Annotated in this window: 49 protein-coding genes and 2 pseudogenes (1 of these 51 running past the window's edge); 16 read left to right on the top strand and 35 right to left on the bottom strand. The window is 71.2% G+C overall.

The window, feature by feature from the left end:
- Window positions 1-1,182, top strand: the 3' portion of a protein-coding gene (locus ME121_RS18755) for a calcium:cation antiporter family protein (protein ID WP_089231462.1). Its footprint begins 120 nt before the window's first position; 1,182 of the gene's 1,302 nt are visible here — the last part of the coding sequence; its start codon lies beyond the left edge, outside the window; it ends in the stop codon at window positions 1,180-1,182.
- Window positions 1,183-1,668: 486 nt separating this feature from the next.
- On the opposite strand, the gene ME121_RS18750 is transcribed toward ME121_RS18755, so the two are convergent.
- The 4 genes from ME121_RS18750 to ME121_RS18735 form a co-directional block, all read right to left on the bottom strand.
- The gene (locus ME121_RS18750) at window positions 1,669-2,340 is read right to left on the bottom strand and encodes a hypothetical protein (protein ID WP_059409439.1); all 672 of its coding nucleotides are present in this window, start codon (window positions 2,338-2,340) and stop codon (window positions 1,669-1,671) included.
- A gap of 23 nt (window positions 2,341-2,363) precedes the next feature.
- Window positions 2,364-3,491 carry a hypothetical protein gene (locus ME121_RS18745; RefSeq protein ID WP_206407042.1) on the bottom strand — a complete coding sequence of 376 codons (1,128 nt, stop codon included), beginning with the start codon at window positions 3,489-3,491 and terminating at the stop codon, window positions 2,364-2,366.
- A gap of 304 nt (window positions 3,492-3,795) precedes the next feature.
- Entirely contained in the window at window positions 3,796-5,031 is a 1,236-nt protein-coding gene (locus tag ME121_RS18740; protein ID WP_179240007.1) for an HAD-IA family hydrolase, read from the bottom strand.
- A 232-nt stretch (window positions 5,032-5,263) separates the two neighbouring features.
- Entirely contained in the window at window positions 5,264-6,313 is a 1,050-nt protein-coding gene (locus tag ME121_RS18735; protein WP_024828379.1) for a DNA-processing protein DprA, read from the bottom strand.
- Window positions 6,314-7,093: 780 nt separating this feature from the next.
- On the opposite strand from ME121_RS18735, the gene ME121_RS18730 reads away from it, so the two are divergent.
- Window positions 7,094-7,297: a hypothetical protein gene (locus ME121_RS18730; protein WP_089231464.1), complete on the top strand. Its 204-nt coding sequence runs from the start codon at window positions 7,094-7,096 to the stop codon at window positions 7,295-7,297.
- A 307-nt stretch (window positions 7,298-7,604) separates the two neighbouring features.
- On the opposite strand, the gene ME121_RS18725 is transcribed toward ME121_RS18730, so the two are convergent.
- The 12 genes from ME121_RS18725 to ME121_RS18670 form a co-directional block, all read right to left on the bottom strand.
- Entirely contained in the window at window positions 7,605-8,519 is a 915-nt protein-coding gene (locus tag ME121_RS18725; RefSeq protein ID WP_089231466.1) for a 3'-5' exonuclease, read from the bottom strand.
- Window positions 8,520-8,560: 41 nt separating this feature from the next.
- On the bottom strand, window positions 8,561-8,698 hold the full coding sequence (locus tag ME121_RS33815; protein ID WP_159392782.1) for a hypothetical protein: 138 nt from the start codon (window positions 8,696-8,698) through the stop codon (window positions 8,561-8,563).
- A 367-nt stretch (window positions 8,699-9,065) separates the two neighbouring features.
- Window positions 9,066-9,950 (bottom strand): hypothetical protein, encoded by an 885-nt coding sequence (locus ME121_RS18720; RefSeq protein WP_143739278.1) that lies wholly within the window; start codon window positions 9,948-9,950, stop codon window positions 9,066-9,068.
- Between the two features lie 471 nt (window positions 9,951-10,421).
- Window positions 10,422-12,515: an AAA family ATPase gene (locus tag ME121_RS18715; RefSeq protein WP_059409436.1), complete on the bottom strand. Its 2,094-nt coding sequence runs from the start codon at window positions 12,513-12,515 to the stop codon at window positions 10,422-10,424.
- On the bottom strand, window positions 12,461-12,910 hold the full coding sequence (locus ME121_RS18710) for a hypothetical protein (RefSeq protein ID WP_143739280.1): 450 nt from the start codon (window positions 12,908-12,910) through the stop codon (window positions 12,461-12,463). The genes ME121_RS18715 and ME121_RS18710 overlap by 55 nt, the downstream gene beginning before the upstream one ends.
- 52 nt (window positions 12,911-12,962) lie before the next feature.
- Window positions 12,963-13,967, bottom strand: coding sequence for a metallophosphoesterase family protein (locus ME121_RS18705; RefSeq protein ID WP_089231468.1), 1,005 nt, complete (start codon window positions 13,965-13,967; stop codon window positions 12,963-12,965).
- Complete coding sequence (locus ME121_RS33810) at window positions 13,964-15,712, bottom strand: AAA family ATPase (RefSeq protein ID WP_245337837.1); 1,749 nt, start codon at window positions 15,710-15,712, stop codon at window positions 13,964-13,966. Before ME121_RS33810 ends, ME121_RS18705 begins: the two co-directional genes overlap by 4 nt.
- 42 nt (window positions 15,713-15,754) lie before the next feature.
- A complete protein-coding gene (locus ME121_RS18695) occupies window positions 15,755-16,537 on the bottom strand; it encodes a metallophosphoesterase (RefSeq protein ID WP_059409434.1) in 783 nt (260 codons plus the stop codon).
- Between the two features lie 99 nt (window positions 16,538-16,636).
- Window positions 16,637-17,593, bottom strand: a complete 957-nt coding sequence (locus ME121_RS18690; RefSeq protein WP_024828388.1) for a hypothetical protein — start codon at window positions 17,591-17,593, stop codon at window positions 16,637-16,639.
- 1,332 nt (window positions 17,594-18,925) lie between these two features.
- Complete coding sequence (locus tag ME121_RS18680) at window positions 18,926-19,192, bottom strand: hypothetical protein (protein WP_089231498.1); 267 nt, start codon at window positions 19,190-19,192, stop codon at window positions 18,926-18,928.
- Window positions 19,193-19,404: 212 nt separating this feature from the next.
- Window positions 19,405-20,313: a GGDEF domain-containing protein gene (locus ME121_RS18675; RefSeq protein ID WP_059409433.1), complete on the bottom strand. Its 909-nt coding sequence runs from the start codon at window positions 20,311-20,313 to the stop codon at window positions 19,405-19,407.
- A gap of 862 nt (window positions 20,314-21,175) precedes the next feature.
- A complete protein-coding gene (locus ME121_RS18670) occupies window positions 21,176-21,589 on the bottom strand; it encodes a MerR family transcriptional regulator (RefSeq protein WP_043075225.1) in 414 nt (137 codons plus the stop codon).
- Window positions 21,590-21,647: 58 nt separating this feature from the next.
- Between ME121_RS18670 and ME121_RS18665 the strand changes: the two are divergent.
- Window positions 21,648-22,380, top strand: a pseudogene (locus tag ME121_RS18665) (cation transporter).
- A gap of 130 nt (window positions 22,381-22,510) precedes the next feature.
- Here the strand turns inward: ME121_RS18665 and ME121_RS18660 are convergent.
- On the bottom strand, window positions 22,511-24,847 hold the full coding sequence (locus ME121_RS18660) for an nSTAND3 domain-containing NTPase (protein WP_089231472.1): 2,337 nt from the start codon (window positions 24,845-24,847) through the stop codon (window positions 22,511-22,513).
- A 371-nt stretch (window positions 24,848-25,218) separates the two neighbouring features.
- Between ME121_RS18660 and ME121_RS18655 the strand changes: the two genes are divergently transcribed.
- Entirely contained in the window at window positions 25,219-25,497 is a 279-nt protein-coding gene (locus tag ME121_RS18655) for a metal-sensing transcriptional repressor (protein WP_043343706.1), read from the top strand.
- A gap of 309 nt (window positions 25,498-25,806) precedes the next feature.
- Here ME121_RS18655 and ME121_RS18650 read toward each other — a convergent pair whose 3' ends face one another.
- Window positions 25,807-26,799, bottom strand: coding sequence for a hypothetical protein (locus tag ME121_RS18650; protein WP_143739281.1), 993 nt, complete (start codon window positions 26,797-26,799; stop codon window positions 25,807-25,809).
- 521 nt (window positions 26,800-27,320) lie between these two features.
- Between ME121_RS18650 and ME121_RS18645 the strand changes: the two genes are divergently transcribed.
- Window positions 27,321-28,820, top strand: a complete 1,500-nt coding sequence (locus ME121_RS18645; RefSeq protein ID WP_059409431.1) for a zinc ribbon domain-containing protein — start codon at window positions 27,321-27,323, stop codon at window positions 28,818-28,820.
- A 231-nt stretch (window positions 28,821-29,051) separates the two neighbouring features.
- Here the strand turns inward: ME121_RS18645 and ME121_RS18640 are convergent, their stop codons facing one another.
- A complete protein-coding gene (locus tag ME121_RS18640) occupies window positions 29,052-30,209 on the bottom strand; it encodes a hypothetical protein (RefSeq protein WP_491892850.1) in 1,158 nt (385 codons plus the stop codon).
- A 741-nt stretch (window positions 30,210-30,950) separates the two neighbouring features.
- Here ME121_RS18640 and ME121_RS18635 point away from each other — a divergent pair.
- From ME121_RS18635 to ME121_RS18620, 4 genes are all read left to right on the top strand, one after another.
- Complete coding sequence (locus tag ME121_RS18635) at window positions 30,951-33,632, top strand: bifunctional diguanylate cyclase/phosphodiesterase (protein WP_059409429.1); 2,682 nt, start codon at window positions 30,951-30,953, stop codon at window positions 33,630-33,632.
- Between the two features lie 295 nt (window positions 33,633-33,927).
- Entirely contained in the window at window positions 33,928-34,449 is a 522-nt protein-coding gene (locus tag ME121_RS18630) for a LysR substrate-binding domain-containing protein (RefSeq protein WP_107645319.1), read from the top strand.
- A gap of 608 nt (window positions 34,450-35,057) precedes the next feature.
- The gene (locus ME121_RS18625; RefSeq protein WP_059409428.1) at window positions 35,058-35,693 is read left to right on the top strand and encodes a PAS domain-containing protein; all 636 of its coding nucleotides are present in this window, start codon (window positions 35,058-35,060) and stop codon (window positions 35,691-35,693) included.
- A gap of 262 nt (window positions 35,694-35,955) precedes the next feature.
- Window positions 35,956-36,618 (top strand): hypothetical protein, encoded by a 663-nt coding sequence (locus ME121_RS18620; RefSeq protein ID WP_059409427.1) that lies wholly within the window; start codon window positions 35,956-35,958, stop codon window positions 36,616-36,618.
- Window positions 36,619-36,631: 13 nt separating this feature from the next.
- On the opposite strand, the gene ME121_RS18615 is transcribed toward ME121_RS18620, so the two are convergent.
- The 3 genes from ME121_RS18615 to ME121_RS18605 are packed head-to-tail and all read right to left on the bottom strand — an operon-like array spanning window position 36,632 to window position 38,802.
- Window positions 36,632-36,847, bottom strand: coding sequence for a hypothetical protein (locus ME121_RS18615; RefSeq protein WP_059409426.1), 216 nt, complete (start codon window positions 36,845-36,847; stop codon window positions 36,632-36,634).
- Window positions 36,848-38,299, bottom strand: coding sequence for a TniQ family protein (locus ME121_RS18610; protein ID WP_059409425.1), 1,452 nt, complete (start codon window positions 38,297-38,299; stop codon window positions 36,848-36,850).
- On the bottom strand, window positions 38,296-38,802 hold the full coding sequence (locus ME121_RS18605; RefSeq protein WP_043075217.1) for a hypothetical protein: 507 nt from the start codon (window positions 38,800-38,802) through the stop codon (window positions 38,296-38,298). The genes ME121_RS18610 and ME121_RS18605 overlap by 4 nt, the downstream gene beginning before the upstream one ends.
- Window positions 38,803-39,258: 456 nt before the next feature.
- On the opposite strand from ME121_RS18605, the gene ME121_RS18600 reads away from it, so the two are divergent.
- Window positions 39,259-40,293 carry a phage exclusion protein Lit family protein gene (locus ME121_RS18600; RefSeq protein ID WP_083374425.1) on the top strand — a complete coding sequence of 345 codons (1,035 nt, stop codon included), beginning with the start codon at window positions 39,259-39,261 and terminating at the stop codon, window positions 40,291-40,293.
- A gap of 132 nt (window positions 40,294-40,425) precedes the next feature.
- Here ME121_RS18600 and ME121_RS18595 read toward each other — a convergent pair whose 3' ends face one another.
- The 8 genes from ME121_RS18595 to ME121_RS18560 form a co-directional block, all read right to left on the bottom strand.
- Window positions 40,426-40,752 carry a ubiquitination-like system serine protease family protein gene (locus ME121_RS18595; protein WP_238195010.1) on the bottom strand — a complete coding sequence of 109 codons (327 nt, stop codon included), beginning with the start codon at window positions 40,750-40,752 and terminating at the stop codon, window positions 40,426-40,428.
- Window positions 40,753-40,763: 11 nt separating this feature from the next.
- Entirely contained in the window at window positions 40,764-42,158 is a 1,395-nt protein-coding gene (locus tag ME121_RS18590) for a ThiF family adenylyltransferase (protein ID WP_059409424.1), read from the bottom strand.
- Window positions 42,158-42,850, bottom strand: coding sequence for a multiubiquitin domain-containing protein (locus tag ME121_RS18585; RefSeq protein WP_043075260.1), 693 nt, complete (start codon window positions 42,848-42,850; stop codon window positions 42,158-42,160). Before ME121_RS18585 ends, ME121_RS18590 begins: the two co-directional genes overlap by 1 nt.
- Window positions 42,851-42,993: 143 nt before the next feature.
- A complete protein-coding gene (locus ME121_RS18580; RefSeq protein ID WP_059409423.1) occupies window positions 42,994-46,422 on the bottom strand; it encodes a UvrD-helicase domain-containing protein in 3,429 nt (1,142 codons plus the stop codon).
- Entirely contained in the window at window positions 46,409-47,041 is a 633-nt protein-coding gene (locus ME121_RS18575) for a hypothetical protein (RefSeq protein ID WP_043075262.1), read from the bottom strand. Before ME121_RS18575 ends, ME121_RS18580 begins: the two co-directional genes overlap by 14 nt.
- Window positions 47,038-47,811 carry a sigma-70 family RNA polymerase sigma factor gene (locus ME121_RS18570; RefSeq protein ID WP_059409422.1) on the bottom strand — a complete coding sequence of 258 codons (774 nt, stop codon included), beginning with the start codon at window positions 47,809-47,811 and terminating at the stop codon, window positions 47,038-47,040. Before ME121_RS18570 ends, ME121_RS18575 begins: the two co-directional genes overlap by 4 nt.
- Before the next feature lie 133 nt (window positions 47,812-47,944).
- A complete protein-coding gene (locus ME121_RS18565) occupies window positions 47,945-48,742 on the bottom strand; it encodes a metallophosphoesterase (protein WP_059409421.1) in 798 nt (265 codons plus the stop codon).
- The gene (locus tag ME121_RS18560; RefSeq protein WP_059409420.1) at window positions 48,739-49,293 is read right to left on the bottom strand and encodes a metallophosphoesterase family protein; all 555 of its coding nucleotides are present in this window, start codon (window positions 49,291-49,293) and stop codon (window positions 48,739-48,741) included. Before ME121_RS18560 ends, ME121_RS18565 begins: the two co-directional genes overlap by 4 nt.
- A gap of 256 nt (window positions 49,294-49,549) precedes the next feature.
- On the opposite strand from ME121_RS18560, the gene ME121_RS33805 reads away from it, so the two are divergent.
- The gene (locus tag ME121_RS33805; RefSeq protein ID WP_089231478.1) at window positions 49,550-50,242 is read left to right on the top strand and encodes a DNA-binding protein; all 693 of its coding nucleotides are present in this window, start codon (window positions 49,550-49,552) and stop codon (window positions 50,240-50,242) included.
- 127 nt (window positions 50,243-50,369) lie between these two features.
- Here the strand turns inward: ME121_RS33805 and ME121_RS18550 are convergent, their stop codons facing one another.
- Window positions 50,370-50,966, bottom strand: a complete 597-nt coding sequence (locus ME121_RS18550; RefSeq protein WP_059409419.1) for a hypothetical protein — start codon at window positions 50,964-50,966, stop codon at window positions 50,370-50,372.
- 93 nt (window positions 50,967-51,059) lie between these two features.
- Window positions 51,060-51,155 (bottom strand): annotated as a pseudogene (locus ME121_RS33800) (arsenic resistance protein ArsH); the annotation flags it as partial.
- A 208-nt stretch (window positions 51,156-51,363) separates the two neighbouring features.
- On the opposite strand from ME121_RS33800, the gene ME121_RS18545 reads away from it, so the two are divergent.
- Complete coding sequence (locus ME121_RS18545; RefSeq protein ID WP_043075266.1) at window positions 51,364-51,573, top strand: hypothetical protein; 210 nt, start codon at window positions 51,364-51,366, stop codon at window positions 51,571-51,573.
- Window positions 51,574-51,600: 27 nt separating this feature from the next.
- On the opposite strand, the gene ME121_RS18540 is transcribed toward ME121_RS18545, so the two are convergent.
- A complete protein-coding gene (locus tag ME121_RS18540) occupies window positions 51,601-51,813 on the bottom strand; it encodes a DUF2188 domain-containing protein (protein ID WP_043075267.1) in 213 nt (70 codons plus the stop codon).
- A gap of 97 nt (window positions 51,814-51,910) precedes the next feature.
- On the opposite strand from ME121_RS18540, the gene ME121_RS18535 reads away from it, so the two are divergent.
- Window positions 51,911-52,267 (top strand): hypothetical protein, encoded by a 357-nt coding sequence (locus ME121_RS18535; protein ID WP_043075268.1) that lies wholly within the window; start codon window positions 51,911-51,913, stop codon window positions 52,265-52,267.
- A 22-nt stretch (window positions 52,268-52,289) separates the two neighbouring features.
- On the opposite strand, the gene ME121_RS18530 is transcribed toward ME121_RS18535, so the two are convergent.
- Window positions 52,290-52,871: a toll/interleukin-1 receptor domain-containing protein gene (locus tag ME121_RS18530; RefSeq protein ID WP_043075269.1), complete on the bottom strand. Its 582-nt coding sequence runs from the start codon at window positions 52,869-52,871 to the stop codon at window positions 52,290-52,292.
- A gap of 219 nt (window positions 52,872-53,090) precedes the next feature.
- A complete protein-coding gene (locus ME121_RS18525) occupies window positions 53,091-53,843 on the bottom strand; it encodes a hypothetical protein (RefSeq protein ID WP_059409418.1) in 753 nt (250 codons plus the stop codon).
- A 515-nt stretch (window positions 53,844-54,358) separates the two neighbouring features.
- Between ME121_RS18525 and ME121_RS18520 the strand changes: the two genes are divergently transcribed.
- From ME121_RS18520 to ME121_RS18510, 3 genes are all read left to right on the top strand, one after another.
- Entirely contained in the window at window positions 54,359-55,021 is a 663-nt protein-coding gene (locus tag ME121_RS18520) for a hypothetical protein (protein WP_059409417.1), read from the top strand.
- A gap of 977 nt (window positions 55,022-55,998) precedes the next feature.
- Entirely contained in the window at window positions 55,999-56,985 is a 987-nt protein-coding gene (locus tag ME121_RS18515) for a hypothetical protein (RefSeq protein WP_059409416.1), read from the top strand.
- A gap of 149 nt (window positions 56,986-57,134) precedes the next feature.
- The coding region (locus tag ME121_RS18510) for a hypothetical protein (protein WP_491892849.1) at window positions 57,135-57,494 on the top strand (360 nt) is incomplete at its 3' end.

Genomic DNA, 57,494 nt, shown 5'->3' with positions numbered 1-57,494 from the left:
ATCCTGGCCGCTGGCTTTTTGCTGTCCTGGGGCGCTGAGACGGCCGAGCAGTACGTCTCCCAAGGCCTCATCCTTGCAGCAGTGGCGCTGGTGACCGTGCTGCCGGAATACGCCGTCGACATCTACTATGCCTACATGGCTGGCGCTTCCGGCCCGGACTCGCGGTACGCGCAGTACGCGGCCGCCAACATGACGGGCGCGAATCGGTTGCTCGTCGGCCTGGCCTGGCCGCTGATGGTGGCGCTGCACTGGATGAAGGACCGCCACCGCTCGATCGGCCTCGCGCCCGGCAACGCCGTCGAGGTCGGGTTCCTATTGGTTGCCAGCCTCTACGCCTTCGTGATCGTCCTCAAGCGCACCATCTCGCTCGTCGACTTCGTCGTGCTTCTCGCGATTTTCGGAACCTATGTCTGGCGCGTGCGCAGCATGCAGAAGAGCGACAATCCGGAGGAAGCCGAGGAGCCGGGACCAGCCGCGGCGCTCGACACACTGTCTCCGGGCCTGCAATGGGCGGCAATGGCCGGACTTGTGGCGACGGCGAGTGGCGTGATCCTGGTTTCAGCCGAGCCCTTCGCCGAGGCCATGGTCAACACGGGCCGGGCGATTGGGCTCAACGAGTTCCTGCTGATCCAGTGGCTGGCCCCCCTGGCCAGCGAGGCCCCGGCGATAACGGTGGCGGTTTTGTTCGTGCGTGCCAACCGTGCCGGTGACGGGCTGATCGCGATGATCAGCGACAAGATCAATCAGTGGACCCTGCTCGTCGGCATGCTGCCGCTCGCCCTGAGCATTGGTGCGGGCGCGACGAGCCCCCTGCCACTCGATACGCGCCAGGGCGAGGAGTTCTTCCTGACGGCGGCCCAGTCGCTGCTCGGCATCGCGCTACTGCTGCGCCTACGCTTCGGGCTGGTGTCCGCGCTAACGTTGGCTGGTCTGTTCGCCGTTCAGGTCGGGCTGGCCTTCGTCTACCGCAACGACGAGGCGCGCACGATCACGACGCTGACTTGGCTGGCTTGGACTTACCTTGGGCTGGCCGGCCTCCTGTTCCTGGTCAATCGGCGGCGGCTCGTTGCTCTGCTGCGCAGCGCAATCACGGGCGATGTCTCCGACGTCGAGCCGTCCGAAAACAGGGACGATCCGGCCCCGCGGCGGGGCGGGCGAGAAGCCAGTTCGCTCGTTGGCTGAGACGATCTAGCCCAGGCGGCGGAGGGGATTCCGCGTGGGCTAGATGTTTGGTCGCGGAGCTTGGTGGTGCGGGTTCTGGATAAGTAGGGGGGCGCACCCTTCCAGGCTTTGCAGATCGCTCCGTAGGGCGTGAGGCCGCATGGCCCCGTTCGCGTTCGGGGCAGCTTATTCGCGGCCGTCGATGACTGGCGCGGTCGCTCTCGAAGAGCGCACAGGGCTCAAGGGTCGCTTATTCCGATCTCAAGGGGCGCTTATTTCAGGCCACGCTATGCATACCGGCGAGCCGAAACGCGTCGCCGGCAATCCGCAAGGTTGAGACCCCGCTCAGCCAACCCCGTCCGGCAGGAAAGGCGAGGGCAAATGAGGCCTGGCGAAGGGGCATGCGCCACACGGATCCCGCGCTGTCGATGCGGCCAGATCCGGGCATGCGCAGGTGCGATGCCGCCTCTCCGCTCCAAGAAATCGCTGCGTCGCCCAACTCGGTTGTCAGTAGTTGACGCTGATCTGCCAAACGGCGCCCGGGAGCGTGTCCTCGGCGCGATGCCCGCCGCTAGCGTCGATGCCCTCGTATCCGTTCGACGTCTCAAAAAGCAAACCGTGGGAACGGCCTTCGATCGAGAAGACTTCCCAGGCCGATCGAACGGTCGCCACTTTACGCCCGTACGAGAGTTGGGCCGGGTGAGACTGCCAGGTCTCGATCGGGTCGATGAGAACGACCGTCTCGGATCCTTCGACGTCCGCTAGCCGATAGTGCGACGGCGCGGTCGCCACCACCCTCGCCGGACCGTCTCGCGGTGGCCCGAAATCATTGGATCGCTCGCGGACGGTGCGGAGCCGACACCGGTTCCAGTGCCTCACCGCCTTCACCCTGCCCATCGCGGGGAACAGCGCCAAGTCGCCCCGGCTCAACCTCGCGGCGAGATCGAAGCCATGTCCCGTCAGGTTGGCCCCGGTCGGCGTACCATCGGCCGCGCGGCACACCACCGCCAGGTCATCGGTCTCGAAGGCCCGGAGAACGTACTCAAGGCGGCGCTGCAACGTCGGCATGTCACGCGGCGCGACGCGCAAGCGTTCATCCGCCTCAGCCATCCGCCGCGCCAGGTCGACCGCGCATGTTCGGTCCTCGAACTCAGGCCAGCGGTTGTCATTCGCGCTCATGTTCGGCCCTCGCGGCGATGTCATCACGCCTCGTCGGTCCGCACCAGGCCGAGGAGCGCGGCCTCGTCATCCGACGCGATCGCCGCGGCGCCCGCCGTCAGGAGCCTCGGCCTGGGGGCTTGCCGGACCCGACCGGTCAGGGTCGCCTGCCACCGCGCGAGCCGGGCCCGGTCGAAACCGGCCACGTGATGGTACTCGACGATGAAGGCGGCCGCCTCGGCGATGCGCCGCCCGACGAGTTCGCGTGGCAGGTACCCGTCGTCGTGCCAGGCCGGCGGCACGACGTGGTCGCGATCATGCCGGACCAGCGCGTCGACGAGCCGTCCGATGACCGGCGTGGCGGCCTCCCGCGCCTTCCGGTCGAGCGTCTCCGCCCGCCGGGCCTGGGCTCGCTCGCCGCGAATCTTGCGGGCCTGCTCCTGTTGCGTCAGACCGCGGATCCGGACCGCGCGGCGGCCCTGGAGCGCGAACGACATCTCCCGGTCGATCAGCCGGTGGCGCGGCTCCCCGCCCGGGCCGGCCTCGACCGAGAGGAGCCGCAGGCGGTGGCACCGGCCGGCGAAGGCACCCGCCGCCTCGTATGCACGCGGATCGGGATCCGGCCGGGGGAACCGTTCGATGCGGCGCGACCGGCTCGCCATGAGCCGTGCGTGGCGGTCGACGAATTCGCGGATGCCGAGCACCCCGTCGGGGCCGAACGTCTCTAGCAGTGACGCGTTCAGGTCGACGGGACGGACCGCGGCGGGATCCGCGTCTTCACGACTGAACGCCAGATCGAACGCCTGCCGGCACTGCTCCGGATCGCCTTGCGGTCGCGCGCGGTCATCGCCGGCGTGCGGGAACGCTCCCTGTCGGTCGAGGGCGAACATCCTCGACAGGTCGCTTCCCGTGCCGGGCATGTGACCATCGCATTCTTCACTTCGGTCGGGCATCGCGATCGTCTCCGGGCCGGCGACAGGTCCAGGCGGACCCGACGCCATGCTCACTGCCGTTCGCTCGCGAGAAAAGCCCGAGGCGGTAGCAACTTCACCGAGCGCATGGCCCATGCCGCCCGAGGCGGCCGAAGCACAGTCGAAGGGCCTTGCGAGGCTTCTTGAGGGCCGCCCGAACGCAACTCCGGGGCGGGAGATGAATCCCGGGTCGCCGAACACAAACCGATGAGCGGGCGGCTGAGGGGCCTTCCCGGCTGCGCTCAAACCTGTGGACAAACCCAGCGACCGGCCGCGGCGCCGCCCGCGATGCGCCCGCCGATGAGCCGCGAGCGCTTCGCATGGCCCTCGGGCAGGCCTTCTTCACCGCGATCATGCGGCCTCTTTCCCCGCATGACGCCCGCACCCACGTCCAGCCTGTGGCGGCTGACCACGAGGCCGCCCAGGGAGGTCCGGACCCGACGGACCGACCGCCCGCGCCGGGATCGCCGAAAGTCCAGGGGCCCGGGGACGCGCTCGACCGTCCTCACAGGTCCTCGGTGTTGCGGCACGCGTCCGGGTACCCGGAACAACCCCAGAACTTGACCCCGACGCCGCTGATCCTGACGCGCATCGTACGGCCGCATGCCGGGCAGACCTTCCTCGCGAACGTGCGCTGGTCCTTGGCGAGGGCCATGATGCGGACCTCCGATGCGCCGTCGCCGAGCAACGCCTCCGCGCACGCGGCGGTCGTGCCGCCCGTCGTATAGACGTCGTCGACGAGCAGGATCTTGGCTCGCCCCCAGGTGAACTCGGATTCGAATGCGCCCTTGACCGCCTCGCGCCGTTCGAGGGGCCCGAGCGCCTTGTAACCCTCCACCTCCCGCGTGCAGCGCAGCCCGTCGCGCTCGACCTCCACCTCGTCCGGCATGTGCTGCGCGGCGACGCCGAGCAGCGCGGCGAACCTGTTGCGCGCCTGGGAGGGCTTGGGGGGAACTGGAACGACGATGTCGGGGGTCCAGTCCAGGCGGTCGACCGCCTTGCCGAGGGCGCGGCCGAGCGCCTCGGCGGGCCCATCGTCCTCCTTCAGCCTCAGCACGGCCTCGGACAGCCGGCTCCCGGCGTGCCTCGGGTCGGAAGTCGTGAAGTACCGACCCAGCGCATAGACCCCCGGGCCGTCGTCGCATCGTAGGACGGACCCCCAATGGCCGTAGTACGGCCGGCCCGCCGCGAGGCTCTCGCCGACGTAGGGCAGGCTCCCGAGCCGGTCGGTCCTCAGGAGGGTCGACGGCCTGCCGACGAAGATGTCGGGGGCGGCCGACGAGAACTCGAAGGGCGACGTCGGGCTCCACCCCACCCCGACGGACACGATCCCCGCATGGTACGAGGCCTCCACGTCGCCCACGTCGTCGCCGACGTAGTGGACGTCCGCCCCCGCCGCGACCCCGAGCCGACTGAGCGCCTCCAGGAGGGGGGCGGGGTCGGGCTTATGGTCCGCGGTGTCCTCGTAGCAGACCAGCACGTCGTAGGGGATGCGGAACAGCCTCGTGATCTCCTCGGCGTAGGGGCGCGGGGAGGACGTGACGATCCCGACGCGGTGCCCCGCCATCGACAGGGCCGCGGGCATCTCGTGGGGCGCGACGCCCCCGGGAAGCGCGCGGAACGCCCTGACCAGGTGCATGTTGGCGGCCACGAGGTGCCACTGCTGGGTCTTGCGCAGCGTCGCGAGGGCGGACGTGTCGACGAGGGTCATGTCGAGGTCGAACAGGAAGGTCTTGGTCATGGCGTCCGCCGGCCCCCCCGCCATCCGCGCCAGGGACACGCCCCGGGGCGGCGGCCACGCGTCGCGTGCCGTCGGGCAGCCTGGCGCCACCCGCAAGACACGCGCCGGACGACGTTTGGCCCGACTCGGCGTGCAAGCGCCGCCCAGGCTATCGGCGTACCGTGACGTCGGCAACGTCGGCGGTCCGGCCTCGACCCTCGGCCGCCGGCCCGGGTTCCCGCCGGGACGCCGCTCAGATCATCGATATCTGGGCCGTCGCCCTCCCCTCCCCTCCGGGGCGCGCCGGGGACAGCCGCCCCTCGATGGCGTCGAGCATCGCCGGGTAGTCGTCGCCGCTCTCCAGCGGGATGGCGACGGCATTCTCGCCGAACCTCCGGAGGAGCAGTTCCGCATACTCGCCCGTGGCCCCGACCATGGCCGACAGCCTGCGCCCGGGCACTTGCGTCAGCGCGAGGATGCCCCGGCTCTTGGGTTCCTCGGCGTGCCGGGCCCGCGGCACCGGCGCGAACAGGAGGCGCCCCTGCATGAGGGTGAAGCGCACGGTGTGCATCGACCCGCCCTTGACGTCGGTCTGCATGACGAACGTCGCCACGGACAGGCCGCTTTGCAGCCGATCCCTCTGCACGAGGTTGCGGGGGGCCGGCGGGATCCCGAACGCCTGCTCGCTCAGCAGCGCGCCGCCCCCGTCCACGATCTCGTCGGCGAGCCTCGCGTTCTGCCGGGGATACACGCCGTCCAGGCCGCCGCCCATCACGGCCACGGTCCGCCCCCCCGACCGAAGCGCGGTCGCGTGGGAGAGCTCGTCGACGCCGATCGCGAGGCCGCTTACGATCGTCCAGCCGGCCTCCACGAGCCGCCGCACGATGGCGGCCGTGACCTTCCGGCCGAATTCGCTCGGTTCCCTGGTGCCGATGCAGGCGACGCTCCGCTCGATCGCCCGGAGGTCACCCTTCGCGTAGAGGATCGGCGGTCGGTCCTGCAGGTCCCGGAGCGCCGCGGGATAATCCCCGTCGTGGACCGAGAGCACGCGTACACCGAGCCGGTCGGCCTGATCCAGGGTCCGGGCCGCCCTGGCGAGCGCATCCGCGACGGCGTCCGCGTCCCGGAGCGACGCCGCGGCCGCCGCCGTGACGATGCCACGCAGTCCCCGCGGCTCGGCGTCGAAGACCTCGCCCAACGTGCCGAAGCGCTCGGCGAGGCGCTCCGCGCCCGTCGGTCCGAGGCCGCGCAGGGACATCAGCGCGACGATGCCGGCGGGGCTCTTCGTGTCGATGTCCCTCATGAGCGGCACTTACCCCTGTCCGTCGCCGACGCGCGGGCGTCGGCGCCCGCCGAATCCGGCGCGCATCGTACCACGGCGTCGTGAACGACTCCTCCGCCGCGGCTCGGCGTCGCGCTCGTCCGTCGCGTCCGTCGCTCAGGCCGAACCCGGCGCGCGCCGCGAGCGGTGTCCGGGCGGGTCTCGACCCTTTCGCCCGGACCGCAGGGATTGAGGTCACGGGCCGGTGGCATCGACCTGGATGGCCGCCAGGGCCGCCAAGACCCTCGCGTCGGCGGCCAGCGCGTCCCAGTCCTTCGAAAGGCGAGCCATCCTCAATCGTGAACTGCAAGGCCCCGTCGATGACATGGTCCCGGCGGATCGCCGCGACGCAAGGCGCGGGGCCAGCCCACAAAACGCTCGGGCGATCAGAGCGATCTCGGATACATCGCAGGCTGCCTAGCCTGGCTCGATTCGGCTTCGCGCACGTCGGGACGCGATCCGCCGACGCCCGCCAGACTTCGAACCGGGCAGACTTCGAGCCTGGCAAAGCGGACTGCACACCGTCCACCTCGATAAGGGAATGGATCGACCGGTCAAACCGGGCCGGTCAAGGCAGGCGCGGATGGTCCGGCCCCATGACCCCGTCGCGTATATCGAGGCGCCAAACCCAGATGGGCCGGCTCGCGACGATCTAGCTGACCCAAGCATGATCGCGACGCGGCTTTCAATCGCAAGTGGAGCTGGGTATGCTGATGCAGCTCTCTGGTTCGGCAGGATAGGCGGAGCTAGACGATGCCGGAAATGCGCGAGACGATCCACTCCCGCCTGCAAATGATCGCCAGCCTGCTGGGCGTCCCCGTACAGGATTTGATTTCCGGGACGGTGCCCCGGCGGTTGTGGGCCGACAACGAGTGCATGCGCCTATGGCGCGGCCTCAGGACCGAGGCTGGCCGCGATGCCGCCCTCGATGCCCTACGCAGCATCTTGGAAGCGGAACGGCGTTGAGTGGTGTGCGGCTCCCTTGCCGGCGCGATCCACTTCGTTCCGGCTAAACGGGTGGCTGCTTCCTTCAGCGTGCCGGCTTAGCTTGCGGCCACGTCAGGGGCGCGCGTTTGTTTCTCCGGGTGAAGGCATCCGTACCGGGCTTACCGGGCGAGACAGGATCGTCAGCCTTGGCGACGACCAGTCAACTCACGCCGCAGCGTCGCCCGCGAAGCCCGAGCCGGCGGCCGGTCAGGATGCCCTGTCGGCGCCGTCGAGGGAACCACCGCCGATCCGGACCAGTCCCAGCAAGACACCCACCGCCCGCGTCTCAAGCGATGGTCTTCGAGCCGGCCTGGGCCGGGACGACCATCGCACGACCAGCGGAACAGAGCCGCCAAGCGTCCACGAACCGCCCCAGGTGGGGGCTCGCCGCCCGCGCGCGGTCGAGGTGGTCCATGAGGTCGAGGACCGATCGATCGTGCCCGGTCGCGTCCGTCCGTCCGGACAGGTGAGCCCAGCGCAGGTAGAGCGCGTAGAGGTTCAGGCAGTCCGTCTCGCAATACGCCCTGACCCTCTCGGTCTCGCCCGCGGCGACCATCGCCGACACGCGGGACCCGTGCTCGCCCATCTTGCCCGGCAGGCCGATCGAGGCCGCGGCCTCGTCGAGGGTCAGCCGCTGCGCCGCTCCGTGCTCGGACGTCGCGTCCATCAGGTCGTTGTGCCAGTCCAGGGCGAACCGATGCCGGTAACCCTCCCACCGCGTCCCGCGGCGGAACCAGGCGGGCGCCTCGACGCCGTGCATCATCGACCGCGCCAGGATCGTCGGCATGTCGAACGCCCGGCCGTTCCATGTCACCACGCGGTAGCGGCGCGCCTCGAAGAACCTCCAGAACGCCCGGAGCAGGCGCGCCTCGTCCCAATCCCCCTCCCCGCCGCTGCGGCACGCCGTCACCGCGTACGATTCCCGCCCGCCGGGCTCGCGCAGGATGTCCGCGGTGACGAACGAGATCGCCACGATCCGGTGCCAAGCGTTCTTCGGGAAACGGTCGGGAGGCCAGTCCGGGGGCACCAAGGCGGCGTCGGGGACGGTCTCGATGTCGAGGGCCAGCAGGGCGTCGTGTGGGGCGGCCCCATCGACCGGTCGGGGCCGGACCGGGCGGGCGGCGTCGGCGACGCGCGTGGACGCGGGACGCGGGGTCGGCGCGGGTTCGGGATCGGGCGCGGACGCCGGGCAGGTCTGCATGTCGTCTCCCTCGTCGTTACGGGCCGGCCCACCGCGGCGCCTCAGTCGGCGTTCGGGTCAAGGTCGTCCCAGCCTCGCCTCGAAGAACCGCGCCCGCCGGGCGACGGCAAGCCGTCGAGGCCGTGTGCGAGGTCGTCGCGCGCGTCGAAGCCGGGATCCAGCTCGATCTCGTAGGGCACGCGGAAAAGATCGTCCGGCCGGCGGCCAGACGCCGCCCTCCGAGGCACGGCGAGGAACCCGCGGCCGCGCACGGGGACCGCACGCCTGGCGCTCGTCCCGCTCGGTCCCCGCGCACGGCGGCAGCCCGCTCCCTCCCCGGCGCCGGTCTCGGGCCGGGACGGCTTTCGCGGGGGGCATGACAAGGATGTCCGTGCGCTCATTCTACGCTCCTCGGTGCAAGGGCCGGCCCGCGCCCGGCGGCGTGTCGCAGCGGGGTCCGGAACGGCGGCCGTCCCCGCATCGGGAACGGCCGGGGGCTTGATGGGACGGGCGCCCGGGCTGGCGCCGACGCACCCGGGCGAACTCGGCGACAGGCGTCGGACCACGTCAGGCCCGGCGCGGCATGATGCCGGCCGGCTCGCCGTCCGAGCTCCGACGGGCATGCGTCGCGCCGACCCGCGCGGGCAGCGCACGCCGGCCAGGCGCGCACGCGGCATGGCGCGGCCAACCCATCGCCTCGACGGCGGCGTCGAGCTCCTCATAGGCGTTGGCCAGTCCGACGAGCCGGTCGGACAACGCCAGCTCGGCGGGCAGCGTCCGCGCGGCCATCAGCGTCGCGAGGTCGGCGGCCTCCAGCCGCCTCGCCCCGGGATCGGCCGCGACGCAGAGCGCCAAGGCGGCGAGGAGCATGCCCGTGCGGATGACAGTCGCGTCCGCCTCCCAGGCGGCGAGGCGACGACGCTCGGCCGGCGACAGCCAGGGCAGCGCCATCGGCAGCGCCCGGGTCGCGAACGGCAGGCGCGGCCCCACGGCCGAGGCCAGCTGCGCCCGGGTCCGGAGTTCCGACTGCCCCGGCCCCGCCAGGAACCAGGCCGGGGGCGCCGCGGCGAAGGCCCCGGCGTCCTCCGCGGCGAGATACCGCGCCGCCCTCAGCGCCCGGGAGGCGGAGGCTTCCTGGAAGCCGACCGTGACCACGGCATCGAACTGATTCCGCAAGGCGCGGTCGCGCACACTGGTCAGGGGCAGCGCGGCGACGAAGTCGCCGCCAAGCGAGGTCGCCGCGCGCGCCGCCCGCTCGACCTCGAACGCATTCGCGTTCGGGGCGAGGGCGACGACCGACGTCCCCCCGGGCGCCCCGGCGCCCCCGGCCGCGGGGGCCGCCCCGGCGAGGGCGAGGGTGGTGTCGCCGTGCAAGGCGGACAACCCGAGGCAGAGCATGCGGCCGCACAGCGCGCCCGCGTCGTCGTCGGAGAAGAAAGCGATCTTGGTCACAAGCATGCCCTCCTTGAACGCGTCCCCGGAACGGGACGATGCCAATATACCCATGGGGGTATTTTTGTCCGCCTGTCGCGGCCGCCTTCAGTCGAAGATGAGTCACGAGTCCGTAGCGCGAAGGCAGTCATTCTCCCTTCGGGCTTAGCGCCATGTTCACCAATCGCGCCCTCCGATCAGTCGATGCGCCAAGCAACTCAGTGAGGCGATCGGTGCACCGCCGCCGATGCCTCGTCATGTTGACTCGTTTTGAGAACCCTCCCGCACCGATCGCCGCTCTACTGCACGCGACACTTGGATCAACTTGGGATCAGGATCGACTATCGCCGCAGTCGATTTCGCTGTTTGCTCGCAGATCGAAGACGAGACTATTTCAGTCCAGCGCACTCGATCGCGGAAACGCCGTGTATTCGACCGCGGCCGGGGGCGCCGCGATCGTGGATCGACGACATTGTCCACAGGCGCCACGGCTCACCTGTCGGCGTCCGGCTCGCCCCGGCGGCGCGAGCCCCGGATTATCTTTCTGATCGCCGCGTCGCCGATGTCGCCCTGGCGATCCAGGGCATCGGCCAGCCGACCCAAGGCCGCCCGCCGGGCCCGAACGGCCCCGGAGGCACGCCCGTAGGCCGCCGTCAGGCGCAGGTGCACGGCGGCCGCCACGCCGGGGACGCGCAGCAGGTCGGCCGTGGCCGCCTTCGGGAGCGCCACCAGGGGCGTGCGCGGCGAGAAGCCGAGGTGGGTCTCCATCGCGACGGCGAGGCGCGTCGCCGCCGCGAGGTCCTCCGCGGCCCCGGCCGTCACGTCGCCGAACACGGCCTCCTCCGCGGCCCTGCCCGCCAGCATGATGGCGAGGCGCTCGTCGAGCTGCGCCTCGGTGACGGGACCCGCCCCTTCCCCGGCCCCGATCCACGCCGCGCCGCCTTCGGCCCCGATCGCGGCCGACAGCGACGCCGCCCCCGCCCCGATCGTCGCGGCGGCGAGCACGTGCCCCGCCTCGTGGACCGCGACCCTGCGGCGTACGCTCGCGGGCAACGGCGGCCACGCCTCAGCCGCCGCCGCGGCAAGATCCGCCGCGTCGAGGTCGCGCCCCGCCCGGCGCGCGACCCCGCGGGCCCGGCGGACCACCGCCTCGGCGTCGGCGCCGGTGGCGCCGAGCATCTGGCCCGCGAGGGGCCGCAGGTCGAGGCCCGGCAGGGCGCCGGCGAGGTATCCGCGCAGGATGAGGGCCAGGTCGACGGCGTCCGGCGGCTGGATCCGGACGTGGCGCTCAAGCCGGCCCGACCTCAGGATCGCGGGGTCGATCCGGCCGGGGTGGTTGGTCGTCCCGACCACCACGACCCCCTCACGGGAGGCGGCCCCGGCCAGGTGTTCGAGCAGGGCGTTGACGACCTGCGTGGCGTAATCCCGGCTATGCTCGGGAAAGCTCGCGCGGTCGCCGAAGGAGTCGATCTCGTCGACGAGGGCCACGCAGGGGGAGCGGCGGGCGCGGTCGAAGAACGCGCGCATCGCGCCCAGGGTGTGGCCGAGGTGGCCGTCGCGGGCCGCCTGCCATTGCGCGAGCGAGCCCGCGATCAGGGGGAGTCCGGCGCTGCGGGCCAGCGCCGCCGCGAAGGCCGTCTTGCCCACGCCCGGGGGACCGGACAGCAGGGCCGCGGATTCGAGGTCGGCCCACCGCGGCGCAGCCGGCCCGCCGGCGAGCCACGCCCTCAGGTCGAGGACGAGGGAAAGGCCCCAGTCGCGGGCGGCGCCGTAGCCGTGCAGCTCCTCCAGCCCCGGTCCGCCCCGGTCGGTCCCGACCTTGGCGGACACGATCGCGGCGAGCCTGCTCGCGGAGCCTTCGCCGCCGCGCGCGGCGTGCACGGCCAGGCTCAGGTCCCCGGGATCGCAGAGCGCGGCCCCGGCGGCGGACAGGCGCGACCGCGGCGCCGCGCCCGTCACCGCCTCGACGACGAGGGCGACCTCGGTCGGGTCGAGGGCCTCCACCTCGATCCGGAGCTCGGCGCCGCGCACCAGGTCGCCCGGCAGCAGCCGCGCAGGATCCTGCGAGACCCCGATCACGACGGCGCCGTCCTGGAGCGCCTGCCGGACCTCGCCGTTTCGCCTGTCCGGCTGGTGCCCCGACGACGAGCCGTCGGCCTGCACGATCAGGGCGGTTCCCGCACGGCCGTCGCCGCGCGGGAACCGCCGCCCCGGGTCGACGAGGCACAGCGCGGACGCGGAGGCGACCGGCTCGACCCATTCCATGGCCGGCACGGACACCAGCAGGATCGCGGGGCCGAGCCGGGGAAGCGCGCCGACCCCGCCGACGGCGTCCACCGCGCGGCCGAGGGCGACGGCCGCGCCGGCGAGGTCGGCGCTCGGGCGCCGGGGGCCGTCGAGGAGTGCGTCGACCGCCTCGTCGAAGCTCGCCGCCGGACGGCCGTCCTCGACCAGGAGGGCGAGGAACGCGCGCGCCGTCGCCTCGCGGCGCGGGATCGCGGACGCGGCGCGGGTCGGACCCGCCCCGGCCGTCACGCGCGCCTCCCGCGGCGGGGCCGCGCCGCGCGTCCAGACCGCGCGGTCCACGCCCGCGCGATCCGGGCCAACTCGCCGTGGCCGGGGCGCGACCGCGACAGGGCGCGCAGCGCGTGCGACAGCACGACGCCCGCGGTCGGGTCGCCGTCCCGGTGCGCCAGGACGAGAAGGTTCCCCATCACCAGGTCGGCGAGCGGGCCCTCGGGACCGTGGTGGCGGATCCGGTCGATGGCGACGGCGGCGGCCGCGGCGGGATCGCCGGCCCGGGCCGCGGGCCAGCGGCGCTCGTGCAGGATCGCGGTCGCGGCGACAGCGCCCGCCAGGGCCGTCACGTCGGACTTGGCGATCTCGGACGGCGCCCGGGTCCGCCACAGGGTCAGCGGGCAGCCGCGCGGCGGCATCGTCCCGCCCCGACGCGCCAAGCGCGGGCCGCGTGCTCTCGACATGTCCATGTGCGCTCCCATTCCCAGCTCCGGTGTTCGGGATCGTGGCGGCGCCTCAGGCCGTCACGACGAGGGTCGGGTCGAAGGCGTGCGCCGCCATCGCGTGGCCGCGGCCGCCGGTCCGCGGGTTGGCCACCACGCGCGTCTTGGCGACCCGATGGTCGGCGGCCGCCGGCACGTTGCCGTGTACCCACAGCGACGGGGCCCCCCAGGCCGCCATGGCGGCGGCGGCCTCCGACGCTAGGGACGCCGGCAGCCAGGGGTCGGCGTGCCATCCCTCCCAGTCGACGGGGAGCGAGCGCGGGGTCGGCGCGTGGCACGTCACGACGACGGCCGCGTCGCCCGGCAGCGCGGTGTCGACGCACGCGTTCGGGCCGGGCGGGAGGCCCAGGGAGCCGATCGCCGCGCTCGTCAGCGCGTCCTCGATGAAGGCGCGGCTGCGCGCATGCATCGCGAGGGTGTCCAGGGGCGTCAGGGGGCGTCCGCGGCGGAGCTCGATGCGCCCGGCCTCCTCCCAGGCCGTGCGGGCCGCGACGCGCGCCGGGGGCCGGCCCGACGACGCGCCCAGCTGCCAGTCCGTCCACAGGGTGGCGCCGACCACGACGGTCCCGTCGCCGTGGGCGGGCCCGAACCGGAACGCGTCGTCGGAGAGCAGGACGATGCCGAGATCGGCGGCGAGCTCGCGACCCCGGGCAAGCGCCTCGGCCATCGGCGTCCCGGATCGGTATTCGACGTTGCCGGGCACGACGCAGACCGGCCGACGGCCTTGCCGGCCGTCGAGCGCCCGGGCGAGCCATATCAGGGACGCGGAGAGGCCCGGGCCGACGTTGCCCGCGACCAGCATCGCGTCGAAGGCGGGCAGCGGCTCCGGGAACGCGAGGTCCGGGCGGAGGTCGACGCGCAGGTCCGACAGCACCCAGAAGGCGGGGCGCGGCGAGACCCGCTCCGCGGCCCGCGCGTGCGCCAGGATCCCGGCCATCGCGGCCGGGGCGAGCCAGCGCACGCCCGGCTCCGCCCGGACGGGCGTCCTCGTCCCGTCGGCGCTCGGGCGGGTGTTCATTGCGGGCTCCGGGCCAGCGCGCGATCCCGCACGCGCAGGATCGCCTCGACCGCCCGGCGCAAGCGCCGCAACGAGCCGCCGCGCCAGCGCGCCCGCAACGCGGCGCGCTCGACCGCGTCGAGGGGCAAGTGGAATCGCGGGTCGAACCCCGCCTCCATGGCGACCCCGGCGAGGATGCCCGGGAGCAGGGCGTCGAGGTGGTCGGCGCGTGCCTCCGGGAACCGGACGACCCGCATCCGGTCCAGCAGGGGCGCCGGCAGGACGGCAGGCGCGTTGGCGGTGCAGATGACGGTGACCCACGAGAGGTCGAGCTCGACCTGCAGGCAAGGGTCCGGGAAGCGGGCGGCGTTCTCCGGGTCGAGAGCCTGGAGCATGGAATCCCAGAGCCGCCCATGATCGGTCCGCGTCGCCGCCTTGTCGACCTCGTCGACCATCACGATGGGGTTGGCCTGGGCATGCCGTGCGACGGCCATGAACGGCCGGCAGGGCTCGGACGAGTACCAGCGCCGCTCGGTGCCGCCGAAGGAGCCTCCAGCGTCGTTCGCGCCGTCCACGCGATAGACCCCGACGCCGAGCGACTCGCCCAGCCGCCGGACGAACCGCGACTTGCCGGACCCGGGCGGCCCCGCGATGACCATCGGCGGGGCGTGGACGTGCGGACGCGCCGCGAACGCGCCGAGCGTGGCGTCCACCGCCGCGACGGCGTGCGGGAACTCCTCCAGGAGGGCACGGCGCACGCCGGCGAGGTCAGGGGTCGGGACCAGCGGCAGCGCCGTGCCGATCGCATTCTCGTAGCCGCGCGCCACCTCCTTGGCCTTGCTGTGGCCCGTCCGATTCAGGTGGGGGCAGACCAGGACGTGGCCTGCGGGGACGTCGGCGACCGCGGCGGCCCCGCCGTCCTGCCGGCGGTCCGCCTCGTCCCGGTAGGCGCGCACCATGTCCCGCAGGTCGGCGATCTCGGATTGGGCGCGCGCCTCGCCGTCCCGGCGTCCGTCCCGCTCGGCGGCGACCGTCAGGGGTTGCGCGACGGCCTGCCCGACGACCGCCGCGACCTGCGCGAGCGTGCCCGTGGTCCAGAGGCCGCGGGACCGGCCCGTCGCGACGGCCGAGAGGCCGACGGCGAGAAGGCGCGCGTCCTGGCAGATGTCCGCGAACGCCGATTCGAGCGCCGCGCGCCAGGACGCCCCGGCCTCGTCGGTCGCCTGGGTCGCGCCGTCGGGCGCCGCCGCCGGCCTCCCGAGTGGGTCGAGGTGCGGCCACGGCGCGCGCGCGGCGTTCCCGCCGGCCTGGGCGCCTGCGGGTACGGGCGCAAGCCGGTGGAGCTGCGCCCCGACCTCCGGGAGCCGATCGAGGTACGACCAGGCCGCGGCCGCGGCGCGCCCGGCGTGCTCCGCGACGCGCTCGAAGGCGCCGAGCAGGACGAGGGCGTCGGCGATCTCCCGGAGGGTGGGGTCGTCCCCGAGTGCGGCCGCCCGGTCGAGGGCGGCGAGGCCGCAACCGTCGGCCTCCCCCGGCCCCGCGGCACCGTCCGCCGGGGTGACATCCAGCCCGGGACACGGCCCGACGTTCTCGCGAAGCCACGCCGTCACGCCGGCGCCCAGCCCGGGCGTGGCCGCCTCGGCGTCCGCGGCGAGCTGCGCCGGGAGCGGACCGTCCGTGGCGTCCGCGTCGAGGCCGGCGCGCAGGGCCCGGGGCAGGTGCCGCAGGACGATGGCGCGCGCGATGGCCGGGGTCACGTCCTTCACGGGCATTCTCCAAATGGCTTCGACGGGACGGGCCGCGGCCTCTCAGGTCGTGGCGTCGAGGACCAGCGCCGGGTCGAAGGCCCGGTTCTCGCGGCCGTACCCCTTGGGGTTGCAGACAACCCGGGTCCGACCGACCACGTGGTCGCGGCTGGCGTGGACGTGCCCGTGGACCCAGACGGCAGCCCCCAGGCGACCGATCGTCCCCTCCAGGCGCGAGGCGAAGGCCGGGTTCAGCGGCCGGCCCGCGAACGCCGGGTCGAGGGAGGCCGCGGCCGGGGCGTGGTGGGTGACGACGACCCGGGACCGGGCAAGCGTCCACGCACGGTCGAGGGCGAGCGACTCCAGCCGGGCGCGGCTGGCGCGGTGGACCGCGGCGGCGTCCTCGGGCCGGAACGGCATGGCCGCCGGGCGGCGCGCCCGGTCGATCCGGCGGTGATCGGCGAGCATCCGCCGGGCGTCGTCCATCGAGGACGCCACCCGCCCGTCCCCGTCCAGCCGGTAATCGGTCCAGAGCGTGCACCCGGCGAACGCGACGTCGCCGATCCAGGTGGCCTCGTCCTCCAGGAAGTCGACGCCGGACCGCGCCGCCGCGATCCGCCCGGCCGCCAGGGCGTCGGGACGGCACGACCGGTAGTATTCGTGGTTTCCCGCCACGAAGACCACGCGCATGTGCGGGCGAATCGTGCGCGCGAGCCAATCGAGCGAGGTCTCGATCCCCTCGCCGACGTCGCCCGCGACGACGGCGACATCGGCCTCAGGAATGGCCTCAGGCGTCCACGGGACGCCCACGTCGCGGTGCAGGTCGGACAGGATCCAGAGGCGCATGCGCAAGACTCCGTCGGCCGACGCCGCGTGCGGCTCGGCTCGGCTGGACTGGGCTTGGAACTGGGACTTGGACCGGGGGCCCGGGGAGGCCGCGCCGACCTAGTGCACGGCACCCGCGGAATCGCCGGCCGGCGTGCGCAGGACGTACCAGCGCGACAGCGTCCGGGCGAACGTCGCGCGATCCGTGAGGTAGACCTCGCTGGTCCGCACCCGGTGCCCCTCGGCGATGCCGGGGTGGCCGGTGACCCGTCCCTTGAGCACCGGGGCGAAGACGGCGTCGCACGACCAGCCGTCGAGCACGGGCGCGCCGGCGAGGTCGTCGGCGGTCGGCTTGAGCCCGGCCTCCGCCGCCTCGACGTCGTCGGCGAGGTCGCGCAGCCTCTCGGGCAGCGACCGGACGTCTGCGGCCTCGCCGATGCGCCTCGCCTCGTCCTCGCGGGCTTCGGGCGGCAGGTTCCGCCCGGGAGCCCCCGTGGCCCGCCGAACGGCGCCCAGCAGCGTCAGCGCGACCCGCAGGGCATGCCCTCCGGGGGTCCCGTCGGCCAGGCCGGAGGCCTCGCCCCGACCCAGCGGCGGCACCGCGCAGGGAAGCGTCGGTCCGTCGGGATCGAGGAGCGCCATCGCGGCCGCGAACCGCGCCGCCGCCGGCGCGCCGCCGGCGCGTCGGCAGCCGAGATACCACGTCGGTACCGGGGTCGTGTGTGCGGCGCGCCATGCGGCGGCCTCGCGCTCGTCCGCGGCGTGCGGGCCGACCACGAGGACGGATGCGTCCAGCAACGCGCGGACCGCTCCCGCGCGCAGGTGCCTCGACGGCAGGTCGACGAAGACGGGTCCGCCGTCCCGCAAACACGCTTCCGCCGCCCGGGCGACCTCGCCCGCGGACGCCGTCTCCCGGAAGCGGACGTGGCGCAGGCCGGTGCGCGATCCCGGCACGGCGACGCGCTCGGACGCCAGCAGGGTCGCCGCGCCGTCCGCGACGGTGGCCGCGTGCGCGGCGAGGAGGGACGCGTGTGACGCGTCCGTGCGCCCCGAGGCGCCGGAGAAGGCGATCAGCATGGTGGAACTCCAAGCACGCCGGGACGACGTCCGGGATGGACGCCATCGGCGGCACATCGCTGGCCGGGCCGCGCCGAGGCGCGGCTGGTTCGGGGAACGACGACGCGCCGCCGCGGACAAGGCGATGGTCGAGGTCAGGGGATTATGGATGGCCCGGGCGCGCACCTGCACGTCTCACCGGGAGAAGCGTCCACTACAGCAGAAGCGCTTCGATGTCTAGACTTTACCGGGCAAAACATCTGTTGATTGCGGGGATATCGACAAATATTTTCCCGTCGGAACAGTCGATCCTGATCGTGGGTCCGGTCCGCCTTCACGCCGCATTGGCTTCGTCGCCCGCGCGGCGATAGCGGGAGGGCGAGCCGCGACGCCCGCGCACCGAGCCATTCGGTGAATGGCCGTGACGCCCCGCGAAACGGCGCCCCGGCTCCCGCGTCCGGGGGGCCGGGTCACGCAGCGCGTGGCTTGCACCGGAGGCGGCGGAGTGCGTCGGTCGTGCCATTGCCGTGACCCGACCGGTGACGCGGCCGTCCCGAAGCCGGCCTCGGGACGGCCGCCTCGTGGACACTTGGCCCTTCCGGGCAGGCCCGGGCAACCGCACCGAGGCGCATGCCCCGATGACGGCATCGGCCGGGGGCGAACGCCCGCGCGGCGCGCGGGACGTTTCGGGGCGCGGCGGGCGGCTCCACGCTCACGTAACGCCCGGCCGGCGCCTGAACGCGAACGGCTCGATCTCGTGGATGAGTTTGTCCCCGTGCCAGAGCTGCGCCCTGCCCGTTCCGCTGAGCGCGTGTGCCAACTCCACAGCCTCGTCGCCATCCATGGCAACGATGTCGTGGGTCTGGATCGTCCTACCCCGCGCGTCGAGACGCCTGACGCAGTACCGCCCTTCTGGGGAAGCTTGCTCCTGACCGCCGGCCCGGGAGGCCGGGGACGGATCGACATCATCCACCACAGCAAACCTTCGGAGTTTCAGCGCGGCGTCGGCCGGATGCCCCTCAAGAGGCCTCACCGCGACATTGCATCGCCACACGGCACGCCGACGCATGACTTGTCGCCCGACGGCCAGCACACCTCGTATGTAGTCTCGGATCCTGTGCGCCCGTACATGGGCGCATATCAGGCGAACTCTATACTTTGGTTCACCCCGGATGGCCAGCATGCGGGCGCCCCCGCAGGGTTGGAAGCAAGCCGTCGTACCCGGCAGACGCCCCATGCCCGGCCGATCCCGACTGATCAGCATCGGGCCCGGGCGACGGAGCCGGGGCGCGAACCGGTGCCCCGGCGGAACGGTGACGTGAATCGGCCGGCATCGAGCTTCAGGCCGGGACGCTAACCCTCGCCACCAGAGAATCGTCCTTCGATGTGCGTCGCCGCGTCTGCGTATAGCTCGCAACGTCGGAGCAGGACGGCGCGCCTCTCCGGCTTGCGCGTCCCATCCGCCTTCGCTTTCGCCTTGTCGGCACGCTCGCGCATCTTCTTGGCGAGCTTGCGGAAGGCCTTGTCGATCTTCGCGCTGACCTGCTCGACCTCCGCCTTCACCGCATCCTCATGGTCTGGCATCGGCCCGGGAAGCGTGCTCCTTTCGTCCTTGGCCAAAGGCATCTCCATCGACCTGCCCGCACCCCTTACCCGATCCACTGCGACAATGCGATCACGGTCGCGATGCATGCCGACCGGCGGGCGCGCCGACCGCCCAGCCCGCGGGCATCATGCGTGAGGTCCGGATCGTCAGGTCGGCCGCGAGGATCGCCGGCGGCATCGAGCCGTTCCCGCGAGTGGCGGCGGGCCCTGCCGCGCCGGCTCGCACGTCAGGCAACCATCGGGATCGCGGCGGCATCCGGTTCGGGGGAGGCCCGCACCGTCGGCGGCAAGCTGCCGAGGCGCAGGCCCCCCTTGCCCCCGGCCTTGGCGGCGTACATCAGCGCGTCGGACGCACGTAGCGCCGCGGCGAGGCTCTCGCCCGAGCCGGCCGCCAGGACGATCGCCCCCATGCTCGCGCCGACGCCGCGGCCGGCGAGCGCATGCACGAGGCTTTGGTGCAACGCCTCCGCCCGGACTGCCGCCACGGCGTCCGTCTCGGCCTGCAGCAGGAAAGCGAACTCGTCCCCTCCAAGCCGAGCGATCCGCTCCCCGTGGGAGAGGGTTGCCCCTGCCGCGGCAACGACCCGGCGCAGAACCTCGTCCCCGGCGGCATGGCCTTCCCGGTCGTTCAGCGCCTTGAAGCCGTCCAGGTCGGCCATCACCACGACGTGGCGCCCGCCGCGCCGCGTCGACAGGACGGCCTGCGCGTGATCCTCGAACGCGATCCGGTTCAGGGCGCCTGTCAACGCGTCCTGGCGGGCGGCCTCCCGCTCGCGGTCGTAGGCGCGCCGCAAGGTGCAGGTGGCGAAGACCACGAAGGCATAGGTGCCGAGGCGGAGGAAGGCCCGGGCGACCGCGACCGCCGGAGGCAGTGCCGCTTCCTCGGGCAAGGCGGGCAACACGTTCAGCAAAGCGGCGGCCAAGGCGACGCCACAGGCGACCGCAGGTCCGAGCCGCCAGCCCGCCAGGACGATCAGCGGGATGTAGGCGGGCCCCATGCCGATCCCAGGAACCATGCGGTCGATGGTGGCGAGCGCGAGGCCGGCCGCGGTCAGCACCGCCCACGACGCCGCCAGCGGGTATTCCCTCGGTGGGATGATCGGACGCCGGTCCGGCAACCTGCCCCGCGACAGCATCGCCTTCCCTCCCATCGGTCGCGGGGCCAAGCGCCGCGCCACGAGATTGCCATGCGATTCCTTAAGGTTGTCCTGGGCGGCTGGCGCCGGCGACAGTCCGCGGTCCCGTTCGCCGGAACGACGGACGCCGCCTGGATTCGGCATCCCTTCGGTCCCGTCGGGTTCGGGTCCCGACCAATGGCCCTTGGCCGTCGTCCCGCGGACGCCGCCGGATCAATGACGCCACTCGCGGGCTTCACCCGACCGAGGCCTATCAGGTTCGATGACGCTGCTTTCGCAGCGTCTCGGCGGATGTATTCCGCAGGCCGGAGGCGATGATGGCGATGGCGAATCCCGGCGCGCCGATCGCGGCGCTGCGGGGGGGGCGACCCCGAGGATGGATCCGGCCTTGCGCGAAGCCCGCACCCGCTACGATCACCCCACCGGATGGCTCGGCGTCGACATCGCCGACGCCCTGGTCGCGCGGTGGCTGATCACGCCGGGCGATGAGGCCGGCACGGTGGCCACGCCCCACGGCGGGCGACTGGGTTCGTCATCGAGGCCGAGCCGGCCGGACGGAGCCACCTGCCCCGCCGCCCGTTCCGGGACTGGAGCGAACGACGGCCGCATCTCGTCAGCCGGCCCGGCGGCGCCCAGTGTCGCCGCCGCGGGGGGACTTGTATCGAGCGAGCGTCGACGGGGCGGGCGCGCCGTCCGGGTGACCGAAGCGGGCCCAACGGCCAACGGACCGTTCGACGGCGGCCGCCCCTCCCGATCCCCGACGACGGGCGGACAGGCGTGACCCGCCCCCGCCACTCTTGCGGGGCGCTCCTCCCCGGGCATACGGGCCGCGGCTTGGATCACACCGGGGACGGACCGCCCGCTACTCGGCAGGTTGCTCCATATCCGCGAGCGCCTCGATCACCCGGCAGTCGCCGACCCGCCCTCGGCCACAGGTATCCAGGGCGCGCCGCAGCTCGCGTCGGAGGGCCACGAGTCGGGCGATGCGCCGGTCGATGTCCTCGACGTGACGGCGGGCGATGCCGTCGACCTCCGCGCACGGGCGGTCCGGCTGCTCACTCAACGCCAGCAGTTCGCGCACCGCGGCCACCTCGAACCCAAGCTCGCGCGCGTGCCGGATGAAGTGGAGCCGCGCCACTGCGGCGGCGTCGTAGCGGCGCTGCAGTCCACCCGTGCGCGCCGGGACGCGCAGCAAGCCGACGCCTTCGTAATAGCGGATCGTCGGCACCTTTACCCCTGAGCGCCGCGCCAGCTCGCCGATCGATATCTCTGCCATGGCCCTTGAACCTTTAGTGGCTATAAGAAGTAGGTGAGGGCCGAAGGCGAGTCACCCCATAGCCGACGGCTGCTGCGAAAGACGCGTTGCCCGCTGCCAACCACCCGCGCCCGCACCGGCGGGACATCCCTCCCCCGCCATCGCCCACGGCGCGGCGGCCGCTGCGTGCTGCACCGGCGGCGTCCCGGTCTTCGATGGCGGGAACCCACGCCACAAGCGCATCCTCTGGACGGTGATCGGCCCGGAACGGGGCGTTGTTCCTCGGAGAGATGGCGGCGGGCCGGCTCGCTGGGTCTCAGGCGCTCAGGCCGACGCGTTGGCCTTGCTCGCCGACACGGTGACCTACGGCCTCTGGCTGGCGGTGATCGGAGCGAGCCTGCGCACCCGTGCGTCGGCCGCGCTCACCACGGGCGTGCCGCCGTCGCTGATGGCGTTCGGCTCGACGGTCTGCCAGACGCTGGCCCTCGGCCTGCCGAAGGCGGAGGTCATGGGTCTGGCCGGCGTGCTGGCGCTGGCGGTCAACGCTGCCTCGGTGCTGCTCCCGAGCCCGTACAAGGATGGCGGTGCGAACATGCGCTCGCTTCTGGTCGTGCTCGCGCAACGACGCGATCGGCAATGTCATCGTCATGGGCGCGGTGCTGGCGGTGCGGGGCACCTCGACCGCGTGGCCCGACCTTCCGGCCGCCGCCCTCGTGCCCGGCATGTTCCTCACCTCCTCCGCGCAGTTGCCAAGGCGGGCATGGTCGGAGTACCGCGAGGGCGAGCGGGTGCGCCCGGCGCCGGTGGAGTAGCCGATACGGACCGGTGCCAAGCGCGGACTGACTGGGCTCCGTCGGCCGGAGCGTTGCGACGTGGCATGGGCCGGCGACCGCCGGGACGTGGGCCTCGGTGCGGCCGCCGAACCGGCCGAACCGGCGCGTCTCACCGGCCGTCCGTCGGATCGGTTCGGTCGACGTCGCTGAAGATCGACCTCCGAGGCCGCTCCCGCGGCGGCGGCGGGGCGGCGGCGATCTCGGGGATCGTGGTCGCGGAGGCGAAGGCCCATTCCTCCTCCTCGTCGCCGGGCTCGGTCAAGGCGTGCCGCTCCCGCCGTCGCTGCACGAGATCGTGGACGGCTTCCGCCATGAGGTCGCGCGCCTCCTCGATGAGTTCCTCGGCCCCGTCGTCGAGCACGCCGATGTCGGCGAGCGCGCCGAACCCCTCCTCGAAGCGCTCGAAGTTCCTGTCAGGGTCCTCCTCGGGATCGGCCGTGGCCGCCGCCTGCCGGATCAGGCCGGCGACCGCCGGCAGGGCGCGCGTCCTGAGTTCCAGCCCGAGCGCGACGAGGCCGCCGGGCGGCAACAGCGCCAGGAATCCGGGATCCGGCAGGAACGAGAGCTCGAAGCCCTCGACGGCCGCGGCTGCGAGCTCGGCCGCCGCCCGGGCCCGGACCGTCTCCGGGAGGAGACGAAGCCGGTGCGCCCGCGCGACGAGATTGAGCCACGGGTCGTCGGCGGCGCGCTCGGTCCGCCAGGTCGCCCTGTCCAGGAGTCCCGGGTCCGCCGCGACCACGCGGGCGAGCAGGTCATCGCTGGCCCGGCGCGCCAGAAAGAGGAACAGCGAGCGGTTGGTGTCCTGTCTGTCCTCCACTCCGGCGATCCTGGCGGCGACGACGTCGTTCATCGACGCCGGGATGATGCCGGCGTCCCTGGCGGCCGGCATCCCCTCCGAGACGAAACCGGACAGGATGTTCTCGGGGGCGATGCCGCGCAGCAGCGCCGCGACCATGTGGGCCTGCCCGCGCAGGATCTCGGTCAGGGCGTCGCCGATGGTCGGATGGGAGAACGTCCAGGTTCCGCCGCCGGCCGACCGCTCGACGACGAACGAGCCTGCCAGCTCGGCGATGCGGTTGCGCACGTCGGCCAGGCGGACGCCGAGCAGGTCCGCCACGGCCCGGCTCGTGTCGTCGTCCCAGCCGTCGGCCGACAGTCGCCCCTGATGGACGTAGACGAGCATCAGGGCGGCGCGCAGCGTGTCGCCCAGGGAGCCGATGGTCTCGACGAGGTGCTCGCGCGGCTCGCGCATGAACCGGAGGAGACCCTCCACGGTCGGTCGCAGGCCCCGCGTGAACGCCGGGTCGCCGAGACGCTCGGCGACGCCGGGCAGGAAGCCGTCGACCTCGGCCACGGCGTCGAGGCAGGGCTTGACCGACGCCTTCCATGCCGGCGCCTGGCCGCCGAACGCGACGTGGTTGTACAGGATCTGCGCCCTCTCGGCACCCGTGAGCGCACCGACGTCGACGACCGCCCGCCCGTCGACGAAGGCGGCGAGGTTGCGCTGCCCAAGGAGCGGCTTGGCGCGCTGATAGATGTGGCGGCGCGAGGTGAGCAGGAAGCGGTTGCCGTGCGACAGGGCCGCCTCGATCTTCCGGAAGGCGGAACTCCAGTCCTGGACGTACTCGTCCCGCATGACGTTCGGGCCGAAAGCGTCGTCGATCCAGAAGAAGCGCTTCCGATCGTTCGGATTCCAGCCGTCACCGAGCTCCCGCGGCCCGGTCAGGTGCAGCACCGTGCAGCCCGCCTCCTCGCTCGCCATCGCCGAGAGGATGGCGCCGATGGTCGACTTGCCCGCCGAGGGGTTGCCAAGGAGCAGGACGGCTCCGTGCTCGTTCAGGGCGTGGACGGCACGGCGGTGCGCCTCGGTCGGCACGTACGAACGCAGCTTCGGCAGCCACTGCTCCAGCAGCGCGCGCGACTGCGCCGCCATGCGCTCGTCCAGGATCGCCCCGAGGTCGCCGAGGCCGTAGACCTGCGGGACGAGGGCGCGCAGGCGGGCGCGCGCACGTATCGACCGGATCAGCCATTCCCGGCCGAGGACGTGCGGCCTCGCGACGCCCCGCGCACGAAGCCGCGCGCGTATCGCGCAAGCCACCGGGGCGTCCACGCCCATGCTGGTCATCAGGATGTAGGTCTTCGCCTGCCCCAGGGCGACGAGCCGGTCGACGCTGGCGAGCTCCGCGGCGATGTCCCCCACCCTCAGGCGCCTCCGTCCGTCCGCCGAGTGCTTGCACTGGATCGTCGCGTCGTGGCCGCCGCCCGGCCCCGACAGGAACACCGCGTCCTGCCCGCCGTCCTGCGCCTCCCGATAGACCTGGACCGGGCGCCGCAGCACCTCCTCGCAGACCTGCGCGCATAGATCCTGGAAGGCCTTCCACCCGATCGTATGCAGGGCGAGGTCGCTCCAGGGCCCCTCGGCCCGCACCCGCATCGTACCGGCCATGCCGTCCCTCCGACCCAGGGCAGCAATCATTCGCCCAGGCCCGAAGGATAGGCCGGCATCGCCTACCCATTCGATAGCGCATTCGGCCGCCGCACTGGAAAGCCCGGCGCGACGGGGCCGCGGACGATGCCCCCCGATGCTCGGCTAGGTCGGGAGTCCCCTTCGGCCCGCGGGGACGATGACCGGGCATGCCCCTTCGCCGAGCGGCGTCGCCTCCCCGCTCGCCCGCGGCGCGTCCGGTCCGCCACGGGCCCACGGATGCCGGGCGCCGGCCCTCCCGGTCTCCCGCATCGGCGCCTCCCGCCGCCCTGTCGCCCCAGGGTCGACGGCCCCGTCCGGCTCAGCCTATGGTGCGGCGGGAGGACCGTGACGTGGGGGATACGGACGCAGGCAAGGCGAAGCTCGTCGCGCGCATCCGCCGGGTCATGGGACAGGCTGGGGCCGTGGAGCGGTCGATCGTCGACGAGGGCGACACCCTGGAGCTGCTCATGCTCCTGTCGGCGTTGAGCGGGGCGATCGACGGCCTGACGGCCGAGGTGATGGAACGGCACGTCCGCCGGACCCTGGCGGACCCGGCGACCGACCCGGACCCGGGCCGAGCCGACGGGGCGAGCGTCCTGATCAAGGCGATCCGGACGTACATGAAGTGACCGGGCGCCGAATCCGGATCTCGCCAGCAGCGGCTGCCCGGGGACGTGTGCCTGGCACGGCCATCGTCCGACCGAGGCGTTCATCGACGGCAGGACGCGAGGTTTCGGCGGACGCGCGCCCCGGCGCCGCGGCCGGGTCCCCCGGATCGAGTTCCCGTCCGTCGGCAAGGTGCGCCGACGCGAACCACGGCGGACGCAGCGGTGCCGGCTCACGCCCTCGCCCGGGGCGCCGCCCAGCGGCAGAAAAGGGTCCCGGGCGCCCGACGGGCCTACGGCGCCGGGCCGTCCGTCGCCGATCGCGGCGCCCCGTCAGCCACCGCCGATCCCTGCAGGACCCACAAGCGACTGGAACCTTCGCTCGCACCTCTTGCTCATGCCGAGCGAGGACAGGATCCTGGATGCACCCAACGAGTCGACATTCCTGACCCTGTACCGATCCGAGAGTATGTAATTTATCGTCGCCGGCATGCTTCTCCTGATCTCGGGATCGTTCGCCGACGGAATGGAAAGCAAGCGTTTTGCCGCGGCGTAAACGACGCCCTCGACCCCCAATATGGTCAAGGCCTTCTCGTTGACGTCCATGGCTATCAGCCTCAGGATCGAAGAGTTCGAGAGGGCCTGCCTGTGGGTGAAGAGGATCTCCGCACCCTCCTTGAGCGGCAGTATCTCCGGCACGCGCATATCGTCGGTGTGATCCGGCCACGCCTCCAGCGCATCTCGGATCCCGTCCCCTCGCGAGAGCTCTTCCGCCGCGCCGCTCGCGATCGCGTCGCGGTGCGCGATGCAGTTGCGAGCGACACGAAAGTATACGTACAGGGGCAGCAGGAACTTGACGCCGTCGAGGTCGGCGCCGATCCGCTCATAGTATCTGGTCAGCCCAGCCTCGGCCGCGGCCGCTCCGTCGTCGGTGCCGTCGCCACCCTGCCTGGCAGGGAGACGCCCCTTGGGCTTCGGCTTGGCCCCGCGGAAGCGGCCGTAGCTGTCCAGCTCGGCGCTCAGGTTGTCCAGGAACAGGTCGAACGCCGAGAAGCCGCGAACGACGCCCGCTCGCCCGATATCCAGCCTCCCCTCGTCGATCAGCTCTTGCGGGCGGCCCCAGTCCGGCATCCCGCCCCAGAGGTCGTTCTGGGCGTACAGGATCTCCTTGATGCCGTCGCGGGTCTCGCCCTTGTCGATCGCGTCCTTGAGCATCCCCAGCCCGATGACCTGCGTCTTGAGGGAACGGTTGAGCCTCTCGTGAAAGCGATGAAACCGCAACGACGCCTCGGTGTTGGCCCCCGCGAGACCGTGCTGCGTCTGCATCCTGTCCTTCCGTTCCGTCATCGGCGGGGGGATCGCCCGCCCCCTGGGCGCGGCGCGTCTATAGAGGCCTGTCACCGAAGCGTCGATTCCGGGGGAGCGCGCGCCGGCGACTGGCGGCGGCGGGGATCCGACGCGAGGAACCGTGCCCGGCCGCCGCGACGGCACGTATCGGGTGGCCTCGGCATGGAGCCGCGGTTCGAGGGTCGATGACCTTCATCGCCGCAGCGCCGCCGATGCGGGCGTCGCCCCGGCCGGGTTGGCCAGGGATCGGGTCAGGACGAGAAGCGACGCAACCGTGCGGTCCCGGCCCCGTCGGCCGGCCCGCTCGCGGACGTCGCTCGCCAGCCGTGGATGGGGGTGACGCCGGCCGGCCGGCCCTTCTTCCCGGTGCCCGATCTTGCCTCGGCGCGCGGATGGGTGGAGCTGCCCCTAGCCGGGCCGCGCGGCTGAAGGCTTGACGCCGAAGGGGGAACCACCCTTGGGATCGGGCGTCAGGCCGGTTTCGTCAGCACGCCATCACCATGCCACATGCGATCCGCGTTCCGCCGCGGCCGGGGGAGCCCGCGTACGAGGCGTTCGAGCGGCTGGCCGCCCGTTTGGGCGATGCCGACGGCGACCGGCTGGCCCGCTCGCTGGGAATCGATCGCAAGGCCTTGCGGCACGGCGTAGGCGTGGACCGGGTCGGCGAGTTGCTCGGCCTGGAAGCCCGGTCGTTGACCGACGCGACGTTCGTGCGGGAGGCCCGCGGCATGCGGCTCGGCGGCTTCGTCGTGCCGTTCCGGGGCTGGGCGCCTTCGAAGCGCGTCTGCATCCCGTGCCTGGTACAGGATTCGAACGGCGATGATGACGCAGCAACGCTCTGGAAGTACCGTCGGACGTGGTGGGACCTTCGGGCCGTCGACCGCTGCGAACGCCATGGCTGCGCCTTGCTCGACGCCTGCCCGGGATGCGGATCGCCCCTCGCTTGGCGCGATCGCCCCCCGCGCGTGTGCTCGTCCTGCGGTCACGACCTTCTCGCCGCGTCGGGGGCCTCGGCCCCCGACGCGGGCTGGGAAGCCTACCTGGTCGGTCGGCTGGGCTTCGGTCCGGCGCGTCCCGCCGCGATCCTCGACGCCATGCCGCTCACCGACGCGCTCTCATGCGTCCTGGCGGTCGGCGAGACGCTGAGCCCTCGTTCGGCGTCCAGGAGCAGCCCGCAGGTCGACCGCGCGCGCGCGGCCCTCGGCTTCGGCCTTGTCGGGGACGGGGGCCGCGCGCTGCGGGCCGGCCTCCTCGGGCTGGAGCCACCGTCTCCCCACCTCGACGGCCGGCGCCTGCGCCGGTTGCTCGACCCGCTGCTGGGCTGGCTCGCAGCGCATCCCGGCGATGCGACCGGTCCGATCAGGGACGCGCTCCTGTCCCACGTCCGATCCGCCTGGGTCGTGTCGCGCGAGCTCCCCCTGCTCGGGGAGACCCTCGCGCCGGTGGTCCAGGAGCACCGCCTCGCCCTGGGGCGCCGGCTCGGCCTCGACCCGACGATCCTGGATCGTCTCTTGCGGCACGCCGGCCTCGCCGCCGCGGGCGAGCGAGAATGCAGCGCGGAGGAGTTCGCCAGGCTCAGGGACGCGGTCGAAGCCTCCGTGTCGGTCCCCGAGGCGAGGCGCATCCTCGACCTCGACACGCGGACGCTGTCGGCGCTTGCGGGTATGGACATCCTCCCGCGGGTCCCTTGGGCCGAAGGCGAGGCGACCCGCGGTCGCTTCGTCCGGAGCGCCCTCGAACGCCTGGCGGCGTCGTTGCGGTACGATGTCCCGACGGTGGGTCGCCGGACCGCGGACCATATGACCTTCGACGACGCGTCGCGGGCCCTGCGCCGCGGGTCCCGCCACCACGATCGCGCGCGGGCCATCCGGCACCTGCTGAGCGACAGGATCCGGCCGTGCGCACGGCTCGACCGCGGGCAGGGGCCGACGACGCTTCTGTTCGACCGGCGGACGATCGAGGTTCTCCAGGACGCGGACATGCAGCCCCCAGATCTCTGAGCGTTCGGGCGCCGCTTCAAGCCTCCGCGCTCAGTGGGCGAAGACGCTGCGGGAAGTAGCATCCTGCGTCGTCGATGCCACGAGCGCCACCTGCCTCTAAATAGTGGCTTCCCCGATGACGGCCGCCGCCGCGGAAGGCGGGGCATGACCGGCCCGGGGAACAGGTCCAGCGCGGGCGCGGCGACCGGGGTGCCGCCCCCGGTCCCGAACCGCCCTCGTCCCTACGGCCGATCACCCGGCGGGCCGGCCCTGCTCGATCTCCTGCACATGCGCGGCATGAAGCGCCTCCCCTTGCCGCAGGAGCCAACGCATCGCGGCCGGGATGGCCTCGACGTCGAGCCCTTCCGACCGGGCCCGGCCCGTCAGGGCGGCGGCGATGTCGGGGTGCCTGCCGAACTTCAGCCGCAGGACCCAGAGATCGATGGCCAGCGACCGATGGCGGACGAACTCGGCCTCGGCCACGGCCAAGGCCAGATTGGCCCGGTCGCACGCCTCCGCCTTCGCGACATCGATCTCGGGCTTCTCGTTGTCGCGCACCTCGCCGAGGCATTCGCGCATGTCCTCCAGCGTCAGCGTAGGTCTCCGATCCACGACGGGGCGGGCGGACTGCAGCCTGGAGGAGACGTCGCCGCAGTCCGAGCAGACGTATACCTGCCGGCGCAACGCCACGACGAGCCCGGCGCCGCCGTGGCCGTAGAGCGCATGCCTGAACTCCCGGCTCTGCGGGTCGGTCTCCAGCTCAAGATGCGAATGGGTGCGCAGCTCCGCGAACCATTTGCCGCCGCCGGAGATACGCAGGATCGCGGGCTTGCCACGGCCGCAGCACGGGCAGGCCCAATCGGGCGGCGTCCGCTGCCAGCCCTTCCCGGCCTGTCTCTCGAACGCGGCGATGTCGGCGGCGGTGGGACGCCGCCCGGCGACCGGCTTGCGCGCCCGTCCCGAGTTGCCGACAGCGTCGCGGCGCACGGACCTGGCGCGCAACCGCGCCTCGATCCCCAATTGCCAGGTCCGCATCGCATGCAGGTCCGGGTCGTCGCGGACCCAACGGTCGATCATTCGTTCGTCCGCCGGCCTGGCGAACGCCATGACCGCGTCCGGCCCGCGCTCCTGAGCGAAACTCCCCGAGGCCAGCCGCTCGACCAGGAGCGCGGCGAACGCCAGCCGGTCCTCGAAACCATGCCTGACCTCGCTCCAGGTGCGGCAGGCCGCCTCCACGTCGACCTCGTGGAGCGCATTGGACCGCGGCCGGATGAACCGGCCGATCTCAGCCGGGGAGAAGGAGAAGGCGGGGTGGATCTCCGATCCCAGCAGCCGCTTCGCGGTGCCGTCCGCCGCGTTGCACGCGTCGCAAACGAGCGTGTCGCGGAAGCGCACCACCAGCGCACGCATGTGCTCGCCGGCATGGGCCGACCCGGCGCCGGCGCCCTCCACCCGGGGGGACGCCCACCCATGCGCCGACCAGGCTCTGCAGGTGATCCCGGAGGTGGTCGTGATGCAGGTCGAGATGCGCGAGCAGGACCCCGTTCCGTGCCTTGCGCACGATCATCGGCTTGGGCCTGCGACAGCATGTGCAGTGCCAGTCGGCCGGCACGCCGGCCCAATTCGCGTTCAGGTCCAGTCCGGTGGCGCCATGCGCCCGCAGCAACGTCTTGGTCTGCTCCGTCCATTGCCCGTCGAAGCCCGGGAACCAATGCGCGAGCCCGGCATCATCGAGGCCCGGGACGTCGGGCAAGCGCAGGTCGGCCCTGATCATGCCGGCCTCTGACGTAGCCATCTCCAACCCGCTCCAATTTCATGCCGGTCGACGGATCTCGCGCCGGCCCCCCCGCACCCGCCATGGACGTGGCAGGATAGCCGGGCGTCAAGCGCGCCCGGCGCCATCACGCGCGCGCGACGGCGCCGGAGGACGCATTGGGCGCCATCGCGGCCGGTGCCGGTCTCCGAACCGAAGGTCGCGCGGGTCGCGGGGAGCGCTTCGAGCACCACCGTAACGCATGGTTCATCGTATTCGAGGCTCGGCCAGGGGAAGTCGATCGACCGGTAAGATTCTCAACGCACCCGGCCCCAGAAGGCAGCCGGGACGTGCGAAGACATAAGGGGAGCCTGTTGCCGGTGCCGGGACCTCGGTCGATGCTCGCCTCCGCGCTTCGCCCCGGCGCGGCTCTCGCCGCCGCGCTGGCCGCATTGGCCCTGGCGATCGCGTCGGCCGCGGCGCTGCTCGTGGTCGACATGAACCGGCAGGCCGTTCAGGACGTCGAGCGCGGCCTGGTCGGGCTTTCGGCCGTCCTCGCCGACCAGGCCGACCGCTCCCTGCAGGCGATGGAGATGGTGCAGGATGCCGTCATCGACGGCTTGCGCGAGGCGGGCGTCGCCACGTCCGAGGAGTACGCGGCGGCGGCGGGCCGGCAGGACCTCCACCTGGCCCTCAGGGCCCGCATCGCCGCGCTCCCGCAGGTCAACGCGATCACGATCGTCGACCACGCCGGCAAACTGCTGAACTTCAGCCGCTACTGGCCGATCCCCGACGTCAACATCGCGGACCGAGACTACTTCAAGGCGCTCGCCGCGGACCCGGGGCGCGGACGTTTCGTCGGCCGACCGGTTCGGAATCGCGGCGACGGCGCATGGACGATCTACGTCGCCCGCAAGGTCTCAGCCTCCGACGGGACGTTCCTCGGCCTCGTGCTCGGCGCGGTAGAACTCGGCTACTTCGAGGGCCTCTACCGGCAGATCTCGCCGACCGACGACGCCGTCGTCTCGGTCTTCCGCGACGACGGCATGCTGCTCGTGCGCCACCCGCACCGGGCGGCCACGATCGGCAAGGTCCTGCCCACCGCGGCGGCTGCGCTGATCGCCGCGCGGGACCGGGCGGGCGGCGTCCTGCGCAACGTCAGCCCGATCGACGGCCACGAGCGCCTCGTCGCGACGAAGGCCCTCGCCCGCTACCCGCTCATCCTCAGCGTCAGCCGGACGGTGGAGGCGAGCCTCGCCCCCGTCCGGCGCCAGGCTTTCGTCGTCGGCGCGTCGGCGGCGCTCCTGGTGTCATGCATCGCCGCCCTGTCCGCCCTCTTCCTCCGTCAGGCCCGCGCCTTGCGGCGCGCCGCCGCCGCCGAGGAGCGCGCCCGCGGCGAACGCGACCTGCGTGAGCATTGCGAGCGCTTCGGCTTCGCGCTCGACAACATGATCCAGGGCCTCTGCCTCTTCGACGCCGACAGGCGGCTGGTCGTCATGAACCAGCGCTTCGCCGAACTGTACGCGGTCCCGCGCCATCTTCGCGAGCCAGGCGCGAAGGCGGAAGACCTCCGCCGGGTCGTCCTGTCGCTGCGGGGGGAAGCGGGAGGCGACTGGGACATGGTCGTCACCCCGCCGGGTTCGGACGCCCCTTCGTTGACGGCCTCCGTCGTCCGCCTGTCCGACGACCGGGACGTCAGCGTCATGCGCGTGCCCGTTCCCGGCGGGGGGTGGATCTGCACGCACGAGGACGTCACGGAGCGCCGCAGGAGCGAGGAGCGCCTCGGCTTCCTCGCGCGGCACGACGCCCTGACCGAGCTGCCGAATCGCGTGCAGTTCGCGGACGTGGTAGCCCGCGAGCTGGCGATCTGCGCCGGGACGGGGCAGGAGGCCGCGCTCCTCTGCCTCGACCTCGACGGGTTCAAGCAGGTGAACGACCTGTTCGGCCATCCCGCCGGGGACCGCCTGCTCGTCGAGGTCGCCAAACGACTGCGGGGGCTGCTGGGCGAACGCTGCGTCGCCGCGCGCCTGGGAGGCGACGAGTTCGCCGTGCTCGCGACCGGCCTCGATGGCCGCAGGACGCCCGCCACGACCGCACGGGCCGTCATCGACGCGCTGGGCGCGCCCTTGGCGGACGGCGAGCGGCGGATCGACGTCGGCTGCAGCGTCGGAATCGCTTCGTTCCCGCGCGACGGCGACACCTGCGAACGCCTTCTCTCCGCGTCCGACATGGCGTTGGTGCGCGCCAAGCGTGACGGCAAGGGGGGCTACCGTTTCTTCAAGCCGGAGATGGACGCCGCGGCGCGCGAACGGCATCAGCTGGCGCTCGACCTACGCGCGGCCATCGGCACCCCGCAGTTCGCGCTGCATTACCAACCGCAGTTCGAGGTCGCCACGGGCCGCGCCTGCGGCTTCGAGGCCCTCCTGCGCTGGACGCACCCGATCCGGGGAGCGATCCCGCCGACGCTGTTCGTGCCGCTCGCCGAGGAGACAGGCGCGATCCTGCCGCTCGGCGAATGGGTGCTGCGGGAGGCCTGCCGCGAGGCTGCAACCTGGGGGCTGCCCCTCGGCATCGCCGTCAACCTCTCGATTGCGCAGTTCCGGCAGGCCGAACTGTGCGACGTGGTCAGGCAAGCGCTCGCGGAGACGGGACTGCGGCCCGATCGCCTGGAACTGGAGGTGACCGAGAGCCTGTTCCTCAATAGCGCGGCGCGCTCGCAGGAGGTGCTGGGCGACCTCAAGGCGCTCGGGGTGCGCATCTCCATGGACGACTTCGGGACCGGCTACTCGTCGCTGGCCACGCTGCAGGCATTCCCCTTCGACAAGATCAAGATCGATCGCTCGTTCGTGGGCCAAGTCGGCGTCACGAGCAAGGGTGGCGCGATCGTGCGCGCGATCATCAGCCTCGGCGAGAGCCTCGGCGTCCCGGTTATCGCCGAAGGGATCGAGACGGAGGAGCAGCTCGCATTCCTGCGGCGGCACCGCTGCGCGGAGATGCAGGGCTATCTGCGCGGCATGCCACGGCCGATAGCGGAGTATCTCCCGCTGCTCGCTGCGGAGGTGGACCTTCGCGTCGCGTAGGCGCGCAGCCGGTGCACCGAACGCTCGGCGGAAGGCGGCGCCGGCACCCGCGACGCGAGCGCTGACCTGGGCGCGACCTGTCAGCAGGCACATGCCGTTCAGGGGTGCCATCGATCTTTTTCCGATGCCGCCGAAGTCTTCATCCGGGGGGCGGTTCTGACGCTCGGCATCCACTGCTGGCGCGATCGAGCGAAGCGCTCGTCCTTCAGCGACCGTGGCGTCAGAACGGTGGCAGGGCGGCCCATTCCGAGGCGCTCCTCCGCCGGTCCATCGACGCCGCGATCACCTGCGATAGATGTCCGACCTCGACGACATCGAGCGGTTTCCGTTCTACCGGGAGCCCTACGTGCTGGTCGTGCCGCGCGGGCTCAGGGAGGAACTCGAAGGGCAGGAATTGGCCGCGATCTTCGAGAAGCATCGTCGCGTCCGGCACAGCGAGCGCTCCTATGTCGGCGGGCAGGTCGAACGGCACCTCAGCCGCTCGGGTCTCCGGCCTCCACGGGCGTTCGAGTTCGACACGTCGGACAGTCTCGTCGCGATGGTGGCGACCGGCATGGGGGTCGCCATCACCACGCCCCTGTGCCTGCTGCAGGGCATCGCGCATGCCAGCCACGTCAGCGTCCTGCCCCTGCCCGGTCCGGGGTTTTCCCGGGAGCCGCTGCTGGTCACGCGCCGAGGTTATCTGGTCTCATTGGCACCCCGGATCGCCGAGCTGGCTCGGGCCGCGATCATCCAGCGAGAGCTGCCCCGCATTCACGCGCTCGTGCCGTGGTTCTCGCCTCCCTCTTCCCCCGCAGCGCCTTCGATGGCTCGATAAGCCCAAGGCTCTGATCCAGCACATCAATACGGCATCAAATCTGCTATGTTTATTGGTGCTTTAAATCTTTTTGATGTGCGTGTATAGATAACCGCGCCACAAGCAGATTAGCGTCTAAGGGCGTTCAATGATTTGTTACTATGTACGCCAAATACAAACTTTTGATACTCCGCAAGTGTCTGCTTTTGGCAAGCGCCGACACTCGTTCTCATGGCTGACATGGGTCGTAGTCTGAACGTCCGGTTGCGTGGAGCGGGTCAGCTTCCGCTTCTGAGCCTGCTTTGATTTTCCGGGCTAGCCACGAATGGCCGCCTACCGGAAGCGACGATCGCAATCCGCGCAGCTGGCATGGTCCGGATCCGAGAGCTGGCATGCGTCGAGCGCTGCCGCGGCAGATGCAAGCGGCTGTGCACGAAACCTGGGCGAAGCTTGTCTGGGAAGCCTGAGCCCATGCCCCGCGAAGCCGCGTTTCGGCCAATGCCTAGCCTGACGCGCTCAAACACAGCATGGCCACCTCGACCCGTCGTACGAAAGCTGCCTTTCGGATTGCTCCGCAGCCCTGGGTTGTGTTTCAAATGCCTTCGGCGGTCTTGGAACCTGGACAGAGCATGCCACGCCGATCAGCGGACGCCCATCTCTCGGCGGCCTCCCTGCCGCTCACGACGCTCGACATCGGCCTGTGGGAAGAAGACGTCGACGCCGACCGGGTCCGCGCCGACGAGGTGATGGCACGGATGTTCGGGCTGTCCGGCGCGGCGGTCACAGACGGCATCTCGCGCGCGCACCTCCTTTCAATCTTCCATCCCGAGGACGTGGCCCGGGACCCAGAGCGCCGCCGCAGCGTGCGGGAAGAAGGCGGGCTGTTCGTATGGGAGCACCGCATCCTGCCCGCGCCGGGCGTCGTGCGCTGGGTTCTCGGCCGCGGACACTACGAGCGGGACGTAGATGGTGGGATGCGCGGGCGCGGGATCGTCATCGACGTGACCGACAGCCGGACAGACAGCCGCATCGATGGCCCCGCGCACTTCCTCGCGGCCTTCGAGACGTCGGGGTCCGTGTTGGAACGCATCGCGGACAATGCGATCGAGGCCTGCGACCTGATCCGCTCCCTGGACGCGGACAAGGCGGCGCGGCTGCGGCTGCTGGTCGACGCCTTGCTGCACGAACTCGGACGCCAGCTCGCGGCCTCGCTTCACGAGGACGCCGCGAGGCCCGCCATATCGCGCGGTTCCAAGGTACACTGAAGCGGCCCCGCGCGCCGACCCGGTCTGAGTCGAGTATCCGGGCGCTGATAGCCGACCCAATGTTCCGCGTTGAGAACGTAGGGGATGAGAGGCAAGCAACACCATAGTTGCGTGCCTCGAACACCAAAGATCCGCACATGTTTCGAGGCTCTGCGCAACCTCACATGTGATGAGGCTTCGGACAGTTTTTGGGTTGCAGCCCGGGATCAGAGAATCGCTTGACCGGCCGGCGCTCCCGCCGTGGGCGGGACGAGGCTTCGCCATGGGCTACAAGCATAGCAATCCGCAGAACCGGGCGAAGGCGGCGTCCCTGCTCAGGCAGCTGAAGGGCCAGCTCGTGGACGTGACGGGCGTGCGGGTGGAAGCCCTGAGCAACGTCTACGCCGCCGCCGAGGCGTACTGGCAGCTTTCCAAGGCAGCCGGCGTCCACCTGTACCAGGAAGGCGGCGGCTGGCACGCCGACCTGGAGTTCAAGGGACTGCCGCACGGCATCCCGAGGATCGTCGGAACCCCCGAGCCCGTCGCGACGCGGGCGGAGGCCATCGAGAGCGTGGTCGAGATGATGTCGATGTGCGCCCAGCGCGACAACGTCCCGCCCCCGGATCCGGCGACGGGGCTACGCTGGTTCCGGTTCGACGAGCATCAGATCCCGGTCGACCCGCGGATGCTGCAACACTTTGTCTCCCGCGTTCCGGAGGTCGCGTTCGACGCGGATCACATCCGGAAGGAACTCGACCTCCTCCGGGCCGACATCTCGGGCGACGCCCCCGTCACGGCCGATGCCTGGGAGGCTGCCGAGTTCCAGCTCCGTTACGACGCTAGCCGGATGTGCTGCGCCGCCATGGCCTTCGGCATCATGCAGATGTCGTACGATCCGCCGGCGGACCTCGATCTGGCCTTGGCGGCCGCCCCCGGAATGCACTGAACGCCGCGGCCGGTCATGCGGCGTCGGCCGCCGACAGGCAAGCCGTCAGGTCGCGGCGTCGGTAAAGCTTCATCCGGACCCGGTCGTACGCCGCCGCGTCCCCGATGCCGGCTTCAGCGAGCCGACGCATCGCCTGCTGGGGCGCGAGGCCCAGGACGGCGGCCGCCTCCTTCAGGGTGACGTACTCCGAGGCGAACGCCTCGACGCTCGCCCTGGTCAACGCCCTCACTCACCGCGGATCGCGCGGGCGGTATCCGGGTGACCATTCCAGCATCCCTTCCCTGACCGGGCACCACAGTCTCCCCGGGTCCACGCCGGCCAGCATGGCGGCCGCCTCGGTCTCGGTGACGTCGTCGGGGGAGCCGGCGCCCTGGAGGACCGTGGATAGCTCGTCGCGGTCGATCAGGAGGTCGCCGTAGCGTCCGCCCGTCGTATGGCGTCCGACCCATGCGAGCCGCTCGTCGAGGATGAGGTTCAGGATCTCGACGGTGCCGACGCGCAAGCCGGGCGCCGCACGCTCGATCGTCATCCTCGGCTCGGCGGGGTTGGCCACCGGCACCGCGTTCCTGAACAGCCTCGCCATGAAGGCGTCGACGTCCGGACGGAGGAATCGGCGTTTCGAGCCCGCGTTCCGGTCGGCCTCGGGCAAGGGCGACAGCAGTCCCGCCTCCTCAAGGTGCCCGACCTGCTTCGCCGAGAAGCCGGTCCTGGCGGCGACGTCCTTGGCCGTGAGGTGGTCCTCGACGTCGGCGACGACCCTCCCGAACTCCTTGACGGTGATCCAGAGCCGCCGCCCGTCGGCGACCGCCTCGGGGCCGACCAGCCGGATCAGCCCGGCGTCGGACCGGGAGCTCGAAAAAGCGGCGCTCCTTTGCGTGTGCATGCGCCGCTCGTCCAGCCGCACGCCGAGGAAGGCGGTCCCCGGGCTTATGGGGAGCCTCCCGAAGGCGTGCTCCCGCAGGACGTGGCGGAATTTCTCGAACGCGACGTCCTTGGGATTCGCCCGCAGGACTGCGTGGACGCGCCCGTAGACCTTGCCATGGCCGACGGAGCCGCGCTTCCCGAAACGGACGCGCCCGACGATGCCGTCGAGGGCGCTCCCGACCGCCTCGGCCCCCTGCGCGGCGGTGCGGTAGCCCTCCTCCGCGGCCCGCGCGAGGTCCGCCATGCCCATGTCCGAGGGATGCGTTCCCGGACCGTGAAGGACCGAGGTCCCGAGCCCCTCGCAGAAGGCCGAGGCGGCGTGCAGGGGCACGTCGTCGAGCCAGTTGCCGGGATTGCGCATACCATCGAGCCTGGCGACGAACCAGTCCACGAAGGCGGTGCCAGTGGCGGGTTCAGCCTCCGCCCGGAGCCGGTCGAGCACGGGGAGCACGCGGCGCGCCAACGTCGCCGAGAAGTCGTGACCGGCCCGGAGCGTCGCATCGGCCTCGACGTGGACCAGCACGGCCCCGTGCCGGCCGCAGACCCGGACCGGTAGCAGCAACCATTCAAGCCTCGACCACGGCCGGGCCTTCGTGGGGTTCTCGAACCGGGCGAGGTCTTCCGCGACGCAGTGCGGGCAGACCCTCGTCGCGGAGGTCAGGACCGATCCGGGCGGGAGCCGGTGACCGCCGACCTCCGCGGCCTTGTCGCCGACGGCGTGCGTGGGCGTGTAGCGACCGAGGTCGAAGCGGCTCACCGGCGTCGGCCGGCGCAGGTTGGCCAGGAGATCGGCCCGATCCTGACGTAGAGGTCGGCGGATGCGACGAGGGTCGCAGGCAGGTAGCGCGCCGGGCTCTGCGAGACGCCTGCGACGCGCGCGCCGTCCGAGAGCAGGCGCCCGACCTTCTCATTGCCCTCCGTCGGTCTATCCTGAGTGCGTGAGGCGCCGGATCTGCAGCAGATGTGGGCGAAATCGGTGAGACTCCGGAGCGCCAGTTCGATGCCGGGGATCCAGTCCGGGCTCGGAACCTCGACCACGACGGCGATGCCGTCCGCTTCCCGCAGGCGGCGCAGACCCGCGGGGCCAAGGGCTTCGGCGAGCGCCACGGTGGGAAGCACGTCGCGGGCGGGGCGTAGGCCGTTCAGGCAGGCGGCGACGTAGGTGTCGTCGGCCGCTTCGACGGGGAACTCGACATCGATGGGGTCCGCCGGCGGGCGACGCTTGCCGAGGATGCGGCTCTCGATGGTCTGACGGGTCATGGCTGCCTCCAAGCGCGAGGCAGCCATCCGCTGACGCGGCGAGCTAGGCCTCGGGAGGTTTCTGGGTCTGGCGAGGGATGCGCGGCCGGCCGGCTATGCCGACGGGCGTCGCGGACCGGCGGGAACGCCGGCGATCCCGTTTTCGCGGGCACGTCCAGGGCATAGAAGGGCTTTCGAGGCTGGGGCCGCCCGAGCGTCAGCTACGAGGGCGGTATGGGTGCTTCCGCATCGGCGGGGGCACAGGAAGCGCCTTCGACGCGCCGAGAACACATACAGAACGCCGCGAATCGGCGTCAACAGATTTGGCAGTTCCCGAACTACCTTTCATGCGTTCCCGTGGATAGCGGGGATGACGCTGGGGGCTCTCTACCGATCGCGCGAACCCCAAGCTCGCTCGCGCCCTAGCCCAAGGGTTGCCTCGGATCACCCCGAGAGCGTGCGAGCCGCCGATACTTGATGGCCAATGGGCGTCCTAGCCATATCGGCGGCGGCAGGCACGACCTACTCGATGCCGTGTCCCGCGCCGCACGTAGAGCAAAATCCATGAGTTGCCTTCCTCAGGTGTTCTCGACATTCCGACCCGTCGTCGAACGATGGTACCTCGCCTGCTGTGACGATGCCGGCGTGACACCGGCCGAAGTGCCCTTGAAGCTTGAGGACTTGGCTCTGGAAGTTCCTCGGACCTTCAGGTCGGAGTTCGCGGCCGTGACGCCCCCGCCTGCAGTGAGGATCACCTGGAACGGTCTTGCGAGCCTGTGGGCTTTTTCCCAGGCGGTCGTTCGGGTCGGACGTCCCATGTTCGAGGCCCAGAGAACAGCCGACCCTACCGCAGGCCCTCCGCAGCTTGCGATCGGCGGAGAGCTTGAGGAGGGGCTGCATCTCTTCGAACTGTCGTCGAGACTGAGCAGGAACAAGTTCGACGGCTGGGTCGATTGGGCTCCGGTGCCGGACCCCGACGCCGTCGGTGCCAGCCTTGGCGGCAACCGCACCTTCGAGAACGCACTCGGCTGGATCATGCGTCACGAGTTGGCTCATCTGAGGCTGAACCATCATGCCGTGGCCGAGCCGTTGCCGCACGAAGCCAAGGAACAGGAATTCCAGGCCGACGCGCAAGCCACGCATTGGATGAAGGGATCGTTGCAGGTCGATCCGGGCAGGGCTCTGGAGACGCGACCCTCGGAGACCGAGCTGGATCTGGAGCGGCGTGCCCTCGGCATGTTCACCGGGCTTGCCTGGGTGGCGCAATTCGAACTCGTCCCTCATGGAAACAGCTCGACGCATCCGCCCGTGATGGATCGCATCGGTAGGATGATCGGCGACCTGAGACTCGCGGATGACAGTTTCGCCTGTGAGATGCTCTCTTACGTGACCAAGGTGTTGGTCGATCCGGAAGGCGTATGGCCTCCGGACCAGGAAGTCCCGACCGCCAAGGACGCGGCGATGGAAGCGATGTTCAGGCTGAGCCGTGCGGTGGCCGCCTTCAAAGGCTGACGCGCGGTTCGAAAGGCTCGTAGATCCCGGTGACCCGGGCCGGCCAAGCCATGCCCGGGTGTGTCGCGCTCTCGGGCATGGCTTGGCATGCTTGAGGCGTCGCCTAACGAGATTTCGACGCCGGCGTCGCGGTCAGCACCACTCGACCCTGCCCTTGCGGAGCCAGAAATGGCTCTTGCATCCGACCTTGCGCCAGACGCTGGGTGCGAGCGACGCGGTGCCGTCCCAATGATCCCTCAACTTCCAGCCGGGACGGTCGCCGGGGACGAGCGAGAGCTTGATGGTCTCGCCGCAACCGCAGGGGCAATCGAAAGCCGCGAACCAGCGATGGCCGTCCTCGCCCACGACGTATACGGTGCGCGGGGCGAGCGCGTCCGGCTCCTCCTCAACGAAGGCGGCGGTGTGGCGTCCCCGACGACGGGAGACCCAGCCGAGGGCGGCCCGGATCTTCGAGAGCATGGCATCCCTCATCACGCTGCCCTCGCGAGCATGTCGAGGGCGGGCCGGTTCAGGAACGGCACCATGTCGCCGCGGCCGACGTAGCGGGCCAACGCCTCGTCGACGCCCTCGTCCGGCAGGTTCTCCCAGTAGCCGGCCGTCAGGCTGAACGTCTGAGTGGCGAACCCGCCGTTCGGGTCGAGCCGCGAGGGATGCAGCCTCAGCAGGAACTCCATGACCGCCAGGCTGGAGAAGAGCCCGTTCAGCGCCCCGACCGCCGGTCGGTCCTCGGGAACCCCACGGATGTAGCCGCGGGCGAGCCGGTCCTCGTAGGCCGCCGGATCCTGCCTGCGGAGGCTCTCGGCTTCCAGCATGCCGTCCGTGTAGAGGCCCCGGCCCCGCAGGCTGGAGCGTCCGGGTTGCAGGTAGTGGACCGAGCCGCAGATCTGCCCGATGCCCCCATGTCCGTCGGCGTCGAGCATCACGCCGACATCGAAGTAGGCCAGGCCGTAAAAGGTCGCGAGCCGGTTCAGCAGATCACGCCCCTCGACGCCGTCCATGCATCCGAAGACGACGTCGCAGGTCGAGATCGCATGCAGGGCGGCGGGGTGGGAGAGGTCGTGGGCGAAGGCCTCGACCCGCGAGCCCAGGCCGAGCCGTTCGACGAAGCCGGCGAGCACCTCGACCTTCGGTCGTCCGATGTCGCCCCGCGTCGTGTTGACGATGCGATTGAGGTTCTTCTCCTCGACCTTGTCCGGATCGACGAGCACGATCTCGCCGACGCCGAGCCGGGCGACCTGATCGACGAGTGGACTGCCGGTGCCGGAGCAACCGACTACGCCGAGCTTGAGCCCACGGACAGCCTCGAAGGTGCCGCGTCCGAAGGCCTGCGCGTGCCGCCGGGCGAACTCGGGGATCTCGCGATCCGCGTCCGCCGGCGGCCTCCAGAAGCGGATGTCGTCGCCCACGACGCAGACGTGATGCAGTTCGCCATGCGTCCCGTCGGCCCTGTGGGCGCGGGCCAGCACGGCGCCCGAGGGCACCATGACGGCGCTGAGGTGCGGGGCCCCGTCGTCGACCCAGGCGTGGACGCTCCCGAACAGGGCGGCGTCGGCCTCGTCGTCGACCTCGCTGAAGTGGAGATTCCCGCCCGGATGGGAGTGGATCTTCGCCACCGCCATCCCGCGCCGCGCCGCCTTGTCGAGCAAGGGTTCGAGGTAGGAGGTTGGCCAGGTGACGCGCCGGTGGGTGCGCTGGCAAGCCTCGTGGGGCACCGGGACGATCTCGTGGACGACGAGCTTGGTGCGGCCGGGCGACACGGCCCGACCGCACAGCATCAGGGCGACGGCCTCGCGGCCATCCCCCGGGAAAAGGTGGGCGTGGATCGCGGCGTGCTGGGCGCCGGTGAGGGCGAGCGTGACGCGCATCAGGCGGCCCCCACTTCCTTGGCGAGGTTGTGCTCGACGACGGCGAGGTGGGTGCCGATGTCGTCGATGTCCGGCCGCCAGGGGTTCAGGCCGGTGCGGTGGCGCGACCAGCCCTGCCAGTGCTTGCCCTCGAAGATGTCACCGACGAGCGCCCGGATCTGCGCGCCGTCCGTGCGGGCCAGGGGCGGGTGGAAGTACCACATGTCGATCTGCGAGGTCGGGTATCCCGGCAGGAGCCGCAGCATCAGGTCCGTCCGTTCCGGCGCGTAGCCGGCCCGGACGGGATAGCCGCGGATCACGACGCGGGGGACGCCCATGTCCTGGACGGTCTCCCAGCGCAGTCCCGTGGCGTCGAGGGTCTCGCGATCGCCCTCGGGCAGCACGAAGTCCCGGCGAAGGGGGAGCGCCTGCTCCCCCTCGGTCTGGTCCAGCGGCAGGGTGATGAAGCGCTCCTCGCCCTTGTCGCTGACGTGCACCACCTCGTCGAGGGCGATCGGCTTCATGGTGGCGCCGATCTTCTGGAGGAGCTTGAACCGCTCCGGGTGGTGCTTGCCGGCGATGACGAGGAGGTCGCGGCCGGTCAGGTCCGGAAGCGGGTTCTCGTACTCCGTCTTGTCGATGCGGAAGCGATAGACCTGGACCTTGCGGGTGCCGTCCTCGTCGCGGTCGTTGTCGTGGCCGTTGGTCGTCATGACTGTTCCTTTCGATCTCTCGGTGGGTCGGGTGCTCCCCGCACCGTCGAGAGGTTGATCGAAAGGGACCGGCGGATCCGGAAACGGCCGCGCTCACTTTTTTTCCAGGATTGATCGCGGCCATCTTGCCGGCCGGCCGAGCCTCAGCGCTCCCTGGACAGGGGGTGCCGCACGAAGGCGCCGCCGGCCGGTAGGCCAGGGCAGGCGAACAGGTGCGGGCAGCGGAGGCAACCGCGCCCGGGATTGGGGGCGAAGCGGCCAGCGCCGATGTCGGCCATGTGCTGGGCGACGGCGGCCACGAGTTCCGCCCGCTTGTCGGGCGGGACCGGTCGGCGGGTCGCGCCGGTGAGGTGGATCGCCTCGACCGTCACGGGCTCGCCGAAGGCCTGCTCGGCGGCCGCATCGAGGATCGCGTATTCGATCTCCTTCTCAAGCGAGGCCATGGCCTTGCGCGTGGCGACGCGCCTCACGACGAGGCGGCCGTCACGGGTGCGCACCACGTCGTGCGCCCGTGACAGGACATGTCCGCCGCCGGCGCCCAGGCGCAGGGCCCTGGGGGGCTGCCGGCCTTCCTCGGCGCGCGTGCCCACGAGGAAGCGGAGCATCTCCTCGGCGATCTGCCTATAGGCGTTGGCGTGGCCATGCTCGGCCGGCCCGTGCCTCTCCCAGGCACCGTCGAACGCCGCCGCGAAGCCCGCCGGCTCGGCCTGCGCCGCGTCGAAGTTCCGGTCGAGCCAATCGATCATCGCCCGGACGGCGTTGTGCATCCGGATGTAGGGGTTCTCGTCGCGTCGGCCGCCGAGGCCGAGGACGTAGGTGTAGAGGAAGCGCAAGCCGCACTTCCCGTAGGAATCGAGGTGCTGGTGATCGAGTTCGACCGGCACGCTCCAGGCCACCGCCACCGGTGGCGGCGCGGCCGCAGCCGGCGGTGCCGGGAGAGGAGCGATCGGGGGCGCGGGGTCCAGCGTCGCGGCGATCCGGGCGTTGTACGCGGACGGGTTGCGCCTCCTCGCTCCACCCTTCTGAAGCGTGGAGCGGTAGAGGCGCAGGCCGTCCCGCGCGCGGGAGAGCAGCACGAAGAACAGGCAGGCCTCCTGTTCTTCGTGGCCGGCCACGCTGGCCTGGAGGCCGGTCAGGCCCGCGCTGCCGGCGATGAGACCGTCCGGCGGCGGGCAGTCCGGCGCCTTCGCGCTTCTGGGCAGCCCCGTCGCGATCATGCCCGGGGCATGGACGAGGTCGAATTCGAGGCCCTTGCTGCCGTGGATGGTCATCAGCCGGACGGCATCGAGCTCCAGGGCGGCGTCCGGGAACTGGCGCAGCGAACGCTCCTCGTTCAGCCGGATCAACCTCCTGATCTGACGCGAGACCTCGGAGGTCGGGAACTCCCCCTCGATCGGCAGGGATCTGAGGAAGTTGAGGAATTGCCAGACCGCGACGCCGGCCATCCGGTCGGCCAGCGTCGTGGCCCCGCCGATGCGGCGCGCGATACCGAGCCTGTCGAGCACCAGGGCGCTCGCTACGTTCCAGGGATGGGCGCGGGCCTCGAAGCCGCCGCAGGCGTCGCGTAGGCGCCTGAGGGATTCACGCCCGGCGAGGCTCAAGCCGGGGAGCGCGTCGGCGTCCTCCAGCCAGGCCAGCGGGCCGCCGGCCGCCTCCCTGAGGTGGACGGCGACGAGGGCGACGTCGCCGAGGCCCATCGCGACCTCCGGGATCATGGCGACGCGCACCAGCGTCGCGGCGCGGGGATCGTGGAACAGGGCGAGCAGGCTGAGCAGGTCCTTGATCTCGGGCCGCTCGAAGAGGGGCCCGAGGTAGAGGACGGGGATGTTCCGAGCCGTCAGGCCGGCGGCGAACGCGGCGAGCCGGTCGTTGGCCGTGCAGAGGATCGCCTGGTCGCGATAGTCGATCCCACCTTCGTTCGCCTCGGCGACGGAGGCGGCGACCAGCGCGATCTCGTCGTCGGGCGTGCCGGCCTCGTGCATGACCGGTCGCCGGCCGCAGGCTCCTCGATCGGGGGTGAGGCGGAGATCGCCGAGGCGTCGGAAGGCCTCGACGCTCGACGCGAAGGCCGAGAAGGTGTCGATGATCTCGCCGCGGGAGCGATAATTGACGGTCAGTGCGCCGTCCGTCGCTTTGGGATAGTCGTCCTTGAAGGCACCCATGCTCGCCGAGGTCGCGCCCCGGAAGCGGTAGATCGACTGGCGGGCGTCGCCGACCATCCAGAGGCGCTCGCCCTCGTCCGCCGCGAGTGCCGCGATCAGGCGCACGGTGGCGAAGTTCACGTCCTGGTATTCGTCGACGAGGATGTGACGGTGCCGGAGCGCCAAGGCCCTGGCGACCTGGGGATGGTCGGCCATCAGGCGAACCGGCTTCATGATGAGGTCGCCGAAGTCCAGGGCGTCGCTGTCCGCCAGGAGGCGTTCGTAGGCCGCGTAGACGAGTGCCTCCTCGGCCGCGCGCTTCGCCCGCAGGCGTGTCGCATCGTCGGTCGCGGCTCTCTCCATGGCCTCGGCGAGCTCGGCGTAGCGGACGTGATCGACGAGTTCGTCCTTGGCCCGCGAGATGGCGGCGAGGATGTCCGCGAGGTTCTCCTCGGGATCCCAGAGATCGCGGTAGTGGTCCAGGGCCAGGCTCGGGATCACCCCTTCGAGCATCGTGATGGCCGTGGCCTTGTCGACGAGGCGCGGGCTCGCAGGGAGCCGGAGCCGATCGTGGAAGCGGCGGACGATGTCGAGGCCGAAGGCGTGGAAGGTTCCGATCCAGACTGAGGCGACCGCCTCGGGATGGGACAGGGCGAGCCGGTCCATCAGCTCGCCGGCCGCCTTGTTCGAGAAGGTCAGGACGAGGATGCCGTTCGGGTCGACGCCCTCGTCGATGAGGCTGGTCACACGCCGGATGAGGGTCCTCGTCTTCCCCGTGCCCGGGCCTGCCTGAAGGAGATAGGGGCTGCCGCGGTGCGCCACGGCGATGTCCTGGCTGGGGTCGCGCCGGGGCGCACCGCCGGAGGGGACGGCGACCGCGTCTGGGACCGGCGGAAGCAGCAGGGCATCGAGCAATTGCTGGGTGACGACGTCTTCCGTGATGCCGAGGCGGGCGGCGATGTCCGCGACGCTCATGCCCTCCGCGTGACGATCGCGCGCGACCGATCGTGGCAGCACCAGTTCGCGGGCGAAGAGGTCGGCCTGGACCTCCCGACGCTCGCCTCGCCCATAGTCGACGAGCTTCTCGACGGCGGTGCCGCTCTCCGCCGAGCGGCTGGGATCGGTGTGGTGGGTGAGGACCGGGTCCGTGCAGCCGTGCATCGCCACATGGCCGAGCTCGTGCCCGATCAACAGGGCGTCGCCACCCGCCGTGCCAGTCTCGCCGTACAGGATCCCCTTCGTGTCGGGATCGATGCGCGCTTTGCATCCATGCAGCGACACGTCGCCGGCCTGCACCGGTTGATGCCACAGGTCGTGCGTGGCGATGGCACGTACGACGATGTCGAACGGCTGCCAGGGATCACCGCCGTCGGCGACGATCTCCCGGTGGATGCGTGCAGCTCGTTTCCTCGCGGCCTCAATCGGATCCACGTTCGGCCCTTGCCATGTTGAGCAGCCGTTCCTGCTGCTCGGGGGTCAGGCCGGACGTGGCGACGGCTTCCTCGAAGCTCTGCTTCGCCCCGGCTTCCGGTTTCCCGTCCGATTTGGCCATCATGCCGCGGGGTATCGCGGAGGGTCGTCCGAGGCTGGCTATTATGAGGTCCACTTCATGCCCGACCTCATCGGCGACGAGCTTCGAGAAAGCCCTCGGGAAGCGGGCCGCCTCGATGAGGCCGTCCTTCATCTTGATCAGAAAGAGCGGGGTCACATCCAGGCGCGCCGCCAATCGCGGGAAGGCCGCCCCGCTGAACCCGGCGAAGACGTTCGGCAACGCCGCCGCGCTGCGCACGGGGGCTCTCTCGACGTCCGACCTTGTTCCGGCCTGGAAACGGGCCCATGCGGACGCCACCGTAGCTTTTGTCGAGGCATCGGCGGGCGGTAGCGGGCGGGAGGGTTCCAGCACCATCTCGACCGCCAATTCCGTCAGCTCCCGGCGCAACTCGGGGTGATCCTTCGCATACGCTTCGAGGCGTCTCGGCGTCGGCTCACCCTCGGTCGCGAACATCATCAATACGTCGCGCGCGCCGCGCGCGGTGCTGGTCGTCGTCATCGTCCCTCTCCGAGTTCACGACGCAGCTTCTCGTACGCCTTCTGGAGGCGATACCGTATCGCCCGGTCGGAGACGCCGCAAAGCTTCGCAATGGTTTCCGCGTCGTCGCCCTCGATGGGATGCCCCTTGAGGACGAGCGTGACAGCCACCCTTTCGTGGTCTGGCAAACGGTCGATCGCCCGAAGAAGCTCGTTCCGGAAATGTTCTTTTTCCTGTTCGGCGCCCTCTGCCTGGAAAAACTGCCTGAGTTGCTTGGCCAGCGCGGGAAGTGGCTGACCCTCCTGGTCGTGCATGTCCTCGACGTGATCTTCCTTGGCGGCGAGGCGTCCGGACGCGCGCAGCACGTCGATGCGCAACGCGGCGAGCGCGCTTGCGAAACGCACCTCGAAGTAGTCGAGACCGTCCCCAGGCTGGTTTCGGTCCTCCACCAGGAGGTCGACGAACCTGTCGGCCACCTCCTGTCGCAACTCCTCGGGATCGTAGAGGGAGCTCGGCCGGATGGATCCTTTCAACGACCGGGCGACCCGATCGAGGAGGATCTCGAACAGCTGCGCGAAGCGGTCATCGGAATTGTCGAGGCGGGTCGACCTGACGAGGTGGAGCAGGCACTCGGGCTCCATGAAGCCCGGCGCTCCTCGATCGTCGACGCGGGCCTCGCGGATGACGGCGTCGAGATCGAGCCCTGCGGCACGGTCTATGGCGGCGTCGACGGAAGCCGTCCTGACATAGAGTTCCCCCGTTTTCTTGCGCTTCGTGAGAGGAGGCGGCATGCCGGATCCGTGTCGCGTTCGAGCAATGCTACCTCAAGATGATTCGCCGCCAAGCTCGAAACGTCGGGCGTGTCCTCTTCTCCCCGAAGTGCGTCTTCGGAGTGCGCGGCCCTGCTGACCTTCCGGTGGCCGATCAAGGCAGGTCGATGGTGCGACCATCCTCGAAGCCGCTGGCTTCCTCGTGGTGGCCGCGCGGGTTGCAGACCATCCGGGTCCGGCCGACGTGGTAATCGACGCTCCGGTGGATGTGGCCGTGGACCCACAGGTCCGGGCCGCACGCGTGGATCAGGTCACGCAGATCCGAGGCGTAGCACCAGCCGAGATCCTCGTGCGGACGCGGCAGGCTGTCGGGGTGCGGCGCGTGATGGGTGACGACGACCGTCGGGCCGTCGTGCGCCGTCGCGAGCGTCGCCTCCAGGAATACACGCGTCTTCCTGTGCAGGGCGAGGATCTCGCCCGGCTCGACACGGTGCCGTGACCGCGGCCCGTTCCGGATCCGGCGATAGTCGTTCATGCCGCCGCGGCCCTGGGCGGCGCGCATGGCGGCGTGAAGCCCGAAGGGGCCGAGCCGGAAGTCGGTCCAGAGCGTGCCGCCGGCGAAGCGCGTGCCACCGATGACGACGGCGTCGTCGAGCAGCAGGTGGATGCCGTGGCGCGCGGTGACGTCCCGGCCGCGGGACAGCTGGTCGACGAGCGTGTAGCGGTCCTCGCCCCGGTCCCACCAAAAGTCATGGTTGCCCGGAACGTAGACGACCAGCACGTCGGGCAGGCGCTCGGCGAGCCAGTCGATGGCGCGCACGAGCGGCGTATGGACGTCGCCCGCGACGACGGCCACGTCGAAGCCGTCGGGCGGCGCGTGCGCCGCCGGATCCCAGGCGTTCTCGGGCCATTCCTGATGGAGGTCGCTGAAGACCCAGAGCTTCTGCGTCATGGCGCCCTCCCGTCGTTGGCGGCGTTCTCGGCGAGGCGGATGCGGATCTCGTCCAGGGTGACCGGGCGGAAGCCGAAGCAGTCCACGCCGACGTCGGTGCTCGCCGCGGTGCCGGGCAGCGTGCCGTGGGAATGGCCGTAGAGATGGATGTCGCCGCGGTGCATTCGGGGCCAGACTCGGTGGGCATAGTGGCTGCACCAGACGCCCTGGACGGACCCGTCCGGCAGCGGAACCTGCACGTGGGCGACGTCGAAGATGCCGTCCCAGGGCAGGCGCGCGCCGATGCGGTCGTGGTTGCCGCGAACGAGATAGCGCCTGGCGCCGTTCAGTCGCGCGAAGATCTCCCGGGCCTTGGCTTCGGAGCAGCGGTAGCAGAAGTCGCCGAGGTGCCAGACGGTGTCGCCCGGGCGGACGTCGGCGTTCCAACGCACGATCAGGGCCTCGTCATGGGCCTCCATCGTGTCGAAGGGGCGTCGCAGGCCCAGCCGGTCGCCAAGGGTGGCCCGGTGCGCGAAATGATGGTCGCTTGAGAAGAGGATCCGAGGGGGCATGAGAGCCTCGCGCGCTTGGCGGAGGCTCGACGCAGGTGGTCTCGCGCTCCGGGTTTTAGGGGGGCGTGGGACGACCGATGCGTATCATGGCGGGCTCCTGGGTCGGGGCGGTCCTTATTCCCTGGACGGTCCCGGGGCGCAAGGAGCGCGACTCGGTGGGGTAGCGGTAGCGGTAACGCGACCATGATTTGCTACCGAAATCCATAGGCTCGTTAACCATCTTGGGTGATGCTCGTGGCTTGGTGGGGGGCGAGCCATGAATGAGCAGCGGAAGCAGGAACTGTTCAGGGCGGCGGACGGGCTGTTAGCCAGGACCGGACGCGTGTCGCTGCGGACGCTGATCCCGCTTCTGAAGAAGGGCGGCTCGAACCGTGAGGTCGGGCCGGCGCTGGCGGAGTGGAAGGCGGCGAAGGGCTACGCGCCAGCGCTGAAGATCAAAGAGCTGCCGGTGCCGCTGCAGGATGCGCTGGCGAAGGTGGCGGGGGATCTCTGGGCGGCGGCGCAGGCCGAGGCGGCGGCGCGGCTGACCCGGGACCGCGAGAACCTGGCGGTGACCGTGCGTGCGAGCGAGGAACTGCTGGCCGAGGCGCTGGATCGTCTGGACGCGGCCGAGGCGGAGATCGCGGGGCTGCGCGAGAGCGTCACGCGGGCCGAGGCGCGGCTGGAGCGGGGCCGGTCGGAGGAGTTCTGGGACCGCGTCATGCGGGAGATCTACGAGATCCTGCCCGCCTCCGGCACGATGACCGCGGCGCAGATCCTCCGGCTCCTGAAGCCGGCGACGGTGCGCGGGGCGGCGGATCGCCGGGAGCCGCTGACGCCGAGGACACTGCACAAGAAGATGTCGGTGCGGGTGAGCCACGGCTGGTATTTCGAGCGCGGCGAGACGGGATTCTCGCGCGGCACGTTCCCGACGCTCGGCCGCGCCAGGGAAGCGGCTCCCCCAACTTGAGCGAAGCGGCCACGGTCGTTGCCGGCTGGCCCGCCGGAATTGTGCCGACTTTATCCGCGCCGGCATATTCGGGCGCAGACGACGGATCCGCCCGGCGTTTCTCTGTGACCGCCGGCCAGCGAACCGCTCAATCGGGATCGCTCAAATTCATGGGCAGGGGCTCGAAGCGATCGCGAAACCGCTTGCCGAGATCCTGACACGCCATGAAGGCATGGTGGTTCAGCTTCGAGCAAAGCTCGTAGATGCGGAAGATCTCATCGAGGTCGAAGCGCGGCCGCTCCTCGAACCGCGGCATGAACAAGTTCATCTCCGCGCCGTTGTGATTGAACACCTCGTGGAGATACAGCATCCGTAGTTCCACGGCGTCGGCGTCGGAATGCCCGTAGAGACTATTGCGATGGGCGACGACCTTCTCGTGCAGGGCCAATTCGGCCGAGGACAGTTCGACGCCGAGCGCCTTCCAGCCGAGCTTCGGGACCCGTCCCTTGGATTGCGAGAACGGTCGTGCGTAGGCCACGACCATCGTTGTCTCGTAGCAACGGAACTTCCGCCAGGCCGGCAGGCCGTAGACGACGTCGTCTTCCAGTTCCTGCAGGAGGAAGGTGGCCGCGCTCATGGCCTGCGCGAAATCGGAGCAGGAGAGCTGAAGGCGCGTGAACCGATGGAATTCGGCTTCGTCGCGAGGGCTCGGCGCGGCTGCTGCCCCGTTATCCGGTTCGTCCATGCTCCGATGCCCCCGATCGTATCGTCCCGTTCGAAACCTGACCCGATCGCGGCATGATCGGGAAGGGGCAGCGTGATCGGGCCGGACGGTTCCTCAACGCTTCACGAAGCCGATGTCGGCGACGACCGCCTTCAGGCGCTCGGGCTCCCGTTCTTTCCGCTCGCTGTAGCGGTCGGCGCGCTCGCGGGTACCCGCACTGGGGAATGTCGGGCTGGCTGCCGCCCTATGGCGCGTGTGCGGTCCCGATCCGAAAAACAGCGTTTGACCTCCCGACGGCGGGAAGCGTCGCGAAGGCTGTCGCTCCTGATTGGCGCGCTTCATCCACCGTCCGGAACCCGACGATACGCGAGAACTTGGCTTCGAGGACCGGGCGGTTTGCCCGGCGGGAGCACGCATCATGTCGAGTGACACCGAAAAGCATCGCGAACTGCTCAGCGGCCTGAAGCAGGCCCGGGGCAAGGCGGACGGCTCGTTCGAGGCAGCCATCACGGCCGCCTTCGAGCATGTCTTCGAGCATCTGGAGCGCTTGAATGGCCACGTCTCGTCGGGCGGTCCCGGCGGAGCGGACCGGCATCTCGAACCTGACGAGAGCGCAACCCTTCGCTGACGAAGGTCGCGATCCGACGGCCGTGGACTATCGGGTCTTCCGAAACTGGTCGGGACCGCCGACCTTCGTGTTCCGGACCCGCGCCACGTTCGGCTTCTTGTCGGGCTCCAGTTCGCGAGCCCGCTCGATCCCCGCCTTCTGGGTCGGCGTGATGGCGCTCGCGCGCTTGGATCCCTCGCGGCGCACGGCGAAGTCGCCGTCCTCGCGCGGCTCCACGTAGATGTTTCCTGGCTTGGTCATCGGCAGTCTCCGTCACCAACTAGGCGTGACGTGATGGCTGGCCGCCACGCTTTCAATGCACGGGTCAACCATTTGACCCACGCCAAGGGAGAACCCCGTGACGCCTACGGAGATCAAGGCCAAGGTTCAGGACACCCACCGCCGGGCGATGTCGAACGCCTCCCTGCAGATGTCGCGCGACGGCGGCGTCCACCACCTGTTCCGCGACGTGAAGCTGTATGGCCGGGACGCCGGCGTCGACTTCGTCGAGACGAATATAGGCCAGATCGTCCAGGAAGCGGTGTCGATGGCCGAGTGCAAGCGGCCTTCCTTGGAGATCCCGGCCTACGGCTTCGGGAAGGCGGCCGTCGCAGGCATGGCTCAGGCGCTGGAGGACCTCACGGCCCTGAAGATCGAGGTCAAGGGGAACACACTTCAGCTGATCTGGGCGCAGCCGAACCCGGGCTACGTCTAGGCTACCTCCGCCGCGGGGCGGATCAGGTCTTGGTGCCCGCTTTGGAAGGCTTGCGTGCCACGTTCGCCCGGGCACGTGGCTTCTTCGCCTTCGGCGGCGCCGAACCCTTGGCGGCCGCCTTCGCCGTGGCCTTGGCGGCGGCCCGCTTCGGCTTGGCCGGCTGCGAAGCCGCCGCGATTTCCCGTCGGACGGCGGCCACTACGCGTCGAATGCCCTGAGCGACATTGAGATAGGCGGCATCCGCACTGCGCCAGCGGGTGACCTCCCGCCCGTCTTCCGGGAGCAGCTTGAAGCCTGCGGCCGGGGTCGACTTCCAGTCGCAGGGCCGGACGACGACGGCGACCACCCGCATTGTGCCGCGGGCACGCCGGTTCATGGCGCGCCTGTACTCGATCTTCCAGCAGTAGTGGCTCGCCAGATAGTCGGGGCTCAGCAGGCCGACGAAGACGTGAGCGTTCCTGAGTGCCCGGGCGATGGCGGTATCGAGCTTGTCGCCCGCGTTCATGTCGCCGTCGAACCAAGTCGAGACGTTGTCGCCCTTCAAGGGGGCCAGATGCGTTTCGAGTTTCCTGCGCGCGTCGGCGTCCATGTGCGAGTAGGACACGAAGATCCTGACCTCGGACTTTTCCTTCCTGCCGGGCTGCCCGGACGGCCTCGTCGTGCGCGCCGGCGGCCGTGCCGCCTTGGGCCGGGGGACGGCCTTCCGTGTGGATAAGGAAGCGCGGGCGCGCATCGTTGCCCCCGTTTGGCTAGCGGCCAAGGTCGCGAGTCATGCTCCCTGGACCCGGTTTGTTCCCAAACCGGAAGGGTTTCGGTCGTCGGCCTAGGCGAGGTGGGGCAGATATCCCGGTCCTGGTTGGACCAAGCGCCTGTCGACGAGGATGGTCCGCCGGTTGGTGGCCCCGGGATCCGAAAGACGGGGGGTCAGCGAGATGATCGCGACCTTCCAGTCCGGGATACCGGGGATAGGGGCTTCCATCACGCCGACCAGCACGGTCACGCCTCTCCTTCGCAACTCGGACACCGATGCAAGGACATTCCCGCATAGATCCCGCCTGCGGTTGAACTCGCCGCCGCCTATGGAATGCGGCCCCATCACCCATGAAACCAGATCGATCCATTCCGTCAGGGCTTCGACGTCGGCGTCGTAGGCGGGCCCGAGTTCCGGACGATGGATCAAGAACGCCTGCGTGCCGGCGACCATCCGGACCTGCCGGTGCGTCAGAAAGGGCCGTACCGGAACCGCTTCGAGGTTACCCATTTCCTCGACGAACTCGGCGGCGGCCTGCTCGCGTGGAATGGGAATGCGGGCGGCCGTGAAGGCCCCCTTCTCATAGCCGAGCGCGAGGGCGACCCTGTCCAGGCTTTCAACGCCGACCGGCTCGGCGCGCTCGACGCGTTCGATCGTAGACAACGAGACACAGGCGAAATCGGCCAGGGTCTCCTTCTTCCACTGTCTCAGGCTTCGTCCCATCCGGGTCACCATCGCGACCAGCTCGATGGACGGCACGGCAGGAACCCCCGGCGGCCGAGGCGGCATGGCTGCCAGGCGCTCGATGATTTCCTTGGACTTCATGACGTTCTCCTTCCGACAAGGGGAAGGTGACCCGGGACGCTCGTCCAAAGGAGATCGAAAAAACCTTCAGCGACGAACGCCGGTGACGGCTGATTCGGGCGCCGCCCACGCTCAAAGGCAGCGGGCCGTCATCAAGTGATGGCGGCCCGCTTTACTCTAGGCTGACCCGACGCGGAACTTAGATGTCCGAAAGCGGATCTTTGGATCGGCTATCAGGCGCGCGGCCCAGCCAGCGAAGTCCTGGAGTTGGCCGCCCATTAACCATCCGCTCAATCCGCGATCGCCAGCGTCGGCCAGAACGGCTTTGCTGCCCCCCGACCCGGAACCGCCACAGGGCCTGCGCGGCCAGACGCGGATCGGCCCATGGCCGCGGCGCCTACGCATCGCGCCACCTTCGGAACCGGCTCGCTCACGGCGTCCCTGACCCCGTTTCCGCCCTGGCCATAGTCGGACCAGGCGCCTGGCCACGCGGGGGAATGCGGGTGCCGACCATCCCGCACCAGGAGTCACCAACTATGCCGGAGCCCACTCAGATCCCCCGAAGGCCGCCGCTGCATCGCGATCGGCTGGAGGCATTCGAGCGCGTGAGGCGCGCGGTCGCGTCGGGGACGTCGACCTTCGCGATCGATCACGGCGAAAACCGGCGGACCTCGGATCGGGCCGCGGAGATCGTTCGCGCGCTGGAGTCCGACAAGACCGCGACCGTTCGGCGAGGCGGTGGCGCGGACGCGACGCGGGTGCTCGTGACGATGGCGGGACGCCGCCTCGCCGTGGCGCGGGATGCGGGCGGCGTCGCGCTGTTCCCCCTGGACGGACCCATGCGGGTCGTGGATCGGCCGCAGCGATGGGACGCGGACGTCGACCTGGCGCGACAGGATCGGCGCGGCCTCGTTCGCGCGATGGCCCCCGACGAATACGATGACGACACGCGTGCCGGCTCCGCCGTCACCGTCGTGCTCGACCCGGTGGTCGATTGGCTCACGCATCCCGTCTACGAGGCCCGCCGGCACAGCGCCGGCGACGCGATCCGTGTCTGGGAAGTCTTCACCCTGGACGGCGAGTCCCACGGCCTGCTGCTCATGATGGAAAACGGCTTCCACGGGGTCGAACCGTGCGGCGCGGTCAGCCCGGAAGTCAGCCCCGGCGCGGCCGCTTGGCAGATCGTCATGAACGGCTAGGGGCTCGGCCGGAGGCCCGGGCCGACGACGGGATCCGCCAGCCCACGGGGCCGGAGATGGCCGGCACGGAGGGCGTGTGGGAGTCCCCCTGGTGCGGCCCCGCCGCGACCTGGAGCGCCATCCCGCGGAGGATCCGACCGTCGCCCGGGATGCCCGCGCCGCCGCGGAACCGGCCGGAGCACGGCAGCGCGGTCTGGCGTCGGCGAAGGAGAGGCCGGGCCCGCGGGGACCGACCATGCCCCACGCATGGCGGCCCGACGCCCGCGGCTCCTGCTTCTTCACCGCCGCCGATGTCGACGCGGTCCGACCTGCGACGGGCAAGGCCCGGAATCGCCGCAGTGTGCGGGCGAGCCTCGCGGTGGCGGTCGATCAATCGATCGGGCGGCGTCGCTTCGACGGGCGGACCGTACGCGGGGCCGCCCGCTTCCGAAGGGTCGCGCAGCTTCGACCGAGCCGATCGGCGGGACGCCGGCGCGCTTCTCCCCGCGACCGGACGCGAACGAAGCCGGCCGCGCCGTTCGTCGATCCTTAGATAGTATTAACGATGTACAAAACGCCTTATCCACAGTCTAGCGGACCTTAGGGCATTTTCTCACTTGCATACATCCGCTTCCGCATGTACCGCAAACGTGAGCCCAGCTGCGATATCCGCCCGCGCTCAACCCTCCCCCAAACATACATCCCTGACTGACCGCGGGCATCCCGACCTGTCCTGGTCGCACGCTCCGGTCGGGGCCGCTCCGGTCTGCCGGATCCAGGCGGCACGTTCGCCCCGCCGGCGCCAGCCGATCGACGCCGCGCGAGCCCGCCCGTTCCCGATGTGCCCCCGTCCGTCCGCGTCCCTCTTGGGCCGCGGCGGTACGACGACGACCCGCACGGGTCCGCCCGTGCAGCGGCGCCCGAAGCCGCCGGTCGGCGGCCGCCCCGTGCCCGCCCGGCATCCGCTCGTCCCGCAAACCGCCAGGCAAGGAAGATCCATGCCCCCCCAGAACGACTTTCCCACCCGCCACGCCGCGCCCGCCCCCAGCGAGCGTCTCGCCGCCGAAGTCGAACGGCGACTCGTCTACGTCCGCGCGATGCAAGGCCTGGCCCGGCGGCCCGCGCTGACCAGGGTCTCCGCCGTCGTCGCGGAGGTCGCGGCGGAGGTCGGCGGCAAGCCGCCGGCCCCCCGGACCGTGGCCGCATGGTGCCGCCGGTACGAAGGCGCCGGCCGCGACCCCGCCGCTCTGATCCCGGTGCTGCGCAGCCGCGGGACGGCGACGCCCGTCAGGCCTGTCCGGATGGGCGACGGCGCACAGCTGCCGGACGTCATGGGGCCGGCGAGACCGGCGAAGCCCGGCACGACGCCTGATCACGGCGTCGTGTCGATGACGACGCCCACGCGCACGGTCGTCCCGGAACCGCGCCGCTCCCGCCAAGCCCCACATCGACGCGCGGCCGAGCCGGCCGTCGATCCTGCGGATGCCCCGCGGCGCTTCCGCAGGATCGACGGCGCGCGACGCCCCGACCCCCGGCTTCCGGAGGGCGCGGTTCGCATGGACATCGTCCGCCTGCGGGACGCTTCGGGGGAAACGGCAGACCTGGCCCTCGCGTGGGACCGCGGCGGGCGCCCGTTCGGGGCCGCGCTCGGACGGTCCCTCGAAGCGGGCGAGTTCGTGCGCCTGCTCCATGGCGGCGTGTCCGCCGCGGGCGTCGAGGTGATCGGACTCGCGGCCCTCGCCCCCACCGCCGTCCTGGTCGACAACGCCCGCGCGTTCCATAGCGCGTCGTTCCGCGAGGCGGCGCACGCCCTCGGGGTCAGCATCCACTACGTGCCGACCGGCGCGTCTCAGCGGCATCCGTCCGAACGACTCCTGCGCAAGGTCGCGGCGCACATGGGCATCTCCGGCATCCGCGGCCTCGCCGAACATCTTCGGCGGTGGCTCGACCCGGACGGCGAGAAGATTGCCGCGACCGCGGGCTGACCGCGCCGCAGTCCCGCCTGCGCCGACCGTCGGTCGGCGGGGCGCCGCCCGCCGCGCCCCGGATCGCATGCCGGGGCCTACCTCGCCCCGACGGAACGGCCGCGACCGCCCCACCCTCGGGATCGCCGCCGCCGATCCAGGATCTTGCCATGACCGAGAGCAGACACGCCATGTGTGCCACCCCCTTCGCCGCAGAAACCCATGAGTTCGTCAGGGCGATCGCCGACGGATACCTGTTCCGGGAGCGGGCGACCGGGATCCATGTCGCCGTTTCCCCGGCGGGGATGGTCGCGTCCTGGTGCCGCAACGTCTCGGGCCACCGGACGGTCGCGGCCGCCCCCGACGGCGGGCGGCCCGGCCCGGCCGCCTCCGGGACACCCCCGGCTGTCCTCCCGCAGGGTCGGCCTCGGCCGCAGGCGGCGGCCGGCACCCTCGCGACCTGGCGCGGCGCGTTCGCCGCGGATCCGGCCGCCGCGGCGCCGCCCCCGGCTATCGGCGCCTGCGGCGCC

This window comes from Methylobacterium sp. ME121 (assembly GCF_000974725.1).
GTDB lineage: Bacteria > Pseudomonadota > Alphaproteobacteria > Rhizobiales > Beijerinckiaceae > Methylobacterium > Methylobacterium radiotolerans.
This window is presented reverse-complemented; position numbering and strand designations above follow the sequence as displayed.

Excerpts from the sequence above, each read along its gene's own strand:
- ME121_RS18750 (WP_059409439.1), bottom strand. The coding sequence starts at position 2,340 with ATGAGCGCGAATGACAACCGCTGGCCTGAGTTCGAGGACCGAACATGC.
- ME121_RS18740 (WP_179240007.1), bottom strand. The coding sequence starts at position 5,031 with ATGACCAAGACCTTCCTGTTCGACCTCGACATGACCCTCGTCGACACG.
- ME121_RS18735 (WP_024828379.1), bottom strand. The coding sequence starts at position 6,313 with ATGAGGGACATCGACACGAAGAGCCCCGCCGGCATCGTCGCGCTGATG.
- ME121_RS18730 (WP_089231464.1), top strand. The coding sequence starts at position 7,094 with ATGCGCGAGACGATCCACTCCCGCCTGCAAATGATCGCCAGCCTGCTG.
- ME121_RS18725 (WP_089231466.1), bottom strand. The coding sequence starts at position 8,519 with ATGCAGACCTGCCCGGCGTCCGCGCCCGATCCCGAACCCGCGCCGACC.
- ME121_RS18710 (WP_143739280.1), bottom strand. The coding sequence starts at position 12,910 with ATGTCGAGAGCACGCGGCCCGCGCTTGGCGCGTCGGGGCGGGACGATG.
- ME121_RS18705 (WP_089231468.1), bottom strand. The coding sequence starts at position 13,967 with ATGAACACCCGCCCGAGCGCCGACGGGACGAGGACGCCCGTCCGGGCG.
- ME121_RS18695 (WP_059409434.1), bottom strand. The coding sequence starts at position 16,537 with ATGCGCCTCTGGATCCTGTCCGACCTGCACCGCGACGTGGGCGTCCCG.
- ME121_RS18690 (WP_024828388.1), bottom strand. The coding sequence starts at position 17,593 with ATGCTGATCGCCTTCTCCGGCGCCTCGGGGCGCACGGACGCGTCACAC.
- ME121_RS18675 (WP_059409433.1), bottom strand. The coding sequence starts at position 20,313 with ATGCTGTCGCGGGGCAGGTTGCCGGACCGGCGTCCGATCATCCCACCG.
- ME121_RS18670 (WP_043075225.1), bottom strand. The coding sequence starts at position 21,589 with ATGGCAGAGATATCGATCGGCGAGCTGGCGCGGCGCTCAGGGGTAAAG.
- ME121_RS18660 (WP_089231472.1), bottom strand. The coding sequence starts at position 24,847 with ATGGCCGGTACGATGCGGGTGCGGGCCGAGGGGCCCTGGAGCGACCTC.
- ME121_RS18650 (WP_143739281.1), bottom strand. The coding sequence starts at position 26,799 with ATGCAGACGCAGCACGGTCTCGCGGGGGCCAACACCGAGGCGTCGTTG.
- ME121_RS18645 (WP_059409431.1), top strand. The coding sequence starts at position 27,321 with ATGCCACATGCGATCCGCGTTCCGCCGCGGCCGGGGGAGCCCGCGTAC.
- ME121_RS18640 (WP_491892850.1), bottom strand. The coding sequence starts at position 30,209 with ATGCGTGCGCTGGTGGTGCGCTTCCGCGACACGCTCGTTTGCGACGCG.
- ME121_RS18635 (WP_059409429.1), top strand. The coding sequence starts at position 30,951 with ATGCTCGCCTCCGCGCTTCGCCCCGGCGCGGCTCTCGCCGCCGCGCTG.
- ME121_RS18630 (WP_107645319.1), top strand. The coding sequence starts at position 33,928 with ATGTCCGACCTCGACGACATCGAGCGGTTTCCGTTCTACCGGGAGCCC.
- ME121_RS18625 (WP_059409428.1), top strand. The coding sequence starts at position 35,058 with ATGCCACGCCGATCAGCGGACGCCCATCTCTCGGCGGCCTCCCTGCCG.
- ME121_RS18620 (WP_059409427.1), top strand. The coding sequence starts at position 35,956 with ATGGGCTACAAGCATAGCAATCCGCAGAACCGGGCGAAGGCGGCGTCC.
- ME121_RS18605 (WP_043075217.1), bottom strand. The coding sequence starts at position 38,802 with ATGACCCGTCAGACCATCGAGAGCCGCATCCTCGGCAAGCGTCGCCCG.
- ME121_RS18600 (WP_083374425.1), top strand. The coding sequence starts at position 39,259 with ATGGCCAATGGGCGTCCTAGCCATATCGGCGGCGGCAGGCACGACCTA.
- ME121_RS18595 (WP_238195010.1), bottom strand. The coding sequence starts at position 40,752 with ATGCTCTCGAAGATCCGGGCCGCCCTCGGCTGGGTCTCCCGTCGTCGG.
- ME121_RS18590 (WP_059409424.1), bottom strand. The coding sequence starts at position 42,158 with ATGCGCGTCACGCTCGCCCTCACCGGCGCCCAGCACGCCGCGATCCAC.
- ME121_RS18585 (WP_043075260.1), bottom strand. The coding sequence starts at position 42,850 with ATGACGACCAACGGCCACGACAACGACCGCGACGAGGACGGCACCCGC.
- ME121_RS18575 (WP_043075262.1), bottom strand. The coding sequence starts at position 47,041 with ATGACGACGACCAGCACCGCGCGCGGCGCGCGCGACGTATTGATGATG.
- ME121_RS18570 (WP_059409422.1), bottom strand. The coding sequence starts at position 47,811 with ATGCCGCCTCCTCTCACGAAGCGCAAGAAAACGGGGGAACTCTATGTC.
- ME121_RS18565 (WP_059409421.1), bottom strand. The coding sequence starts at position 48,742 with ATGACGCAGAAGCTCTGGGTCTTCAGCGACCTCCATCAGGAATGGCCC.
- ME121_RS18560 (WP_059409420.1), bottom strand. The coding sequence starts at position 49,293 with ATGCCCCCTCGGATCCTCTTCTCAAGCGACCATCATTTCGCGCACCGG.
- ME121_RS33805 (WP_089231478.1), top strand. The coding sequence starts at position 49,550 with ATGAATGAGCAGCGGAAGCAGGAACTGTTCAGGGCGGCGGACGGGCTG.
- ME121_RS18550 (WP_059409419.1), bottom strand. The coding sequence starts at position 50,966 with ATGGACGAACCGGATAACGGGGCAGCAGCCGCGCCGAGCCCTCGCGAC.
- ME121_RS18545 (WP_043075266.1), top strand. The coding sequence starts at position 51,364 with ATGTCGAGTGACACCGAAAAGCATCGCGAACTGCTCAGCGGCCTGAAG.
- ME121_RS18540 (WP_043075267.1), bottom strand. The coding sequence starts at position 51,813 with ATGACCAAGCCAGGAAACATCTACGTGGAGCCGCGCGAGGACGGCGAC.
- ME121_RS18525 (WP_059409418.1), bottom strand. The coding sequence starts at position 53,843 with ATGAAGTCCAAGGAAATCATCGAGCGCCTGGCAGCCATGCCGCCTCGG.
- ME121_RS18520 (WP_059409417.1), top strand. The coding sequence starts at position 54,359 with ATGCCGGAGCCCACTCAGATCCCCCGAAGGCCGCCGCTGCATCGCGAT.
- ME121_RS18515 (WP_059409416.1), top strand. The coding sequence starts at position 55,999 with ATGCCCCCCCAGAACGACTTTCCCACCCGCCACGCCGCGCCCGCCCCC.